This window comes from Sporocytophaga myxococcoides DSM 11118 (assembly GCF_000426725.1).
Classification (GTDB): Bacteria; Bacteroidota; Bacteroidia; order Cytophagales; family Cytophagaceae; genus Sporocytophaga; species Sporocytophaga myxococcoides.
The window spans coordinates 57,672-115,342 of the sequence record NZ_AUFX01000011.1 but is presented as its reverse complement, the minus strand read 5'-3'; the positions used below and the strand labels follow the sequence as shown (position 1 = coordinate 115,342).

At 35.0% G+C, this 57,671-nt stretch carries 49 protein-coding genes (2 of these 49 cut by a window edge); 31 read left to right on the top strand and 18 right to left on the bottom strand.

The window, feature by feature from the left end:
* Nucleotides 1-576, bottom strand: the beginning of a protein-coding gene (locus K350_RS31280; RefSeq protein WP_051313152.1) for a PAS domain-containing protein. It extends 1,692 nt beyond the left edge of the window; 576 of the gene's 2,268 nt are visible here — the first part of the coding sequence; its start codon is at nucleotides 574-576; its stop codon lies beyond the left edge, outside the window.
* Nucleotides 577-929: 353 nt separating this feature from the next.
* On the opposite strand from K350_RS31280, the gene K350_RS28850 reads away from it, so the two are divergent.
* From K350_RS28850 to K350_RS0114425, 3 genes are all read left to right on the top strand, one after another.
* Entirely contained in the window at nucleotides 930-1,313 is a 384-nt protein-coding gene (locus K350_RS28850; protein ID WP_037575737.1) for an HYC_CC_PP family protein, read from the top strand.
* 178 nt (nucleotides 1,314-1,491) lie between these two features.
* Complete coding sequence (locus tag K350_RS32380; RefSeq protein WP_156027048.1) at nucleotides 1,492-1,803, top strand: hypothetical protein; 312 nt, start codon at nucleotides 1,492-1,494, stop codon at nucleotides 1,801-1,803.
* Nucleotides 1,804-1,917: 114 nt separating this feature from the next.
* On the top strand, nucleotides 1,918-2,802 hold the full coding sequence (locus tag K350_RS0114425) for a DMT family transporter (RefSeq protein ID WP_245598663.1): 885 nt from the start codon (nucleotides 1,918-1,920) through the stop codon (nucleotides 2,800-2,802).
* A gap of 78 nt (nucleotides 2,803-2,880) precedes the next feature.
* On the opposite strand, the gene K350_RS0114420 is transcribed toward K350_RS0114425, so the two are convergent.
* Both K350_RS0114420 and K350_RS0114415 read right to left on the bottom strand, forming a co-directional pair.
* Nucleotides 2,881-3,897, bottom strand: coding sequence for a hypothetical protein (locus K350_RS0114420; RefSeq protein ID WP_028980519.1), 1,017 nt, complete (start codon nucleotides 3,895-3,897; stop codon nucleotides 2,881-2,883).
* A 137-nt stretch (nucleotides 3,898-4,034) separates the two neighbouring features.
* The gene (locus K350_RS0114415; RefSeq protein ID WP_028980518.1) at nucleotides 4,035-5,060 is read right to left on the bottom strand and encodes a hypothetical protein; all 1,026 of its coding nucleotides are present in this window, start codon (nucleotides 5,058-5,060) and stop codon (nucleotides 4,035-4,037) included.
* A gap of 215 nt (nucleotides 5,061-5,275) precedes the next feature.
* Here K350_RS0114415 and K350_RS0114410 point away from each other — a divergent pair, with 215 nt between their 5' ends.
* The 6 genes from K350_RS0114410 to K350_RS0114385 all read left to right on the top strand — a co-directional run bounded on the left by K350_RS0114410 (nucleotide 5,276) and on the right by K350_RS0114385 (nucleotide 10,149).
* Nucleotides 5,276-5,650 (top strand): hypothetical protein, encoded by a 375-nt coding sequence (locus K350_RS0114410; protein ID WP_028980517.1) that lies wholly within the window; start codon nucleotides 5,276-5,278, stop codon nucleotides 5,648-5,650.
* Nucleotides 5,651-5,963: 313 nt separating this feature from the next.
* Nucleotides 5,964-6,791 (top strand): PspA/IM30 family protein, encoded by an 828-nt coding sequence (locus K350_RS0114405; RefSeq protein WP_081671011.1) that lies wholly within the window; start codon nucleotides 5,964-5,966, stop codon nucleotides 6,789-6,791.
* Nucleotides 6,792-6,800: 9 nt separating this feature from the next.
* Complete coding sequence (locus K350_RS0114400; RefSeq protein WP_028980515.1) at nucleotides 6,801-7,358, top strand: TerD family protein; 558 nt, start codon at nucleotides 6,801-6,803, stop codon at nucleotides 7,356-7,358.
* 31 nt (nucleotides 7,359-7,389) lie between these two features.
* Nucleotides 7,390-7,983: a TerD family protein gene (locus tag K350_RS0114395; protein ID WP_028980514.1), complete on the top strand. Its 594-nt coding sequence runs from the start codon at nucleotides 7,390-7,392 to the stop codon at nucleotides 7,981-7,983.
* Between the two features lie 46 nt (nucleotides 7,984-8,029).
* Nucleotides 8,030-8,803, top strand: a complete 774-nt coding sequence (locus tag K350_RS0114390; RefSeq protein ID WP_037575733.1) for a TerC family protein — start codon at nucleotides 8,030-8,032, stop codon at nucleotides 8,801-8,803.
* Between the two features lie 263 nt (nucleotides 8,804-9,066).
* Nucleotides 9,067-10,149, top strand: coding sequence for a hypothetical protein (locus K350_RS0114385; protein ID WP_028980512.1), 1,083 nt, complete (start codon nucleotides 9,067-9,069; stop codon nucleotides 10,147-10,149).
* Nucleotides 10,150-10,320: 171 nt separating this feature from the next.
* Here K350_RS0114385 and K350_RS0114380 read toward each other — a convergent pair whose 3' ends face one another.
* Both K350_RS0114380 and K350_RS0114375 read right to left on the bottom strand, forming a co-directional pair.
* Nucleotides 10,321-10,971 carry an outer membrane beta-barrel protein gene (locus K350_RS0114380; protein WP_028980511.1) on the bottom strand — a complete coding sequence of 217 codons (651 nt, stop codon included), beginning with the start codon at nucleotides 10,969-10,971 and terminating at the stop codon, nucleotides 10,321-10,323.
* Between the two features lie 212 nt (nucleotides 10,972-11,183).
* Nucleotides 11,184-11,894 carry a hypothetical protein gene (locus K350_RS0114375; RefSeq protein ID WP_028980510.1) on the bottom strand — a complete coding sequence of 237 codons (711 nt, stop codon included), beginning with the start codon at nucleotides 11,892-11,894 and terminating at the stop codon, nucleotides 11,184-11,186.
* Between the two features lie 599 nt (nucleotides 11,895-12,493).
* On the opposite strand from K350_RS0114375, the gene K350_RS28845 reads away from it, so the two are divergent.
* A complete protein-coding gene (locus K350_RS28845) occupies nucleotides 12,494-13,024 on the top strand; it encodes a DUF4240 domain-containing protein (protein ID WP_051313151.1) in 531 nt (176 codons plus the stop codon).
* A gap of 60 nt (nucleotides 13,025-13,084) precedes the next feature.
* Nucleotides 13,085-14,566 carry an ATP-binding protein gene (locus tag K350_RS31275; protein ID WP_051313150.1) on the top strand — a complete coding sequence of 494 codons (1,482 nt, stop codon included), beginning with the start codon at nucleotides 13,085-13,087 and terminating at the stop codon, nucleotides 14,564-14,566.
* Nucleotides 14,567-14,626: 60 nt separating this feature from the next.
* Here K350_RS31275 and K350_RS0114360 read toward each other — a convergent pair whose 3' ends face one another.
* The 5 genes from K350_RS0114360 to K350_RS0114340 form a co-directional block, all read right to left on the bottom strand.
* On the bottom strand, nucleotides 14,627-15,688 hold the full coding sequence (locus K350_RS0114360; RefSeq protein WP_028980509.1) for a response regulator: 1,062 nt from the start codon (nucleotides 15,686-15,688) through the stop codon (nucleotides 14,627-14,629).
* A 24-nt stretch (nucleotides 15,689-15,712) separates the two neighbouring features.
* On the bottom strand, nucleotides 15,713-16,945 hold the full coding sequence (locus K350_RS0114355; protein WP_245598662.1) for a PAS domain-containing sensor histidine kinase: 1,233 nt from the start codon (nucleotides 16,943-16,945) through the stop codon (nucleotides 15,713-15,715).
* A 44-nt stretch (nucleotides 16,946-16,989) separates the two neighbouring features.
* Nucleotides 16,990-17,979 (bottom strand): 2-hydroxyacid dehydrogenase, encoded by a 990-nt coding sequence (locus K350_RS0114350; protein ID WP_028980507.1) that lies wholly within the window; start codon nucleotides 17,977-17,979, stop codon nucleotides 16,990-16,992.
* A 63-nt stretch (nucleotides 17,980-18,042) separates the two neighbouring features.
* Entirely contained in the window at nucleotides 18,043-18,888 is an 846-nt protein-coding gene (locus K350_RS0114345; protein ID WP_028980506.1) for a universal stress protein, read from the bottom strand.
* Nucleotides 18,889-18,914: 26 nt separating this feature from the next.
* Nucleotides 18,915-19,781: a universal stress protein gene (locus tag K350_RS0114340; RefSeq protein WP_028980505.1), complete on the bottom strand. Its 867-nt coding sequence runs from the start codon at nucleotides 19,779-19,781 to the stop codon at nucleotides 18,915-18,917.
* Between the two features lie 216 nt (nucleotides 19,782-19,997).
* Between K350_RS0114340 and K350_RS0114335 the strand changes: the two genes are divergently transcribed.
* From K350_RS0114335 to K350_RS31270, 5 genes are all read left to right on the top strand, one after another.
* Nucleotides 19,998-20,594: a TetR/AcrR family transcriptional regulator gene (locus K350_RS0114335; RefSeq protein ID WP_037575728.1), complete on the top strand. Its 597-nt coding sequence runs from the start codon at nucleotides 19,998-20,000 to the stop codon at nucleotides 20,592-20,594.
* Between the two features lie 39 nt (nucleotides 20,595-20,633).
* Nucleotides 20,634-21,128 carry an acyl-CoA thioesterase gene (locus tag K350_RS0114330; RefSeq protein WP_028980503.1) on the top strand — a complete coding sequence of 165 codons (495 nt, stop codon included), beginning with the start codon at nucleotides 20,634-20,636 and terminating at the stop codon, nucleotides 21,126-21,128.
* 463 nt (nucleotides 21,129-21,591) lie between these two features.
* The gene (locus tag K350_RS0114320; protein ID WP_028980502.1) at nucleotides 21,592-22,644 is read left to right on the top strand and encodes a T9SS type A sorting domain-containing protein; all 1,053 of its coding nucleotides are present in this window, start codon (nucleotides 21,592-21,594) and stop codon (nucleotides 22,642-22,644) included.
* A gap of 424 nt (nucleotides 22,645-23,068) precedes the next feature.
* Nucleotides 23,069-23,599, top strand: a complete 531-nt coding sequence (locus K350_RS0114310; protein ID WP_028980501.1) for an HD domain-containing protein — start codon at nucleotides 23,069-23,071, stop codon at nucleotides 23,597-23,599.
* Between the two features lie 331 nt (nucleotides 23,600-23,930).
* Nucleotides 23,931-27,173 carry a glycosyl hydrolase family 8 gene (locus K350_RS31270; RefSeq protein ID WP_081671010.1) on the top strand — a complete coding sequence of 1,081 codons (3,243 nt, stop codon included), beginning with the start codon at nucleotides 23,931-23,933 and terminating at the stop codon, nucleotides 27,171-27,173.
* Between the two features lie 125 nt (nucleotides 27,174-27,298).
* Here K350_RS31270 and K350_RS0114295 read toward each other — a convergent pair whose 3' ends face one another.
* On the bottom strand, nucleotides 27,299-27,835 hold the full coding sequence (locus tag K350_RS0114295) for a hypothetical protein (protein ID WP_028980500.1): 537 nt from the start codon (nucleotides 27,833-27,835) through the stop codon (nucleotides 27,299-27,301).
* Nucleotides 27,836-28,069: 234 nt separating this feature from the next.
* Between K350_RS0114295 and K350_RS0114290 the strand changes: the two genes are divergently transcribed.
* Complete coding sequence (locus K350_RS0114290; protein WP_028980499.1) at nucleotides 28,070-29,080, top strand: DHH family phosphoesterase; 1,011 nt, start codon at nucleotides 28,070-28,072, stop codon at nucleotides 29,078-29,080.
* A gap of 192 nt (nucleotides 29,081-29,272) precedes the next feature.
* Nucleotides 29,273-31,873 carry a beta-mannosidase gene (locus K350_RS28830; protein WP_037575725.1) on the top strand — a complete coding sequence of 867 codons (2,601 nt, stop codon included), beginning with the start codon at nucleotides 29,273-29,275 and terminating at the stop codon, nucleotides 31,871-31,873.
* 87 nt (nucleotides 31,874-31,960) lie between these two features.
* Here the strand turns inward: K350_RS28830 and K350_RS0114280 are convergent, their stop codons facing one another.
* The 3 genes from K350_RS0114280 to K350_RS0114265 form a co-directional block, all read right to left on the bottom strand.
* Entirely contained in the window at nucleotides 31,961-32,464 is a 504-nt protein-coding gene (locus K350_RS0114280) for a YdeI/OmpD-associated family protein (RefSeq protein WP_028980498.1), read from the bottom strand.
* An 83-nt stretch (nucleotides 32,465-32,547) separates the two neighbouring features.
* The gene (locus K350_RS0114275; protein ID WP_028980497.1) at nucleotides 32,548-33,180 is read right to left on the bottom strand and encodes a PAS domain-containing protein; all 633 of its coding nucleotides are present in this window, start codon (nucleotides 33,178-33,180) and stop codon (nucleotides 32,548-32,550) included.
* A gap of 600 nt (nucleotides 33,181-33,780) precedes the next feature.
* Entirely contained in the window at nucleotides 33,781-34,446 is a 666-nt protein-coding gene (locus tag K350_RS0114265) for a LuxR C-terminal-related transcriptional regulator (protein ID WP_037575722.1), read from the bottom strand.
* 173 nt (nucleotides 34,447-34,619) lie between these two features.
* Between K350_RS0114265 and K350_RS0114260 the strand changes: the two genes are divergently transcribed.
* Entirely contained in the window at nucleotides 34,620-35,726 is a 1,107-nt protein-coding gene (locus K350_RS0114260; RefSeq protein ID WP_028980494.1) for a mandelate racemase/muconate lactonizing enzyme family protein, read from the top strand.
* 10 nt (nucleotides 35,727-35,736) lie between these two features.
* On the opposite strand, the gene K350_RS0114255 is transcribed toward K350_RS0114260, so the two are convergent.
* Entirely contained in the window at nucleotides 35,737-36,444 is a 708-nt protein-coding gene (locus tag K350_RS0114255) for a phosphatase PAP2 family protein (RefSeq protein WP_028980493.1), read from the bottom strand.
* 283 nt (nucleotides 36,445-36,727) lie between these two features.
* Here K350_RS0114255 and K350_RS0114250 point away from each other — a divergent pair, with 283 nt between their 5' ends.
* From K350_RS0114250 to K350_RS0114215, 8 genes are all read left to right on the top strand, one after another.
* A complete protein-coding gene (locus K350_RS0114250; RefSeq protein ID WP_028980492.1) occupies nucleotides 36,728-36,913 on the top strand; it encodes a hypothetical protein in 186 nt (61 codons plus the stop codon).
* 562 nt (nucleotides 36,914-37,475) lie between these two features.
* Entirely contained in the window at nucleotides 37,476-39,329 is a 1,854-nt protein-coding gene (locus K350_RS0114245; protein ID WP_028980491.1) for an arylsulfatase, read from the top strand.
* Between the two features lie 11 nt (nucleotides 39,330-39,340).
* Complete coding sequence (locus K350_RS0114240) at nucleotides 39,341-40,363, top strand: glycoside hydrolase family protein (protein WP_051313148.1); 1,023 nt, start codon at nucleotides 39,341-39,343, stop codon at nucleotides 40,361-40,363.
* A gap of 25 nt (nucleotides 40,364-40,388) precedes the next feature.
* Nucleotides 40,389-42,671, top strand: coding sequence for an arylsulfatase (locus K350_RS28825; protein ID WP_037575719.1), 2,283 nt, complete (start codon nucleotides 40,389-40,391; stop codon nucleotides 42,669-42,671).
* 85 nt (nucleotides 42,672-42,756) lie between these two features.
* Entirely contained in the window at nucleotides 42,757-43,146 is a 390-nt protein-coding gene (locus K350_RS0114230) for a rhodanese-like domain-containing protein (RefSeq protein ID WP_028980489.1), read from the top strand.
* A 161-nt stretch (nucleotides 43,147-43,307) separates the two neighbouring features.
* Entirely contained in the window at nucleotides 43,308-43,877 is a 570-nt protein-coding gene (locus K350_RS0114225; protein ID WP_028980488.1) for an RNA polymerase sigma factor, read from the top strand.
* Nucleotides 43,874-44,920: a FecR family protein gene (locus K350_RS0114220; protein ID WP_028980487.1), complete on the top strand. Its 1,047-nt coding sequence runs from the start codon at nucleotides 43,874-43,876 to the stop codon at nucleotides 44,918-44,920. The genes K350_RS0114225 and K350_RS0114220 overlap by 4 nt, the downstream gene beginning before the upstream one ends.
* Nucleotides 44,913-46,187, top strand: a complete 1,275-nt coding sequence (locus K350_RS0114215) for an STN domain-containing protein (protein ID WP_028980486.1) — start codon at nucleotides 44,913-44,915, stop codon at nucleotides 46,185-46,187. Before K350_RS0114220 ends, K350_RS0114215 begins: the two co-directional genes overlap by 8 nt.
* A gap of 542 nt (nucleotides 46,188-46,729) precedes the next feature.
* On the opposite strand, the gene K350_RS0114210 is transcribed toward K350_RS0114215, so the two are convergent.
* On the bottom strand, nucleotides 46,730-48,619 hold the full coding sequence (locus tag K350_RS0114210; protein WP_162144178.1) for a LamG-like jellyroll fold domain-containing protein: 1,890 nt from the start codon (nucleotides 48,617-48,619) through the stop codon (nucleotides 46,730-46,732).
* 164 nt (nucleotides 48,620-48,783) lie between these two features.
* Nucleotides 48,784-49,626: a DUF6597 domain-containing transcriptional factor gene (locus K350_RS0114205; RefSeq protein WP_028980484.1), complete on the bottom strand. Its 843-nt coding sequence runs from the start codon at nucleotides 49,624-49,626 to the stop codon at nucleotides 48,784-48,786.
* Between the two features lie 666 nt (nucleotides 49,627-50,292).
* Here K350_RS0114205 and K350_RS31265 point away from each other — a divergent pair.
* The gene (locus K350_RS31265) at nucleotides 50,293-52,395 is read left to right on the top strand and encodes an endo-1,4-beta-xylanase (RefSeq protein ID WP_162144177.1); all 2,103 of its coding nucleotides are present in this window, start codon (nucleotides 50,293-50,295) and stop codon (nucleotides 52,393-52,395) included.
* A 127-nt stretch (nucleotides 52,396-52,522) separates the two neighbouring features.
* Here the strand turns inward: K350_RS31265 and K350_RS28815 are convergent, their stop codons facing one another.
* The gene (locus K350_RS28815) at nucleotides 52,523-52,951 is read right to left on the bottom strand and encodes a transposase (protein WP_245598661.1); all 429 of its coding nucleotides are present in this window, start codon (nucleotides 52,949-52,951) and stop codon (nucleotides 52,523-52,525) included.
* Nucleotides 52,952-53,569: 618 nt separating this feature from the next.
* Here K350_RS28815 and K350_RS0114185 point away from each other — a divergent pair.
* From K350_RS0114185 to K350_RS0114165, 3 genes are all read left to right on the top strand, one after another.
* Nucleotides 53,570-54,022 (top strand): GNAT family N-acetyltransferase, encoded by a 453-nt coding sequence (locus tag K350_RS0114185; protein WP_028980482.1) that lies wholly within the window; start codon nucleotides 53,570-53,572, stop codon nucleotides 54,020-54,022.
* A 435-nt stretch (nucleotides 54,023-54,457) separates the two neighbouring features.
* Entirely contained in the window at nucleotides 54,458-55,552 is a 1,095-nt protein-coding gene (locus K350_RS0114175; protein ID WP_028980481.1) for an IS110 family RNA-guided transposase, read from the top strand.
* 527 nt (nucleotides 55,553-56,079) lie between these two features.
* A protein-coding gene (locus K350_RS0114165) for a DEAD/DEAH box helicase (RefSeq protein WP_028980480.1) crosses the window boundary here: on the top strand, nucleotides 56,080-57,671 show its 5' portion. 2,749 nt of this gene lie beyond the right edge of the window; 1,592 of the gene's 4,341 nt are visible here — the first part of the coding sequence; it begins with the start codon at nucleotides 56,080-56,082; its stop codon lies beyond the right edge, outside the window.

Sequence of the window (57,671 nt, the reverse complement as noted above, 5' to 3'; positions counted from 1 at the left end):
GGCACTGCCTTCTCCCAAACCAGAGGTAATTCTTAAATAATGGCCGGGTATCTCTGTCATATAAATGGTTTCTTTTTCCATTACAGCTTGCCCAGCAAGGCCTTCACCTATTTCTATTCTTTGATCGATGTATTTTTTTCTTTCAAATGCATAACAAGCTTTTATCTCTAAAAATATATCCTGAGGGTTATGGTCATTAATAATATATAACGCGCCCTGATTTGCCTCCAGATATTTAATCAGATTCCTGATTATATCATCTGTAAGCTCGTTCATGTCATTGTTTTTTGATCGAAGGATATCAATGAATCTCGCCAATCCTTCGGTTACCCAGTTTCTTTCCTTTTCTTCAACTGCATAATTCTTTAACTGATTCCTGAGACTTATAAGTGAAGTACTCAGTGCATTATCTGTTTCTGATTCACCATTATACTTATATTCTGCAGTTAAATTTCCTTTCTCTATTTCTTTAACAAATTCGGAAGCGGCTATAATTTGTGCTTCTAATGCAGTTACTCTCTCTTCGAGTTCTTTTGTTTTTGAATTGCTGGTTTTACTGAAAACTGAAATATTCATCTGGTATTTAATAAATATTGATAATTAAAAGATATCCTCTTAGCGTATTCCTGGTTTGGATCTTGTTGGAAGAAGGAATTGTATGTAATTTGAAACTATATACGATAAATCTGAAAATTGTTGTCTTATCTTCTTTTATATTACATTAACTTCTGATTCATGTGTTAAGTATAACTTTTATAAATCAGATAGTTATTTTAATTTTATTGTGAAAAAATAAATTGACTATTCTATGTATGATTAGAGTAGATATTTTTTTATAAAATCAGTTATACTTTTTTATAAAAAAGATCGTATATACTTTTAAGTATGGAACCTTGGTAACTATTCCTTGGTTTATTGAATGCCATATCATGTATTTCCAAAGATTTATAAATATCGTTCTTGTATTTGCACTTCTAATCTCTGTGATAGGAGTGACGACTACTAGTGCTATCTGTAAATACAGAGCTGGAAATAATTTAATGTGTAAAAGTGCTGAAAAGAATTGCTGCAAGAATACCAAAGAAAGTAACAATTGCTGTGAGGTAAAATCAGAACTTAAAAAGCTTGATTCAGATCTTTTAAGACAAGGGAATTTTGATAATATCCCGGATATAATTTTGTTTGCTGCTGCTTATTTTTATGTAGCATTTGAGCATTTGCAAGCAGAGGACTCACAAGTCCTTTTTTATAGCTATAGTCCACCTCTTATAACCCAGGATCTATCGGTCCTCCATCAGGTATTTAGAATTTAGTAGTCAGAGTTTTTAATTGAAGTTCGCATATCTAAGTATTGCTTAGATACTTAATGTATATGATATTTTCTGATATGTTCAAGACAGGATAATCAGATATTATCATATTGCGGATTACATTGCTTAACAGGCAACTATTAATAAAAATTATTCTAATACTTTAAATTATTAAATCAAGATGAAAAATCATATTTTAATTGCTCTTATAGGTTTCTTCCTTTCTTTCGCTAATCTATCATTGGCGAGCGCTCTTAATGATGACAAACCAGAATGCTGTAAAAAGAAGATGGAATGTTGCAAGAAAGATCAGGATTGTTGCAAAAAGGCGGAAAACAAAGCCTGTTGCACAACAGCTGAAGCTTGTAAAGATGGATCTTGCTGCAAGGATGAGGTTTGCGCAAAAGGAGATGTAAAATGCTGCAAAGAAAAATCGGAAGCCTGCTGCAAACATGAAGGCAAAAAAAAGAAAAAAGATAAGTGTTGTAAGTAAATGATAGTAAAGCCCCCGAGATGTCGGGGGCTTTTATTTTTTATACTTATTGAAGAACTCAATTGGAAATTCCTTTAACTTTGATTTTATATAGTTTAAAATTGAAGTTTTAGCATGTCGTCTGAAAATCACAAAAAAGATAATCTGTTCCTGGCCGGGTTAGTTGTAAGTATGTTTTGCTGGGGATTAAGCTGGACATCAGGGAAGATTATGAGTGGTTACGGAACCCCTCTGAATATTACGCTTTACCGGTTCTTTGTGACATTTATTTCATTGTTCATCATAGTATTGTTTACGGGAGAGAAGCTTAGCATTCTCAGAAAAGGCTTGCTGGACCTTATTTGTGCTGCTTTATTAATAGCTCTTTATACATATCTCTTTTTTAAAGGTCTTTCTGTTGGTAAAGCAGGAGCAGGAGGGGTTTTGGTTACTACATTAAATCCGATAATTTCTTATGTTATAATGTTGATTTATGCCAAAAAGAAACCGGGAAAATATGAAATAATTGGTCTTTCAATTGGTTTGATTGCCGGAGCTTTCTTGCTTCAGATCTGGAATAACTGGCATAAAATCTGGAATGCAGGCAATAGTTATTTTGTTATGGCTACTTTTACATGGGCCTTCTTAAGTCTGTTTACTGCAAGATCAGGACGTTATGGTTCCCCAATAGCTTTTAGTCTATGGATGTATGGCTTATGTACAATTATTATAGCATTAATATCTGACTATCATGAAAGTATTGAAGTATTTAAAAGGATAGATCTTATTTTCTGGATAAATCTTTTTTTTAGTGCAACTATTACAACGGCTCTTGCCACTACATTTTTCTTTGTTGCCACTTCAAGACTTGGTGCTGGAAAAGCCAGTACATTTATTTTCCTCGTACCGTTTTCTGCAGCTTTAGGCTCATGGATTTTTTTAAAAGAAGTACCAGAAATTCATACCATCATTGGAGGGGGACTAGGAATATTCGCTGTATATATGATAAACAGGAAATAGAACTATTGTGAAATAAATACCTTTTACAAAGGGTAAAAAATACAAAAGCTCCCAAGAAGGAGCTTTTGCTTTTTAGTATTAATAATACTGGTATATTATCTCATCAATATTTTCACTGAGTGGGTAGTAAATTTTAAAGGCGTTAGAACTTGAGTTTTTAACTTTTTTAGGAGTAGGAATATCACTTCCTGTGTATCTATAGCCTGCTTCAATATCTATTGTCTCAGGGCCGGAATTTAATGCAAGTTTTATATCTGTTTCAATACAGGAATGACCGTTCACAAGTACAAAAGGACCCGCTTTGGTTTCGCCGTAACTCTTCCATAGGTAATCTTCTTTCATGAATATTACATAATCATTATATCCGATAAGGGTTTTACTTGATTCAATAACATTTTTAACAGGTGAGCCTTTGAATACCGGCTCTGAAATTCCTGATAGTCTTATTGACATTCCAATCCAGCCACCTGTTGATTTCCAGGTTCTTTTTTGAGAATAATTTTTCTCTCTTACTTCTCCATTGGTATGTTTGACAGAAAGCTTTCCGGTAATCGTGGTTTGCACAGAATCTTTATATAAGGCTGTTCCAATTGGTTGAGCCGCCTGCCAGTGATAGCCACCTGAAAGATTTGTATGCGTTACTGTTCCGACTATTGAAATTGTTTGTTCTGAATCAATGATTTTTATATTGAAATCTTTAAATGTAATGCTGCATTCAGCATCCTTTTCTCCATAACTATTTCCTTTTTTCAGCTGTATTGAAACGTATCCTTTTCTTATTTTTTCATTGCAGATAATTTTATCATCGTAATATAAATTATAAATCTTTTTATTATTACTATTGACTGTTGCTGAATCAACTCTAAGAATACCGCAGGGTAAAGTATAGGAACCCTCATTTTTTCCTATCTTATAGCCTATAAAGTCTGTTACATCCAACATTATCTGATTAGTCTCAACAGAGGCAGATCTGTCGTCTTGTTTTAACTGAGAGGGAACTGACTTTGCTGGTCCTGTTTCTTCTTTTGTGCAAGAAAGAAGGATTGGTAGACAAGCAATTAGGTATAAGACTATGACGCAATTTGATTTTTTCATAAATGGTTCATCAAAACCGGTTTAAATATGGTACGATGACAATACCTTAAAAGTTTGGTAATATCCGGGTGATGTAAAAATAAAACGGCCTTTCCGTTTGCGGGAAAAGGCCGTTTTATTATAATAATTTGATTTGATTAGTATAATTGGTATTGTTCTGACTTTAGGTACGTTCCCAATTCAATTGTTATTTTATACGCATTGGCATCACAAAGATTGGCATCAGTAGTTGGAGTTGCAGTCGTATTTGATATATTGTAGATATATCCAGCTTGAACATCAAAATATGCTGGGGTAACATTGGGTATATTTACGTTTGCTCTTGCTTTACCTTTAACAAGTACATAAGGTCCAGCCCAGGTGGCACCGCAGTTAGACCAAAGGAAATTTTCGCTTAGGTTTGAAACATAGTCAAAGTTTCCATCAAGGGTTTTTCCGGTTTCATATACATTGGAATATGTATTGGTTCCAAGCATTGCCGTTGTATCACCGGATAATGTTAATCTTAAGCCTGCCCAACCTGAAGTTGATGCCCATGTTCTTTTCTGGAAATAATTTCTTTCACGAACAGCTCCATTTGAATGAGTTACCATAAATTTACCTCTTACACTGTGCGTTACATCATCTTTATGTAATGCGTTATCAGAAGGTATAACAACTTGCCAGATATAACCACCTGTAAGGTTGGTTACTGCTATTGTTCCGTTTACTGTCACACTCTGGCCTGTAGCATTGGATTCTACAGTGTAGTTAATAAATGTGATAGTGAATTTTGCATCTATATCATTAAAGTGAGAGCCGTTTTCAAGCTTAAATGAAACATCTCCGCTTTTCTTTTTATATCCGCACTTATTTTGGTCACCAAATTTTAATGTATAGGTCTTTTTGCCTGAAGATACAGTGGAATCAAACTTAACTACACCGCAAGGCAAATCATAAGCTGCAATTCTTGCATTTGCTGCACCACCTCCAATTTGGTTACTAATAACATCATTTACATTCGAAATAGCTTCGTCAACTTCAGTTGAACCAGTATTATCATTTTGTTTCAGATTAGTAGGTACGGTCTTCGTATTAGGATCCGTTTCGTCTTTTTTACATCCTGTCAGGACAGAAAGAGCGATTAAAGTCAAAAAGAAAGAAGAGCGAATGATTTTTTTCATAGAGTTTTGTTTCAAAAATTATTTTATGTACGAATGTCAATAAGTTATGGTTGGGATAAAATCGGTTTTATATTGAATTTTTTTAGCCATTTTCCTTAACGTAAAAATAGTAATTTGTTGTTATACAGCTTCTTTTAATAAAATAAAAATCGATTTTCTTTATTTGCAACTTATCTAATTTCAGAAGATATTCGTGGTCAGATTTACTTTATCAAATGGATACCATCTTCGATTTATCTAATATTGCTGCAGGAATTATACTGGCGACTTCTACTCTGATGAAAATCAAAAGCATATCTGATAGTATTTTAAAGCTTAGTAATTGGCTTACTGGTTTTAAGGTGGTTATCGGGTTTACATCTCTTATTTTGGGATTGATCTTTTTGTTTCGTCCTGGGTGTGCAATATATGACTTGACAGGAATTCTAGCCGGCCTTGTGCTTTTAACTGATACTCTTATAAATATTCCAGGAATTGGAGAATCATTGGAGAAATTATCCAGATCTCTTTTACCATTTACCACTGCAATTGGAGTTGCATCCCTTATTGTTGGAATCCTTGGACTTTTAGATTTAAACTTTTTGTGCTAATATTTTTTTGACATATATTCTGCTCATTTTAAATCAGAACTACAAATTTTTAAAATTGTGGAAATCTTCCTTTTACACTCCTGTGGTAGTTTGGCATGAGTCTTGCATTTTGTAAGCTCATTAAAATAAACAATAACTATAGCAATGCTATAGAAATACAATGAAAACGACATTATCTTTTTTTATTTATTCTTTTTTTGCCACTGCTCCAAAAGTTGTAGTTGAGCTTCCATAGCCCTTTATAATACTAGGCTTACCGGAAGCCTACTAATACTCTTATCCGGTAAATCAATCAAATAATAAATAAAATAACATGTGGAAATTTATTTTCAACAGGTTCAACAACCTGTTTAAGTCTAAAGCTATGTCTGCTTTAGACTCGGTGGAAAACCCTGTAGAGATGTATGCGCTTGCTGTGCATGAATCAGAAAAGAATCTGCAGAGCATGACTAAGGCTATTGCCTTGGCACTTGCGGATCAGAAAAGTAAGGAACGAGAGTTGAATCAAGCTTTGCTGGAAACTGAGTCATGGAAAGTAAAGGCTAAGGCTGCAATTGCTCAGAATCATGCAGAGCTTGCCAGAACTGCATTGGAGCATAAAGCAATTGCGGAAAAGAAAGCAGAAGAGTATCATGCTTTGAATGAAATGCTAAAAGCAAAAATTGAAGACCAGAAGCAACAGCTAAAACGCTTTAAGATGAAGCACGAAGAGCTGAAAGCTAAGAAATCAATTTATGCAGCAAAGTATGAAACAGCTAAAGCTCAGAAAAACCTGGCCGAATCTCTTGGTGGATTAAATAACACTGCTTTGTCTGAAGTATCCAGACTAGAAGAAAAGATTAACAAACTGGAGGCGGAGTCGGAAGCTTTACTTGAGCTTACTGATGCTGAAAATCATGAAGTCATGAAGCTTGAAGAATCTTTCACTTCATACAAAATAGAAGAGGATTTTCAGGCATTACAGGCTCAGATAGCAGAAGAAAAAAAAGAAAAGAATCAGAGCAAAATGAAGCAGATCGAAAATGAGCTTTTAAAAAACAATAACAAACAAAACAAAGCAAATGAGATCAATGAATTTTATTCTCTGAAGCCTAAAGCAATAGACAATAATGATGATATAAATAAATTCTTTAACCAATAATAAAACTATATGTCAATTAATTTGAAAAAAGGAAACTCGTTTAATCTTACGAAAAATCAACCTGGTTTAAAAAAGATTATGATTGGTCTTGGATGGGAATATGTATCCCAAAGGCTTGACCTTGATGCTTCAGTGTTCATGAATGGAAAAAACGGTAAACTGTTATCCGATGAGTACTTTGTCTTCTATAACAATCTTACTTCTCCTGATGGTTGCATTAAGCATACAGGTGATAACAGGACAGGTGTAGGTGATGATGATGATGAATTGGTATTAGCCAATATGGACCTTATTAATCCTTCCTGTGAAGAAATGGTTATTGCAGTATCTATTCATGACGCAGAGATAAGAAAACATCACTATGGTATGCTGGCAGATGCTTATATAAGGATCTTTGATGTGGAAACACAAACAGAATTATTAAGATATGACCTGGATGCTGAGTTTGGTGGAAACACTGCAGTAGTATTTGGTACATTAACAAAGAAAAATAATGAATGGCACTTTACTGCTACCGGTACAGGCAATAATAAAGGGCTTCAAGGCTTGATTGATATATATGCTTAAATAATGAATTGAAAATTAAAAGAACTAAAAAATGATAAATCTTAAAAAAGGATCATCTATAAATCTTGAAAAAGATGGTAAAAATCTGGAGACAATGTTCCTGGGTCTTAACTGGGGAAAGATATCTAAACTATGGGGACTGCTTCAAGTCAATGTAGATCTGGATGGGAGTGTAACAATGTTTGATAAAGACAAAAGGGTAATAGACACTGTTTATTTTAATAAAAGAAGATCAAACGATAGTTCAATCTATCACACAGGTGATGATCTTACAGGTGATACATATGAAGATGAAAAGGATAATGAAATTATATCCATCAATCTTAAAAAGGTATCTCCAAAAGTAGAATCAATAGTGGTATATCTGAACTCCTATAAAGGACAGGAATTTCATACTATTCCTTATGCCAAAATAAGACTGGTAGATGGAAGTTTGGCAGAATCTAAAAAAGCTTTCGCATATTTTGATCTTGCTTCTGAACCTGGTTTTCAAGGCAAGGTAGCAATGATTATGGCAAAAATAGTTCGTAATGGAGACAACTGGAAGTTTGTCGCAATTGGTCAACCTGCCAGTACGAGAAGCATTGAGGATACTGTAAAACTAATTCGTCATCAGTATTTATAACAAATGAATCTTTTAATTAAAAAATATAAAACTTAAAAAATTAACGATGATAACTATACTAGTTTCAATATTTGTATTAACAACAATGGAGATAGTGCTGGGGATTGACAATATTATTTTTATAGGCTTGCTTGCTAATGGTCTTCAGAATAAAAAGAAGGCGGCCCTTGCCAGAAAAATAGGCCTTGTGCTGGCTTTGGGAGTAAGGATAGTTGCCTTATTATTCATTGCAGATCTTGCGCATATGAAAGATCCACTATTCAGTGTAACTACAACAGGTGGATTGAATCACCCAGTATCTGTAAGAGATCTGATACTTCTTGCAGGTGGTCTTTTCCTGATTCATAAGAGTACATCAGAAATACATGGTTTATTTCATGATGAAATAAAAGAGGAACAGACGGAGGGTACTTTTGTAAAAGTGATTTTACAAATTGTGCTGATAGATCTGGTGTTCTCAGCAGACTCGATACTAACAGCAATTGGTCTGGTAGATAGCGTTGAAATAATGATTTCCGCAGTTGTATTATCAATGACTTTAATGTTCTTTTTATCTGGAAAAATATCAGATTTTGTTGAATCAAGGCCATCATTGAAAGTTCTGGCATTATCTTTTCTTATCATGATAGGCGCAATGCTTGTGATGGAAGGTTCTGGTGTTCATGTTGACAAGACATACATTTACTTTGCAATGGCGTTTGCCGGTATTATCGAAGCATTGAATTCTAAAATTAAAATGCGCAAGACCAGAGTATTAACGGAAAAAAGTTTTGATGGGGCTAAAGTTGCAGATAAACAGGAATTTGCATTAAAGAAGTAATTTAAAAAAGGGCAGAGGTATCTGCTCTTTTTCCGTTTTTACCCTTTTGTTTATTCTATTAAAAATAATCAATATAGTAAAGTATTGTTATTCAGATTATTGGTGTTTTTGTGCGCAATTCCTATCAGGGAAAATACATATTAACGTTAATACTTTAAAGTGAAATAAACCTATTTAAAATTGGATTTATTTTATTAATTTTAGCATCTTAAAAATAAGTCAATCTGTTAAGTATTTTTCTATTTTAATAATTAAAGTTAGCAATGGATTATAAAAAGTTAGTACCCTTCATTCTGCTAGTATTAATCAGTATTTCAGGTATTTCCCAAACAATAAAGACTGAAGTAATAGATAAAAAAGATAGATTAATTCAGAAAAACAGAGTCAACTTTTATGGCAAACTGGAAAATGATCTGAGTGGGATAGCGACAATTAAATATGAATATGACAGAAAGGGAAAACTGGAAAAGAAATCATACTTCAATAAAGATGGTCAGATGATAAAGCCAGACACTACTTCTGAAGCTTTGGAATACCCATCATATACATTATATAAATATAACGACGAAGGTCTGATTGCCGAAATCAGTAATCATTATATTGATGGTTCTTATCTTGATCTTGCGAATAAACCAGCTGTTAAGAGATTTAAGTATAAAAATAATCAGCTTACAGATGAATTTAATTTTGATAAAAGAGGAAGACTAAGAGGAGTTGGTAATCTGGAAAAAGCTGTGGTTAAGTACACTTATGCTGGTAAGCAGTTGATAGAAGTCAGAAGTTATGACAAAGACAAAAAGATACTCGATTTCGGGTTAAATATAGAAAGGCATGCTTATGATAGCATTGGAAGAAAAGCAAGAACTACTTATCACTTTGCGAATTCTGAGATTTTTCTTACGGACAAATATTATTACAACAACAAGAGCCAGCTTATTAAAAAGGAAAGTTATAAGAAAAATGGTCAACTTGATTATTCAGTTAAATACACATATGCAACTAATGATCAGATAATAAAAAGAGAATATCAATATTCAAACAGGAAGACAGAAATAGAAAAACAGGGATTTGAAATTAGTATTCCCGGTTGGAAAGTCACGAATTTACCTTCTCTTGATGCAATCAGGGACATAGATGGGATTGGCGCCTTCTATTTTACATTGGATCAGGCTGGAAATATAAAAGAACTGAGAAGGTCACATGGAAAGGATCCATTAATGTATGCTGTGATACCTTATATTTCACAAATTAAGTTTGAAAAAGATGAGAAAAACCCTGTAAGTAATTTGAAAGGGGAAATTAAGGTTGGGGTTTTAAATAAGGATATTGAAGTTGAAGAGTTTTAATAAGATAGTTGATGAGATATTATGAATTTATGGAAGGCTGTCATTTTGATAGCCTTTCTATTTTAAGCTATTAGATAAATAATAAAGTTTAAAATATCGGATCATAACCCAAAAAATAAAGGCCATTTGTATAGTCAAATGGCCTTTGTTTTTTAATTAATAATATTTAGATTATAAGTATAAAAACACACCTAGTTGAACATTAGCAAGGTCAAAGTTGAAGTCTACACTATTATTTTTACTCTTGCTGTCGTCATTAAATTTCACAACAGAGTGAGTATATCCGATTCTTCCGACAAGTAGTTCAATGCCCACTTTTGAATATGGGAAGAATACAATACCTGGTCTTATATTTGGACTAAAATAGCTTGTTTTGTTCTCAGTAGTCTCAATTCTATTAAAAAATGCATTATATGTTTCATTTTTATTTTTACCAAATCTGAAATCAATAGCCGCTTGCCCAAAAACAGCAAAGTTATCACCGAATTTTTTGTAATATCTTCCAAATGGACCAATAAGGAAATAAGGATTTTTATCTTTCAACTCTGGTGTACCTGCATTTGCGGGAGTTTTTTCAGTATACCCACCAAAGCCGATATTTAAACCTAATGCAAAATTTTCAGCAATGAAATATCCAATAGCAGGAGTAACAAAATATGAGGTAGTTTTTACTCCATCTACAGTAGTTCCGCCATTTACCGTGTTTGGTGAAGTTGATGATATTCCAATACGGCCACCTAAAAGTAATTTACCTTGTTCTAATTGCGCAAAAGAAGTCAGAGATGCCAGTAATAAGGCAATGGATAATAATTGTTTTTTCATTGTACTAGTTAGTTGGTTAGTTAAAGTTATTAATTAGTGAAATCTATCAGTAAAAGCCTGATCAGTATGAACAGATCTTGGCTTTTCCTTAGATTCAATCGAAGGTTAAATATAATTTTTTGAAAATTGTTTAAAAATATTTTTAAAAAAATTGTACAAGACCAGTGAAAAATTCAGCCTTAAAATATAACCAATAAAAAAATATTATCAGTTTATTGCATCCTAAGACTGTTAAGAATTTCTTTCAATTCCGGATCAGAAGCATATTTTATATAAATTTTTTCAAGTTTGCCTTCAGATTCAATAGGATTATAGCCAGCATGGAGTAAAGATTGGGCAGTTATTTGAAAAATATATGTAATTCCTGCATAACCATGATCATATTTATCAAATTCTGAAATGGTTTGATTGTGAAGATTTACAAATATTCTGCAATATTTCGCAAATTCCTCTTTGCTCATTGATTCAACCTCTTTCAATTTCTGAATTCTTTCTATCTCACTTTTAGAATAGAAAGCATAACCGAATTTAAGAATAGTATCTTTTTCTAAAGTTCTGATAAGATTTTTATTTCCTTTCACGGCAGTGTCATTCCCATTCCAAGCCATATGAAAACTTTTACCGGGAACAAAATTTACTAAGGTAGAAGCATGCATTAAATCATTGCCTTTCTTACTTTTAGATATGACATATATTCGATTTTTTTTGTAAGCAATTTTTTCATATTTGTACTTATCTGCCGGTAAATCTTTAGGGTACAGGTCAAAGTATAGTTGTCTTGAAATAATTGAATCCTTTGTAATAATGGTTTGAATGATGCCATTCCTGTTGATAAAATACCAATCCCCTATAAGAGCGTTTTTCTGGGAAAATGCTGCAGTACAATATAATAAAAGTAGAAATGTTAATTTTATAATTCTCATTTAAGGGAGTTTAAGTAATTTTAACGATAATAGCCGGTAATTCGATTCTTTAATTCAAATCTTATTTATTAAGCAAAATCAAATCTTAATGTTTAGTATAAGTATTATCCAATATTATTGTGAGATGTAATGCATAGATAATAAGGAATTTATAGTAATTGAGCTGTCTTTTGATTGTTGAAGCTTGTTAATCAGTAAATTACTTCTAATTAGTAAAAAATCCAATTAAAAATAAAAAAAATGCATTGAATATTACAACGAAAATATTAATATAAAAGATGTTAGTACATGTAAATAATCTATTGGTCCTATTTATTATGTTTTTAATCTAAAAGTTTGGCATGATATTAAAATATTATCTACTTTTGGACTTCCATAGCTGGTTGAAAGATCCCGGAGATCAATATACTCCCCGTATATCCTCCGGGATTATTTTTTTATAACTATTTTAAGCAAATGATTCAATTCTAACTTTGAGTAAATATTAATATTTCAAACATTTTCTGTTTATTCAGGTCTTCATATATTTTTAGGCATAATAAAAATTCATTGTTAAGCAGAATTGGAATAAGGGTTATTTTTAATTATATTAAATTACTATGGATATCAGCAAATTTTGGGATTTAATTGAGCAATCGAAAAAAAATACAAACGAAGATATCTATTTACAATTAGACAATCTTCGAGAGGCTTTGCAGCATCTGGATAAAAGAGAAATAATAAAAGCTCAGGAGATTTTTTGGGATCTAATGGATCAGGCTTACAAATGGGACTTATGGGCTGCCGCTTATACAATTCAAGGTGGATGTTCAGATGATGGATTTATAGATTTCAGAGCTTGGCTGATTGGCAGAGGGAAGGAAATTTATTATGGTGCTCTTGAAAATTCTGATTCGCTTTCTCAGATGTCGCAAGAGGCGCTTAAAGATAGCGAAGCTGGAGAAGAGTACAATTACCTTTTTGCAGAAGCATATGAAGAACTTACAGATGAGGAGATGCCTGAAATCATCCGGACGCCTAAAGCCAGCCCAGATGGCAAGGAATGGGATGAAGAAAATATAAATGAATTTAGACAGATTAATCCTAATCTGTTTGAAAAATTTAAAGAGGATTGGGAAATAGATGAATAATTAATACTAGTTGAATCTTTTACAATCTTTCCTGACTTTAATTTTTATTTTTTCAAATCCATGGAAAAGGCGGCAGGTCATAGTTCAATACCATCTGATTCTTCAAGGAAACTTACGAAGCTATACATTCTTGCTTTATCTGCTGTTGCATTGTTAACCCTTCTTGGACAAATCCTTATTCAAAGAGCAGTATCTAATCAAACTGAAGATTCTTATGTGGTTAACATGTCTGGTCGTCAAAGGATGTTAAGCCAGAAGATCTGTAAATTATGCCTTTCTATAGAGCGAAGTCCTGATTCATTATTCAGGATCGAATCAGCACAAAAGCTTCGTGCAGCTTTAGATACATGGGACAAGTTTCACCATGGACTAAGATTAGGCGATACCTCTGTAAATCTTCCGGTGAATACCAATCATCAGGTTGAATTATTATTTGAAGAAGCAGATTATTACTTTAAGGAAATATACACTAACGCAAATATCATTTCTTCTGTCATTGAAAATCAGCACTGGAATTCAAGATTGATCTTGGGAAACATAGAGACTATACTCTTAAATGAGAGTTCATATCTTAACCTTATGGATTCGATTGTGAAGGAATTCGAAAAGGAAGCAAGACTTAAAGTTTTATTTCTGAAAAAGATAGAGTTGGTATTATTTGTTATCACCATTTTAGTTTTGCTGCTTGAAGGATTTTTTATTTTTAAACCAGCAGCTCAAAAGATCAGCGAAGTAATTGCAAACCTGATCGATAAGGAAGCACAATTGAGAAATCTGAATAATCAGCTTGAGATAAAAATAGGAGAAAGGACAAATGAATTGTTTGAGAAGAATCAAGAGCTGGAAATGAAGAACAAACAATTGGACAAGATAAATAAAGACCTGGATAATTTTGTATATACAGCTTCGCATGATTTAAAAGCACCGATTAAAAATATAGAAGCACTTTTTCACTTGCTGAAAGGACAGGTACCTGAGACTCAGTCAAAGGCTAATGAAATTACTGAAATGATGGATGAGTCTATAGTCAGGTTTAAAGATGTATTGAGTGAATTAGGGAATATCGGAAAGGCGCAGGGAGACATTGAAACAGGAACGGAGAAAGTGGTATTTAAAGAAGTCGTGGAGGAAATTAAATTATCGATTAAAGATCAGGTACAAAGTTCAGGTGCAGTTATCACAGAGGATTTTAAAGCCGCTCCGGAGATAAGTTTTTCGCTTAAGAATTTAAGAAGTATTTTGTTTAACCTATTGTCTAATGCCATAAAGTATAAGACCCCGGAAAGACCACCAGTAATCCATATCTCAACCAAAATGATTAAGGATTATATCATTTTGAAGGTAAGCGATAATGGGATGGGGATAAAGGAAAACGAGATATCAGAAATTTTTAACATGTATAAGCGATTGCATAATCATGTAGAAGGTTCAGGAGTTGGAATGTATATAGTGAAAAGGATTATGGATAATAACGGTGGAAAGATAGAAGTTGAAAGTAAAGTAGGAGTCGGATCTACTTTTAAAGTTTATTTCAAGTGTTAAAGGTCTAAATAAAACGCGACCTTGTATTTAAAGCCCCGTTTTATTTAATCAGCAATTAGTTTAATGTTTCAATTTGGATAATTTATCTCCATTCACAATAGTAATTTTACTGCCCGCAATCTGAATAAAGCCCTCTTCTTTGAAATCAGTGAGTGTGCGGATTACCGTTTCTTTGGAAGCTCCTACAATGCCGGATAAATCATCTCTCGAGATTGCCATTGTAAATTCTTTACTTTCACTACTTTGATATTTTTTCTGAAGCATCAGCAAAGCTTCGGCAACTCTCTTTCTAACTGATCCATAAGCAAGTTTAAGTAGTCTTTCCTCTTGCTCAATTACATTATCAGAAAGAAGTTTTATAAATTTGTTGGCAACATCTCTGTTGTTATAAAGCAAAGCAAAAAAATCCTCTTTCAATATGGAGCAAATTTTTGAATCTTCTAGGGCTACGGCACTTTCAGTATATATTGAATTTTCCAATAAATCAGTATAACCAAAGAAATCACCTTCTTTGAACAGACCAGTAATAAATTCATTTCCCAGTTTATCAGTTCTGGACGTCTTGATTTTTCCGCTGCTTACGAAATATAAAAAGTTGGGATAACTCCCTTGTGAGAAAACGGAGTGTTTCTTGGGAACGATAATGATTCGCTGGTCATTATTCGATAAATTTTCCAGTTCTTTTATACCTCTTACTTTGCTTATAAATTCATCCAGACCTTCGGTAGTTTTTTTAAACTCTTCTTTTATCAGATCATTTTTTTTTAGCCTTGTTTCAACTGCATCCAGAAGCTCGATATCATCAAAAGGTTTTGTCAGATAATCATCCGCGCCGAGTTTCATCCCTTTGCGCATGTCCTCTTTTTCGGCTTTTGCAGTTAGGAAAATAAATGGAATGCTTGCAGTCGCTGAGTTTTTACTCAATACATGCAATACCCCAAAGCCATCAAGTTCTGGCATCATAACATCGCAGATGATAAGGTCCGGGTTTTCTACTTTGGCAAGCTCCACACCAATCTTACCATTTTCGGCTGTAACAACTTTGTAATTAGATAACTCAAGAATTTCTGCAGTATTCTCTCTTACTTCCTGGTTATCTTCTATAAGCAAAATTTTTTTCATACTTTACTAAATTAAAAAAATCAATTATTTATTCAGAACGGGTATGTTAACTTTAAAAGTTGTACCTACACCAAGCTTGCTTTCAACTGAAATATTTCCCTCCAGCAACTCTACATATCGTTTTACAATATTAAGCCCTAGTCCAGTACCCTGGATATTCCCTGCATTATGAGCTCTGAAAAATCTTGTAAATAAGAATTGAATATCATTTTCTGGTATTCCAATACCTTCATCTTTAACTGTTATATTTATCTCTTTCTGACTTACAAATATGTCGAGAACTATAGTACCTTCTCCGGAATATTTAGAAGCATTGGATAATAAGTTTAACAGGATGTTTTTTAATATATTTTTATCAAGATAAACTTCCTCCCGACCTTTGTGCTTGCAAGAAATGGTTTGATTGCTTTTTAGTGCTGGGGTAAGTTCTTCATTAATTTCAATACCAAGGGAATGTATATTAAACAGAGAAGGGGTGTTTGAAATAATACCTTCTTCCAATTTACTCAATGATAGAAAATCATTGAGTATACCTGTCAGGTTCGAAACAGAAGATTTTATTCTCAGGATATGCTTATCAATCTTTTCCTTTTCTCCCATTTCATTGTATTTGGAAATAAGAGAAACGGAAGAAAGGATAGTGCTAAGTGGCGTTCGGAATTCATGAGAAGCAATTGTGACAAATCGGGATTTAAGCTCATTAAGTTCCTTCTCCTTCTCAAGTGCTTTTCTGACTTCTGCTTCAGCCTGTTTTTGCTTATTATTGGTTTCTTTGAGTTGTTTGATGGCGTCAAAAAGTTCTGAGGTCCTCTGTTGAACGCGTTCTTCCAGTTCGATATTCAGCTTTTTATATGCATTCTCAGCTTCTTTAAGCTTGGTAATGTCATGGATGACCCCAGTATAAATAATTTTATTCTGCAAGAAAACTTCACTTACGCTTAGTCGGAAGGGGAACACGTTGCCACTCTTTTTTCTTCCGAGTACTTCACGACCAATCCCGATAATCTTTTTTTCACCTGTCCGCTGATAGTTATGAATATATTCATCGTGCCTGCTTTTATCAGGCTCAGGCATGAGAATATTGATATTCTTACCAATAACTTCATGAGGAGCGTATTCAAAGATTTTAGCAGCTGCAGGGTTTATCGTTTCAATGATCCCTCTTTGATCTATTGTAATAATGCCATCAATAGCTGTTTCAATAATAGCTCTTAGGCGGGATTCGTTATCCAAAGGATTTTTATCCTGTTCGTTCAATGTAAACTTCTCTTTTTTACTCTAAAGTTAATAACAAATATGTTTTAAAAAATATCATTTTTTGATCTGTTACCAGATTGCCAGCTATCTATGTTATTTATAGTTGTATCCGCAATATTTTTTAATGCATTATCTGTCAGAAATGCCTGGTGGCCTGTTATTATTACATTTTTGAATGTCATCAATCTTGCAAATACATCATCTTTCAAAACATCCGCAGAGTGGTTGTAAAAGAACAGACCTTTTTCTTTTTCATATACATCAAGTCCCAGATATCCTATTTTTCCTGATTTTAGGGCTTCTATGGCATCAACTGTATTTATCAGCCCACCTCTGCCTGTATTTACAATCATAACCCCATTTTTCATTTTGCTGAGGGTATCCTTGTTTATCATATATTTAGTGTGCTCATTAAGCGGGGCATGTAAGGAAATGATATCAGCTTTTTGATACATTTCTTCAAGTGATACATATTGAAGGTTATATTTTTCTGTATAATCCTTATTTTCCTTAATGTCAAATCCCAACACCTTACAGCCAAATCCATTCATGATCTTCGCTAATATTCCACCAATCTTTCCTACGCCAATAATGCCGACTGTTTTACCATTAAGATCAAATCCAATAAGTTCATCTAGTAGAAAATTGGAGTCTTTTACTTTACGGTCAGCCTGTACTATTTTTCTGTTTAAAGCAAGGATCAGTGTTGCAGTGTGTTCTGCAATTGAATAGGGAGAGTAGTCAGGAACATTGGCAACTTTGAACGAGAGTTCTGTCGCTTTTTTCAGGTCCACATTGTCATACCCAGCTGCTCGGACGGCTATAGATCGGATGTTAAGTTTTTTTATATTTTCCAATACTTCTGCTGACGCATCATCATTGGTGAAAATAGAAATAGCATCACAGCCATTAGCTTTATATAAAGTTTCCGCTGAAAGTGCCTCTTCGATAAATAACAACTCATGTTTTCCCTTGTTGGCATTTTCAAGATATTTTATTTCGTATGGTTTGGTGCTATAGATTGCTAGTTTCATGCTGTTAGTAATTGTTATTATTTATTTAATGCTAGATATCGTAAACGTAATATTTAATATCAATTAATTTACCTTAAATGTAAGTACAGGAAATTCAGCAAAGTTTACAAGATCTTCAGATATTCCTCCAAGCCAGTGCAGGCCTTTATGCTGATGAGTAGACAATGCTATAATATCTGCATTGATATCTTCAGCATATTTTACAATTCCATTGTATTCGGTTAAATCTTCCTGAATAATACTTTCACAATTTTTCAACTGAAACCGGTTGACATAATCTCTTAATCTGCTTTGGATTATACTCTGATTTGATTCATAATTGATCAAGGGATTAATATATAATAAATGAATTTTGAAATCAAATATTTCCTGCAAGGCCTTTAGTTTGCCAATGAACTCGGGAGAATCGTCCTGAAAGTTAGTTGCAAGGACTAAATTTCTCATATGAAAATCCTTGTTATTATTTTTCACAGAAAGAACCATACAATCAGCTCTTGTTACGACCTTTTCAGCATTGGATTCATTAAATATTCCCTTAAGTATTCCTTCAGACCCTGAAGTTCCCATTATGATCATATCCGCCTTTTCCAAAGTAATGTATCTGGAAAAATGTTTGCCGGGATCTCCGACTTTTATCTTTGGAATGAATCTGACTCCTGCATACCTGACATTTTCCAGGATGGAATGTATTTTATTTTTGGCAAGTTCTATACATTTTAAAACGTATACCTGTTCCATTTTATCAGGCATGAATATCTCGCCGGTTTCACTGATGGTGGTTCCTCCAGAGGATTCAATTACATGAAATATCTCAACTTCAGCTTGGGTTTTGCGGGCGATCTCAGTTGCTGCGATAAGAGCATTTTCAGATACTTCAGAAAAATCTATGGGTACAATTATCTTTTTCATAAATAGGTTATTTAACTTATGTTGACTTAAGATCTATTTGAATGTAAAATCAGGACAGGTATGCTGAATTTCTTCAAAACGCTTTTAATTACACTTTTGTGAAAGAGAGCATCTATCCAGTTTCTTTCATTATAAATAAGTACCAGTAAATCTGAATTGTCTTCGTTGATACTTTTCTGCAATCCTTCTTCAACTATATCAGATAAAGTAGTTTTATATTTAATATGATCATAGCTGGTCAATTTTTTGACTGAGTTTAAGGTGGCTGATGCCGTTCCCGATTCAGAATTTTTCTCATATTCCTGAAATGATTTTGCGTATTGTTCTATGTGTAATAGAGTAATTTCAGCTTTGAAAAGGATAGCCAGGTCTATGATATTTTTTACAGAAGAAATTTTTTCAGATACCTCTTCTATGGCAATATCAATTTTATGGAACAGTTTAACAGGAGTATCTTCATGAATGACAAGTATTGGTAAATCTGTGTTGCTTATCATATTCTGAACAGTACTTCCTAGTAATCCCTGAAGTCCTTCCGGGTTGTTTGTTCCCATGATTATCAGGTCAACCTGGTGACGGGCTGCCAGTTCCTTTATTTCCTGTTCAGGAATGTTATATTGAATAATATATTGGGCGTTGATCGTCTTTCCAGAGTCAGTTCTGAATGACGAAATATATGCACACACTGAGTCAAGTTGTGATTTCAAGTATTCCTGAGTTTCTTCCAGCACATTTTCAAAAACAACAGGGAAGGGCTCGTCATTAATAGATGTGAGCGTATAAGCATGCGCAACGATGATTTTTGCATCAGCTTTTTGTGCTACCATGATAGCATATTCCAAAGCTTTCTGTGAGGCTTTTGAAAAATTAGTGGGAAGGAGGATTGTTTTCATATTGTTTGCTCTATGATGTAAAGGTCAGATTATGAGGGGGGAGAAAAAATGAGTTTGATTATTTAAAAAAATGATATATGTCAGGTTTTTAAAGAAGTAGCTGGAGTTGATCATATGATTGTTTAGGATTTATGTTTGGATGATGCTTGTTTTCAGTCGTTTATTGTTTTAGCTTTTTAATTTGGTTTTTAGACCGATCAGTCTTATTTTTGTATTGTGGAATCAAAAGCTGAAAAGACCAAAGCATTAATCATTGAAAAAGCAGCCCATGCTTTTAATAAGAAAGGCTATCACGGTACTTCCATGAGTGAGATACTTGATTTGACAGGCTTGGCTAAAGGAGGGGTTTATGGTCATTTCAAAAGTAAAGAAGATATCATTGAAGCTGCTTTTGAATATTCTTTTTCAAAAGTATTAGATGAGCTGGTTTTCAGAATTAAGGCTTGTGACAATGCTATCGATAAATTATTTGCCATCACCGATTATTATTACAACTATACATTACAATCACCCATAGAAGGCGGGTGTCCGATCCTCAATTATAGTAGCTTTGCAGATGATAGCTTGCCAGGATTAAAATTACTCCTTATTAAAGCTTCTAAACAAATGCTATTCAGTCTTGTTCAGATTATCGAAAAAGGTCAGAAATACAATCAGATTAAAAAGTCTGTTAATGCCGGGCTTGCTGCAGATATACTTTATAGTAGGATAGAAGGGGCTATTATGCTTTCCAAGGCTACTGGTGACCCATTGAAACTCAATAGATTGCTTGATGAACTCAAATCTTATATTACAATATCTTTAAAAGCTTAATTATTTTAACCTAAAAAAGACCGAACGGTCTATTTTGATATGATAAAAGAACCTAGCTCAGTCTACACAGTTCGTTTCCAGGATTGTGACCCTATGGGGCACTTGAATAATAGTCGTTATATAGATTACATTATCAATGCAAGGGAAGACCACCTGGATCAGTATTATAATTTGAAGTTAAGTGATTTTATAGCTTCAGGGTATTGCTGGGTAGTGACGAATCATGAGATCTACTACATTAAACCCTCTTTGTATAATGAGAAGGTTAAAATTCAAACTTCTGTTATTGAAGTAGACAATTCATCATTGTTAGTTGAAGGGCTTATGATGAGTGAAGATGAGAGCCAGTTTAAGAGCCTTCTTTGGACGAAGTATTTTTTTGTAAATGTTAAAACCGGAAAAAGGGAAAATCATGCGCCTGAACAAATGGAGTTCTTCAATCAACTGAAAAACGAACATCTGAGTCATTATAATGAAAGTAAAATGCGTCTGAAAAGCATATTAGATCTGCAAAAAAGCAAGGTGATAAAGTAAATATAATAGAAGAATAATTTTAAAAAAGTCTCTCAACTAAATCACAAATTGAGGGACTTTTTTACTTGATAAAGACTGATGGCAATCATATAACATTGGATAGAACCATCTTTAATAATCATTTAATAAGCATTCCGGATGTGGTCTTAATGAATTAAAGGGATAAACTATCATTAAAATTTGATTAGAATTTGATTAAAATTTAGTTCCTGAAAATCTAAGTTTAAAGTGAATCCGGAGGGATATAACTAACCCATTTAACAAGTGTTTCATTGCTGATAATCTTACTATTTCTAGGAAGTAGAATTCTTGAATTTATATGAGATTTAAAAATTCAGGCAAATCATCCTGGCAAGAAGAGATTAGAAATGCATTGATTGACAGGATGTTTCTTGTGATTGAACCGAATCTTCTTTAAGTTGACCGAAAATTTCTTTCAATCAACTAAAAACTTCTATCAATCATGCAAAAACTTCTATTAACTATTTTATTGGTTTTATTTTTTCAATCTTTCATAGAGGCACAAATACAGCTTACCATAGCAGATTTGCCACATACCGACAAAGAATACAATATATACTACCGGCAGGTCATAAAGGAGAACCTGCAGGGCTTAACTCCCGGAGCGGCCGGAAATAACATTGTCTGGGATTTTTCTTCATTAAGCAGTGGCATTAAAGACAGTACTATTTTTGTTGATCCTATCACCTTTGATTCAGAACTTCATAAACTTTTTCCTTCAGCAAATCTTGCTTCAATAACAACAGAAGGTATTTTTTATTTCCAGATTTCAGAGGATGGGCTCAGGCATCATCAGACATTTCTTGGAGGGAGAGATGTTGCAGCTTATGAATTTTCTCCATCATTGCTTATTATGGACTTGCCAATCAATATAGGCAATTATTATTCCGGGGAAGGAGAACGAATTTTACCGATTGATGCTTCTACCAGAATGAGGATCACTACTGCAAAAAAAGATACTGTTGATGCCTGGGGACTGCTCAAGACCCCGACAAAGGACTTTGAAGTGCTCAGACTGATTTCATATATCACTTATACAACCTATACAGAAGTAAAAACCGAAGACACATGGACTCCTTTTAATCAAGATGTAAATAAAGTTATAGAATATAACTGGTGGGCTAATGGTATTGGAAAAGAAGTGCTAAAGTTCAGATACGCTGGTGCAAATGCAGAATCTCTAAATCATATAAGCTGGTTTACAGAAAAACAACCATTGATAATCACCTCTGTGCCTGATCAGCCTTTGATAAAAGAAATGCTTGTAGTGGGGCCTAACCCCACTTCTGGCTCAGTTCAGATATTCTCAGCCCCAGGATCAACAATTCTAAGCATTTCGGTAAAAGACATAGGAGGAAAAACTATCTTTAACAGAACTTCGGAAGAACCGATTTCTTTTGTGGATTTATCTTCACTTTCTGAAGGCCTTTACTATCTTGAATTAAAAGATGTGGATGGGAAAACCAATGTTAAAAAGGTATCCTTAGTAAAATAAAAAACAATTCAGCTGCAGCATTGATTTAACGATGCTGCAGTTGGTTTTAAGGAGTTTAGCGCTTCAGTAGCCCCTGGTTAAATAAAGATTAGTTTTTAATTACTTCAAATCATTTAGTCCTTTAAGATCCTTTAAGATTTGATTCAAATTTGAAAGGATATGAATCAATTCTTAAAGTGATTCTATTGGAAGGTTCTTTATTGCTAAAGCAAAGGGCAGCGGAGTTTATAAGGTTTCCCGGATTTTTAAGAGTTAAATCAAAAATAACAAAGATATGCATAGGCAAGTTATCAATTGGTAGTTTGCCTTTTTGTTTTTAAAGAAAGTAGTTATAGTTATTTAAACTGGGATATATTAATCGGCAAAAATATGAATTACTGCATAGAAGCATTAGATATTACTTAATGACAAAGCCTGAATGTAAATGATAGCTTTTAATTCTACTATTGAAGACATATTATTAAAACATAAGGATATTCTGGGAATGGATTATGAAAAGTATAGAAACCATGTTTATAGAGTGTTTATGTTTTGCCAGTTGATGGATGGAAATAAGAATAACATAGATAAATATGCAATTGCTTCTGCTTATCATGATATCGGTATCTGGACAGATCATACTTTTGATTATCTGAATCCTTCCATAAGAAATGTAGAAGCATACTTACATTCAATTCACCGACCTGATTGGATTCACGAAATTTCTTCAATGATTGAAATGCATCATAAGATATCAGACTTCAGATCTAAGGCTCCTCTTACTATAGAGATTTTCAGGAAAGCTGACTGGATTGACATTTCCTTTGGTCTTATAAAATTTAATTTAAAAAAATCAGATATTTACTTAGTTAGAAAAAGCCTTCCCAATTCAGGCTTTCATAAGTTCTTACTGGTTCTCTTATTTAGAAATTTTATGAAACATCCATTTAATCCTTTTCCAATTTTTAAACTTTAAAAGAGAAATTCATTTCTAGATGGTCTCCGTTCTTTATTCTTATTGAAATGAAATTCAACTCCTTTAAGTAAAGACTTAGTCCTATTAATTTTTGATTGATCATTATTGACCAGACTATCTGATATTTATATTTTTTAAAAGATTCTTGGTTTACCTTTTTTATCTCAGTGTGTAGCTCCTTTAATTCAACGCATCCTGCAAATTGAATGCTGATTTTTAGATCGAAATTCTGATTGTGAAGAAATTAAAAGTAGCAGGAAGTTGATTTAAGCTGATTTTAAATCTTGAATTTATAAAACACACTTACAATCAATCAAATAATCTGAAGAAGATGAGATTACTCACCCAAAAGGTTTTAGCTGTTTCTAAACTGGCCAGTTTATTTTTAATGCTTTGCATAAGCATTACAAGTATGGCCCAGGTTCCATCCACTTACCAGGTTGGTAAATGGTATAAGTTTAAATCAGCAGCGGTTACATATACTATGGATGATAATACATCCAATCAGTTACCGGTAGCTATTCCTCTATTTAATCAGTATAATTTTAAAACTACCTCGTTTGTGGTAACAAATTGGGGACCTAACTGGAATCAGTTGAAAACCGCATCCAATAATGGACATGAAATTGCGAGTCATACTGTTTCGCATACTACTTTGACTACTCTGAATACAACTCAACAGGATACAGAATATAAAAACTCTCAAAACACAATTAATACCAATATTACAAATGCAAAATGTTTAACCATTGCGTATCCTAACTGTAATACAGGTGACGTAAATACTATTCAAAAGTATTATTTAGCGGGTAGAACCTGCAGTGGACAAATCAATTCAAGTTCTCCAACAGACTTTTATAATCTTAGTTCTATCATTTGCGGAAACACAGGTGTGAATACTGCCAATGATATGAATAACAGAGTTTCCACCGCAAAGAATTCTAATGGATGGTGCGTATTCCTTATCCACGGTATAGACAATGACGGAGGGTACTCTCCTTTGGCTTCAAGCGTACTTGGAAGTCACTTATCTTATGTTAACACTAACGCTGCCGACTATTGGGTAGGGACCTTTTTGAATGTTGTAAAATATATTAAAGAACGTAATGCTCTGAAGATTACAGAAACTGCTGTAAATAATGACTCATTAAGATTGACTCCGACAGATAATCTTGATAACAGTATTTATGATGCAGCAGTTACTGTTCGTCGTCAATTACCAAGTGGCTGGACTGAAGCAAAAGTATATATAGGAAATACCTTACAAACATCTTCTATTGTTACGGTTAATAATGTTAAATATATTGAGTTTGATGTAATACCTGACAAAGGCATTTATGCTATTGCAAACAAAACTTCAACTCCAACTTGTACCACAGCTGCACCGACAGTTACATCTCCTGTAAGTTATGTAAAAGGCACTTCCACAACAGCACTATCAGCTACAGGTACATCTTTAAAATGGTATACAGAATCTACTGGTGGAACAGCCTCGACTAATGCCCCTGTTCCTAGTACAGCTACAGCTGGTACTACAATTTATTATGTGTCACAAACTTTGAATAACTGTGAAGGACCAAGAGCAGCAATTACTGTGAATGTTACAGAAAGTTCAACTGGCGGAGGATGCAAAGAAACAGGAGAGGGAGCTTATTACACTGGAACATACAGGAATATGTTCAAGGAACTTCTGAATAAAACAGATACCGAGATAAATTCAAAAGTGAATACCGCTTTTCAGCAGATTTTTTATGGCTCTGCAGATCAAAAGTTATACTATGAAGTAGGGGCAGATATGGCCTATATACTGGATGTAAATAATAACGATGTAAGATCTGAAGGAATGTCTTATGGTATGATGATATGTGTGCAACTCAATAAGCAAGCTGAATTTAATAAAATTTGGAAATGGGCTAAAACCTACATGCAATATGGTAGTAACAATAACTATAATGGATACTTTGCATGGCAGTTAAATAAAGACGGGTCAATAAAAGGAAATAGTCCGGCATCGGATGGTGAAGCATATTTTATAACATCATTGTTTTTTGCAGCTAACAGATGGGGCAATGGAACCGGTATGTTTAACTATGAGGCAGAAGCCCAGGATATCCTGAACAAGGTTATGAGTAAGACAGGAGCAGGTTCTGTATACAATCTTTTCAATACCAATTCAAAACTGATTACGTTTGTTCCATACGGAGACTCTTATGGTTTTACGGATCCATCTTATAATCTTCCTGGTTTCTGGGAACTATGGGCTAAATGGTCTAAAACAAATCAAACCTTCTGGTCTCAGACACCAGCTGCATCGCGTAAGTTATTAAGAGATGCATCTCATTCATCTTCTGGATTAACTACTGATTACTCCAATTTTGATGGCACCCCTAAAGAAGTTTCATATAATGCAGATGCTGACAGATTTATGTATGATGCGTGGAGAAGCATCATGAATATAGGAATGGACTATCATTGGTTCAAAGCAGATGCACAACAACCTGTAATTGCAGAGCGTTATTTGACTTTCTTCAAAAATCAGGGATCAGGATATAAGAATCATTATGACTGGAATGGCGCAAATTCCAATGGAGATCACTCTACCGGTCTTGTTGCCTGCAATGCTGTAGCATCTCTGGCTGTAAATAATACCTCTCTTGCAACACCTTTTGTCCAGGAATTCTGGAATGTAGGAATACCTACCGGGCAATATAGATATTATGATGGTATGTTATACATGCTTGGATTGTTGAATGTTTCCGGAAACTTCAAAGTTTGGAAACCAGCTTGTCCTTGCATACCTCCAACAGCTCCATCTGTAGCTGACCTTAATTATTGCCAGGGAGTATCTGCACCTGCATTGACTTCAGCTGCTTCATCAGGTAATATTCTTCAATGGTATGGTACCAATGCAACAGGAGGTACAGCTAGCACCACAGCACCAACACCGTCAACAGCTGCTGTAGGTAAATTAGTTTATTATGTTTCACAAAAATCAGCGACCGAAGATTGCGAAAGCCCTAGAGCAGCTATAACAGTAACTGTGAATGCAAAAGTGATTCCATCTATAGAATTGAAGTCAGAATCAGGCACTGTAGTTGATAATCCGGAAACAAATTTTGTATTGACAACAGCAGCTTTCAATGGAGGAGCGAATGCTACTTATGTTTGGAAGAAGAATAACCAGGTTATTTCCAATATTTCTGGTGGTTCATATGAGGTGCCTAAACCGATCAATGCGGGGGATACTTATTCTGTTACAATGACCTCTTCGGCCAACTGCGCAGATCCTGCTATAGTAGCGTCGAATGAAATTAAATTCGAAGTAGTTACAGGAATAGATAACTTTGGATCAGTTGGATTTGTGATTTATCCTAATCCAGCTAAGAGCTCTGTAAATGTTCAAGGTCTAGAAGGAAGTTTTAAATATTCTGTAGTTGATAATTTCGGAAGAGAATTACAAGCCGGAGAATCAGAATCTAATATCGATTTCAGCAACCTGAAAGCTGGTGTGTATGGATTGGTAATAAATTATATGGGAAGCAAAAAGGTAGTGAAAGTTGTAATAGCGGATTAGTAAATGAGGACAGGCTGTGCAAACTGTCTGTCTTTATTAGGTTTATCATAGAGAGAAGGATAAGTAGTAAAATACTTATCCTTTTTTATTTTAAAGACAACATCTTCTCCTTAATTGATGATAATCTAAAAAGCATATCCCAGCTTGATATTCAGGGGTACAGTAAAAGTTAGGTGATTGCCTTCTACAGGTGTCGAATTATAAGACCATGTTATACATCCAGGTTCTTCAGCAGGACCAATGTAATTTATACTTTTAAATTTTCCTCCAAGTCCGCTGTAGATATCAATAACAAAGTGACGAACTAGAAATTCAAATCCCATTTTCATATTAAAAATGACCATATTTTTATCTAAATTATAAAGCTCGAGTTTCTTAGAACCAGTAGTGCCGAAATCCTTATAGTAACCTTCGAATTTGAGATTTGAATTTTGATAGATCATTTCAGCCGCCAGATATGGCCTTGTTACTTTCATAATTGAAAATAAAAATTTCCCTTCTAGTCCTAATCTGTATCCTTGAATATTTGCGTAATCTGTTGTCTTAAAAATATCTTTTAAATAAGTGGCAGATACCTGCCCTGCAAATTGTTGTTTTAAGAGCCTTTCATAGCTTAATTCATATCCGGGATTAACAAGATCTAAAGTTCTTATTGGTGACAATTTAAAAGTTGATAGCTGGTTTAGAAATAATTAAAATTATCATCGCAAAGTAAGCTAATGTGTTAGAAAATAACTATTTATAATTAATGTTTTGTCCTGATAATTTTTATTTAATGGCTTGAATTTTACGGTTTCAGCGTGAAATGCCTAATTTCAAGGAGAAATTGCTAAAGATTGAATCAATTTCTTTTTTTATAAAGAAAGCCTAATTTCGCACCCCAAAGCAAATTTGACATGAATCCATACAAAGAGATTGAAAACGAAATATTAAAAGCCTCTCACATACTTATCACTGCCCATAAATCACCAGATGGAGACTCTGTAGGTAGCTCATTGGGTTTATATCATTTTTTAGAGCGCTTAGGTAAAAAGACTGTAATTGGCCATCCGGATCCGGCACCTGAATTTTTGCAATGGTTAGAAGGTATTGATTCAATCTTATATATGGATAGGGATGGAGATGCACTGAAAAATCATTTCCAGAAAGCTGATCTTATTTTCTGTCTGGATTATAATGCAACTGACCGTGTGGGGCCGGAAATGCAGCAGCTTATTAAAGCGGCTCCCGGCAAAAAGATCATGATTGATCACCACCTTAACCCTGAAAACTTCGTGGATATTATAGTCTCTGAAACAGAAGTCTGTTCTACTTCACAACTCATTTATGAACTCATTGAGCAATCAGGACACGCTGATTTATTAAACGAAAAAATAGGAACACCTTTGTATCTTGGCATACTCACTGATACAGGAGCTTTCCGCTTTCCATCAGTGCAACCAAGAACTCATGAAATATTAGGTAAATTATTAGAGGCAGGTGTTCAGCATCATCTTATTCATGAGCAGTTGAATGACAATAATACTGTTGCACGTCTTCGCTTACAGGGATATGCTATTAGCGAAAAACTTGAAATTCTGGATAACAGCCATGCAGCTATAATTTCACTGTCAGAAGCTGAACTTGCCAGATTCAGCGCTCAGAAAGGCGATACTGATGGTCTGGCTAATTTTGCATTGTCTATTAAAGGAATCAGAATTGCAGTTTGCCTATATGAGAAGGAAGGAAAAATCAAGATGTCATTTAGGTCTAAAGGTCAAGAGAATCCGGTTAATATTCTTGCAGAAGAACATTTTGACGGAGGGGGACATGCCAATGCTTCCGGAGGTATCAGTGAGATGTCCATGGAGGCTACTTTAAATAAATTAAAAACTCTATTGCCTATTTATTTTAAGTCGGATAAATAAGAAGAACTCCTGAGTTATTTAATCTAAATATTCCTGTAAAATTTTATTAAGGTCCGCTTTGACCCCTGTTGTGGCTGAAAGGGACCTTAATATTTTGAAGGGATTTACTGTTTTTTTATCGGTAATTAATTGCATATCAATATGGTTTTGATATTCTTTGCCAGAAATTTAAGCTTGAATCTTTAATCATCTATGACAAAACTCAGCTATTTATTACTCTTCTTATTGGTTTTAGATTTTTCATTTAAGAATTCAGCCAATGCAAAAGCACCTTCAGAGAAGGGCCATGAAACTATTCAATTAGATAAAAACTGGGAATTCCGACAAGTAGGTAAGGAGAAATGGTCAAAGGCTTCTGTACCTGGTTGCGTCCATCAGGACTTGATAGAAAATGGAACCATTCAGGATCCGTTTTTCAGATTAAATGAATTCGATGTGCAGTGGATAGAAAACGAAGATTGGGAATATCGAACTACTTTTAATGCCTCTAAGGAAATAATAAATCAGGAGAAGAAAGAACTATATTTTAAAGGGCTAGATACATATGCTGATGTTTACCTTAATGACTCATTGATTTTGTCTGCTGACAATATGTTCAGGTCGTGGATTGTAGAATGCAAAAATCTTAAAGAAGGTGACAACCAATTGAGGATAGTGTTCAAATCTCCTGTTAAAATCGGTCAGGAAAAATTGAATAAGCTTGGATTTCTTATTCCTGTTCAAAATGAACAAGCTCCAAAGGGAAAGCAGAATTCGGTAATGACCAGGAAAGCTGCATACCATTACGGATGGGATTGGGGGCCAAGAATTGTAACATCCGGTATATGGCAGCCAGTTTATCTTCATGCCTGGTCAAAAGGGAAAATCAAAGATGTTTTTCTTCAACAGAAAAGTTTGTCATCCAACATTGCCAATTATACTGCTACTATAGAAGTGCTCTCAACATTAGAAGGAGCAGGGCAAATGGATATTTCAGCTGACGGAAAACGTATTGGTTCCATGAAAGTGCAGCTGAAAAAGGGTATAAACAGCGTTCACCTGGATCTTTCTATTAAAAATCCGGAGCTTTGGTGGAGTGCGGGCCTTGGTAAACAGAAACTATATAATGTTAAAACTGTCTTGAATATTCAAGGTGCTGAAACGGATACAAAAGAGACTAAACTCGGGATATGCACATTAAAAGTAATTCAAAAGAAGGATGCTCTCGGTAAATCATTTTATGTAGAGTTGAATGGGGTACCGGTATTTATGAAGGGAGCTGATTATATTCCCGGAGATAATCTGATCACCAGAGTGGGGCAGGACAAATACAACAGAGTTATTAATGAAGCACTTGATGCAAATATGAATGTGCTTAGAGTGTGGGGTGGAGCTGTTTATGAAACAGATAAATTCTATGACTTATGTGCTGAAAAAGGACTGATAATTTATCAGGATTTTATGTTTGCATGTAGTATGTACCCAGGTGACGATGCATTTGCAGATAATATCAGGCAGGAAGCAGAAGAGCAGGTTAAACGCCTCAGAAACTATCCAAACATTATGTTATGGGCCGGCAATAATGAAATATTGAACGGCTGGCATGAGTGGAACTATCAGGAACGTTTTGGCTACAATAATCAGCAAAAAGATACGCTTTGGAAATACTATACTAATATATTCTATAAAGTACTCCCAGAGACGGTGCAAAAGTTTGATCCTGATAAATTATACTGGGCTTGTTCACCTCAATCGGAGCAAGATAAATTGCAGACACCGCTATCTGGAGACCAGCATTCCTGGTCAGTCTGGTTTGGAGAGCAACCCTTTTCGAGCTATGAAGAACAGCCAGGCCGCTTTATCAGTGAGTATGGTTTTCAGTCTTATCCATGTATGAATACACTTAAGAAGATTGCCCTAACAGAAGACATGCAGTGGGATTCAGACGTGTTGTTGAAAAGACAGAGAAGCCCTATGGAGTGGATTGGGAAAGGAATGAATGGCAATCATATGATAGACAGATATATGAAAAAGGAGTTTAAGACTCCTAAAGATTTTGAATCATATGTTTATATAAGTCAGCTATTACACGGGCAAGCAATAAAGACTGCAGGCGAGGCTCACAGAAGAAATATGCCATATACTATGGGCTCTATGTATTGGCAGATCAATGACTGCTGGCCAACTGTTTCCTGGTCTTCTGTTGATTACTTCGGTAATTGGAAAGCCAGTCATTATAGAGCAAGAAATGCTTACAAGGATATGATTGTTAGTTTTACTCAGCGCAATGATACTCTGAAAGCTTATGTTGTTTCTGATAGACTAAAAAACACTAGTGGTGAATTGAGAATCAGCGTATATGATTTTTCCGGTAATCTTATTATCTCAATACCACAGAAGGTAACTGTATTAGGTAATACAAGCAAAGTGTTTTTCGAACATAAATTATCTGAATTGTTGAAAGGGAAGAACAAAGAAGATGTTTACATTAAAGCTGAACTGTCAGAAAATGGAAAATTAATAACAGAGAATAATTTCTTTCTGGTTCCATATAAATCTTTGTCTTTGCCTAAGCCAAAAGTATTGGTGAAAATATCCCAATCTGCGGAAACTTATACAATGCAAGTGAGATCTGATAAATTTGCTAAAGACGTTTATTTATATTTTGAAGACTTGGATTGTAATCTGAGCGATAATTTTTTTGATCTTGATGCAAATCAGATCAAAACATTAACTTTTAAAATTAAAGGAAATCCTTCAATAGATGAATTGCAAAAGAAGTTGAAAGTTCTAACGGTTGCTGATAGTTATTAAAATAAAAATTGTTATCAATAAGCTTAAATAATAAGGCCTTTAATAATCATATTAAAGGCCTTATTGTTTATTATCAGTAATAAACGTTTATTGATTCTTATACATTCTGATCATTTCTCCATACCCCAGTCCCAAAGCCAATCCATTCACAGACATGGCAATCCTTTTGGTCTTGGTAGCTTCTGTTTTCGCAGATTCAATCCAGTTGGAAAAGTACCTTTGATGAGATTTGGGTAAAGACTGAAAGAATTTTAATGCTTTGGGTTCATCTTCCAGGCAAGTCATAAAGTCTTCGGATAACTTTTTTTCTTCAGTATCTAAAGAGAGTTCGACAATAAGCATTGCACCTTTATTTTTTTTAATTGCCTTTCTTACGGATGCATTTAAAGGCATAATATAATCACCATTACCCATTGGCAGAAGGCTTACGCCTTGGTATTCATAAGCATCTAATTTACCTTTTACTTTAAAGGATTTTTTATTGGATGGCTGCAATTGTTGAGCTACATCTTTAGGGATCTCTATGTAGCTCCAGCCCGTTTTTTCCCCTTTTTCGTCGAACTGGAGGATAACTGTATTAAATTTTATCAATTGAGTTCGCAGGTTTATCAGAACCCAAGATATAAAATATGAAGGTATAATGTCTAAGGTTAAAAAAGAAAATTATAAATCAGTTATAAATAAGGATTACTACAGCCAATCACAATCTTTTTTAATTTATCAAGGTTTACAGTGTCCGTTACATCAGCGGAGAACCCCAGAATATTGGTCTTTCCTGTAATAGGATTTTGGAAGGGAATCTTATGTGTTTTAAAAATATAGGTTCGTCCATTAGATAATGAAAAGTTTTGATTAGGAAGCTCAACACTTTTATTTTGAGTCAGAACCTCTTCATCAGATTTTCTGATGATTTCTATTTGCTCTTCATTCTGGATAAAGTGCGCATCATTTTTACCAATGATTTGTGCTTCATTCAGTCCAAACAGTTGTGCCTCGAGTTTATTCATAAGCAGGTATTTACCATTTTCATCTTTCAGGAAAACAGGAAAGGGCATGCCTTCAATAATTATTCTAAGGAAATCGTAAGTTTTTTCTTCTGGCGCTAGCATTGGGTTGGTGGAGTTTTCAATCAAGGATTTAAGTACTGTCTGCTCATATTCATCCGTATGACTTTGCAGTAAACTTTTAGCTTTTTCAGTATTCCCTTCTATAATATTTTCAATAGTAGAGAGAATACTAGTAAGCTTATTCTCAAGGAAAGACACTCGTTCTTCCGGAGACATAGACTTGGCAACTTCGTTAGTCATAATTCAAATATTTTAGTTATTAAATTGCCTCAGATAAGTGAATATCTTTTTATTGAATACTCACGTACAAATGATCCCCGACATTAAACAATTATCAATAGAATAATTATTCTATTTTTATAATTGTATTTTTCCTCGTTTAAAAGCATTTTACGATTTAGGGTTTTTAGTGGTTTTGTTATATATAAAAATAACCAGTCAAAGTTTGAATAATTATATTTTTGTTATTTTTCCCTTATTGTTAAGGAGTGTAAAATCGAATGTATTTTATTAAATTGAATTTATTTGTCAAAAAGTTATATTTTTTAAATAACTAAATATTTGTATAAAACAAATATTTCGCTTAAGGCGTAATAATCCTTCCAAGCTATAAAATCACAATTACTATGGAACAGGATGTATTTTTATTACTTAAAGATTATTATTCACTCAAGTCAGAGAGACAAAAAATACTTGCTCAATGCTGTCCAAAAAACAAAAAAAGTAGACCTAGTGAACTGGATGAGATTGAACAGAAGATGCAGTCTTTATTTGAAATAATAAAAAAAGATTGTAGAAATTCCTATTACTAACTTCTCATTAAAATTTGACAGTTACTAATCAAATCAGATTGAATGCCTGAGCAAATTTTGTTAACTCATATTGATTTTGAATCTGTAGTTTATTTCTGATATTCTTTCGATGCGTACTGATTGTTTTCTCTGAAATGTGAAGCATTTCAGCTATTTCAGCAGATTGCTGGCCAAGCGCCATTTGCTTTAGAATTTCTTTTTCTCTGTTAGTCAAACTTGAAAATAACTTATGATTATTTCGGAGGAAAGTATTCTCATCCAATAGCCTGTCTACTTTGGCATTTACAGAATTCTGAGCTTCTATCGGGCAGGCTATTACTATAATATGTGTTGGTGCACCAGTTTCGTCTGAATGAAAAATTTTCAGTGTGCTCAAATACCAGGTCCAATCATGGTTTTTACTTTTTCTGACTTGTTGGAAAAATGAAATCAGGTCGTTTTCATTTCGGGATTCTATGAGTTTATAAATTTTAGGAGCATAATCTTTCCAGTCTTCAACATTAAAATACCGTTCATTGTATTCAATGTTTTCAATGCTTGTTATCTCTTCAAGATCCACACCAAGTATATCCAAACCTCTAGGAGACATATATTCAATTTTCAGATCTGAAAGATCTTGTATAATGATTACACCAGGAATAAGCTCTGCTGTTGTAGCTATGCCCTCAAGTTTTTGCTTAAAAGTAAGATTCATAATTTAAAACTATTCACCAATCTGATAAAAAGACGATTCTCTCTTGATTAATTAAAAATATTATTTTCAATTTGTTCCACCAGAAAATCTTCCAGATCTTTTAATACTTATGTGGAAGAATACCTTGGTTTTCAAAAATATCATTAAGTTTAAAGTTAAATAAAATTTTACAAATGCTCATTCGTCAAATAGAAATATTTAAATCAAGGATAAAGCTTTTAGAGCCTTTTAAAATTTCGTTGGGCATTTTGGATCATGCTGAAAATGTAATTGTAAGAATTACAACTGATAATGGCTTTATAGGATTTGGAGAATGTAGTCCGTTTAAGACAATTAATGGTGAAAGCATGGATACAGGTTTTATTGTAGGGCAATACCTGGGGAAAGTGCTTATTGGAAAAAATCCATTAGATATTGAAGATTGTATAAGTCTGATGAATAAAGTTATATATGGAAACTCCAGCATTAAAAGTGCCTTTGATATTGCGCTCTATGATATTGCTTCACAGCATGCTAAGTTGCCTTTATACAAATTTCTTGGGGGAAACAATTACAAAGAGATTGTAACTGATTATACCATAAGTATAGACAGGCCTGAGAAGATGGCGGAGGATGCAGTTGAAATAAAGAATAAAGGTTTCAACGTCATTAAGGTTAAACTTGGTGGAACCAGGGAAGAAGACAGTGAGAGGATAAAACAAATCCGAGATAAAATCGGATATGATATTCCATTAAGAATAGATGCGAATCAGGGCTGGAATTGCAAGACGGCTCTTGAAATACTTAAAAATCTTGAGTCATACAATATCCAACATTGTGAAGAGCCAATTCCAAGATGGGATTTTATGAACCTGCCTTTCCTTAAGAAAAATAGTTTAATACCAATAATGGCCGATGAATCTTGTTGCGATCATAATGACGCTGCAAGGCTTATTGATTTGAATGCATGCCATCGATTTAATATTAAGTTGGGGAAATCTTCAGGTATCTTTAATGCCTTAAAAATTATAAAACTTGCAGAGAAGGCAGATATTCCAATGCAGATAGGAGGTTTTCTGGAGTCCCGATTAGGATTTACTGCTTCCGCACATCTTAGCCTTTCCAATGACCAAATAAGATATTTCGACTTTGATACACCTTTGATGTTTGAGGAAGATCCTGTTAAAGGAGGGATGACATATGGAAAGAATGGACTTATTACTTTGCCGGAAACTATTGGCTTGGGAGCCTTTATTGATGAAAGCTACCTGGAAAATTTACCCAAAATTTTAATTCAATAAAAATTAATTCCTATTCAAATTGCTTAAGTGGATCAACTTTCTTTTGGTAATATTTTTCAAGTCGTTGAAGGACAAGGATAGATAATATTAGCCAAATATATCCGATAGCAAAACCTGCCAGTACATCACTGGCATAGTGTACGCCAAGGTAAACTCTGCTTAGGCCGATAAGGTGGATGATAAGAAGCAAGATAATGGTAATAATCCACCTTAATCCTTTTTGAGGCACTTCTTTCCATGTAAAGTAAATAAGCAAACCATAAAAGGAAAATGCAGTCATAGAATGCCCGCTTGGAAAGCTTAATCCTGAAGCTTCTGAAAGACGCTCTACTAATGGTCTTGGCCTGTTAAACAGGAATTTCAGGAAAAGATTCAATAGGAGACTTCCTATCACTACTACCGGCACTTTCAAGCTGTACCAGTGATGCTTCTTTATAAATAGAAAATAAAGAAGTAAAAGCACGAACATTACCGGAATGAATTCTCTAGAGGCTAGAAAACTCATTGCCTTCATAAATTTGGTCAATATTGGTGATGTAAATTGGTGAACCCATTGATAAACAAAATGGTCGAATTGATCCTGTTTGTCATAAAACAATTCTTTCACTATTACTCCAAATAAAAAAATAGAAGCAAAGAAAAGTATTCCTGTTATTAAAAATTCAATAGAGAAAAGCGTAATAATGGCAATGGTCTTTTTGTAAACCTTTTGGATCATAATGTGTAAACCTGGGGAATTCCCCTTTGTTTTCAGGTGTTAAATATATGCAATCTCTTGTTAGTCACCGTTTGTTAATGTAATATTCTTCTGATTGATTGTTTTAATTTTTATTGATTAAGTAGCTTATATACAATAGAATAACAAGGAAGGTGACTTTGTCGCACTGAATTGCTTGCTAGCAAATATCTGTTACCTGAAAATTTTCTCTTTTTTTAAAATATTTTTCTAGGCAAGCCGTCTATATCCTCAATAAAGAACTGATAAAAAAAAGAGCAGAGCTATGCAAAACGAAACCACCCTTTCATTCCCTGAAAATCCAGATGGGATCTTTTCTTTAAATCAAATCATTAAAACCGAAATCATACCAAGATTCAATTACCTGTCGGAAATCATCACTCCTGATGAGGAAGAGCTTGAAGAACTTGAAATGTTAAAAGAAATAATTCTTGGTTGTTTATTTTTTTGATAAAGGGAATAAGCAAATTTCAATAATGTTCTCCTGAAGGAAAATGAATTCCATACATCTTAATAATAAGTATTAATTACCTTCTTGATCATAGGTGAGTGAATACTCTTCTTTTATGAGTAATGTAAAGCTCTGTAAAAAGTGGTATTTTGCGTTTTTCCATTAACCAATATTTAATTTAAACTTTTAAAGGACCTCATCCTAAATCCTTCTCCTGAAGGAGAAGGACTTTGTAGTTTACCTTTATAATAAGCTTGTTCTCGCCATTTTACTTAAAACTTATTACTTAAAACTTTTTTGTTGGTATGATAAAAGTTTTAAGTAATCTCTTTTTTATTAGTTTACAATCAAATACGATATTTGATCTGTCGGAACGACAGAACCATCCATTAGAACCACAATCCGACAATTACACATTCCTGGTTGAAAGGAATGCAGGAATATCTCCACTCATATTCCTGAATACCCTCAGCATAATAAGTCATACCTGATTATAAGAAAATTCAGGGTATAACTCTTTTCTGTTGACAGATACATTTTCAATTATATAAAATATTATTTAATGAAGAGAAAGTTACTTTCAGCTTTGCTGATAAGCGCTGCATTATCATCATTTGCCCAAAATGAAGAACCGCAATGGAACGGGAAAATTAACAAATCCTGGAAAGCCTCCGAACCTCAAAAGGTAGAATATCTTAAGAAAGCAAAACCGGGAGCCCCAAACGTATTGCTAATATTACTTGATGATGTAGGTTTCGGAGCTACCAGCGCTTTTGGAGGTTTGATCAATACTCCGAATTTTGATAGCCTTGCAAATAATGGACTTAGATACACCAATTTTCATACTGCAGGTATTTGTTCTCCGACACGTGCGGCATTGCTTACTGGGAGAAATCATCATGCTGTCAAAATGGGATTATTCCCTAACTACCATTTAGGAGCTGATTTCCCTAGTTACGATGGACATATCCTTCCGGAAAACGGAACAATCGCAGAAGTGCTAAGGGACAATGGATACAGCACATATCAACTTGGTAAGTGGCATTTAACGCCCGATGAGGAAACTACTGATCTGGGGCCTTTTGTTCGCTGGCCATCCGGCAAAGGATTTGATCATAATTTCGGTTTTCTTGGTGGAGCTACTGACCAATACAAACCAGACTTAGTAGAAGACAATCAACACATCAAACCTGATGGAAGACATCTCAATGCCTTGCTCACTGACAAAGCTATAAGCTATATTGATAAACAAAATAGCATAGCTCCTGATAAACCTTTCTTTATTTATTATGCTACCGGAGCTGCTCATGCTCCTCATCAGGTAGATAAAGCCTGGAGTGATAAATACAAAGGTAAGTTCGATCAGGGTTGGGATGTATATAGAGAACAGGTTTTTGCAAATCAGAAGAAATTAGGTGTTATTCCTGCCAATGCAAAGCTCCCTGATCGTCATCCTTTAATTAAAGCCTGGAAAGATGTTCCTGCTGAAGAGAAAAAGTCTTTTGCACACTTCATGGAGGTCTATGCTGGCTTTCTTGAATACACAGACTATGAAATCGGACGTCTGGTAAGCCATTTGAAAACAACCGGTGAACTTGAAAATACTGCCATTTTTATCATTATTGGCGATAATGGCGGTAGCAAGGAAGGCTCTGAATATGGAGTAATTACCAAGACCAATAGGTTCAGCAATGCCGGCTTTACAAGAGACGAATACCGCAAATTCGTATTAAGCGAATTTGATAAGGTAGGAGGAAAAGAGGTGGCAAGTATTGCAAACTATCCATTAGGCTGGGCTCAGGCAACCAATACTCCTTTTAAACACTGGAAAGGCGATGCTAATTCTGAAGGAGCTACCCACAATCCTTTGATTGTTCATTATCCTAAAGGTATAAAAGAGAGAGGTGTAAGGAATCAATACAGTCACCTGATAGATATCTTTCCTACGATTACAGAAATTACCGGAGTTCAACAACCAGAAAATATCCGTGGATATAAACAAACTCCTCTTCAGGGAACGAGTCTTTTCTATACTGTAGCAAATGCAAACGCACCTTCAAGACATACACAACAGCATTATTGCATTTTTGCTAACAGAGCAATCTATAAAGACGGCTGGAAAGCTGCTGCAGCGCATAGACCTACTACACTTGAGTTATTTCCATATTCTGATGAACCTAAGACTACGCTTGACGGAAATCCGGATAATGATGTCTGGGAGTTGTTCAATCTGAATGAAGATTTTAACGAACGTGTTGACCTTGCAGCAAAATATCCTGAAAAACTAAGCGAGTTAAAAGCTCTGTTCGATTCGGAAGCTCGCAAGTATAATATCTATCCGCTTATAGACTTTGAACATGCTGCAATAAGACAGAAGCAGCTTCAACAAAAGCAAGCTGAAAAGCCTAGACAATAGTTTTTGTTTCTATGAAAAGAAATCTAGTATTAATAGCAAGTTTTTTAATCTTTAGCCTGAGCTCATTTGCTCAGGCTATCAGATTTGAACGATTTGAAAATAATCCTATTATATGGGATGAGCAATTGCAAGGTAAAGATGGAGAAGATATTAACGGTCCGTCATTGATAAAGGCCCCTGATTGGCTGCCTGATAAATTGGGGAAATACTATCTGTATTTTGCTCATCATAAAGGAAAGTATATCAGACTTGCATATGCTGATGATCTTAAAGGACCGTGGAAAATCTATCAGCCAGGTACTTTGCAGATTAACGAATGTCGTTGCAATGATGCCCCATACCCCAAAACTGAAAGCATACGGCACGATGGTGCTGAAAGTGAATCTGACGGAGTTACTCACATCGCATCACCCGACCTGCATGTTGATAATGTAAAAAAAGAACTGGTCTTGTATTATCATTGTCCGTTGGAGCATAAAGGTAAAAAGGGGCAATATACGCTTCGCGCAACAAGCAAAGATGGAATCAAATTTAAATCTGATACTACTGTTCTGGGAGAATCTTACTTCCGCGTATTTCAATGGAAGGGCGATTATTATGCTATTGGAAGATCCAGTCATGTATATAGGTCAAAAGATGGAAAGTCATCTTTTGAAAAAGGTCCTAATCCATTTGCCTTAATTCAATCACCTAACTCATTAAGACATTCAGCAATAAAGCTTGTGGGAGATACCTTATGGGTGTTTTATAGCCGTGTTGGTGATATGCCTGAACGCATATTGCTTACCAAAATAAAACTGGATAACGACTGGAATAAATGGAGTCCGGGAAAGCCTATAGAAATTGCAAAACCAGAAAAGGATTATGAAGGTGTAGACCTTCCGCTGACCGCATCTAAAGGTGGATTGTTTTATGGAAAAGTTCGTGAGCTACGTGATCCATACTTATATGAAGAGAATGGTAACTGGTATCTCTTGTACTCCGCTGCGGGTGAAAATTCAATAGCCATTGGTCAATTACACTTAATAAAATAATCATAAGAATCTTTCTTTTATTTAAATGAAAAAATCCTTATTTACATTTCTTCTGATATCTTTTGGCATTAGCGCTATAGCTCAGAAACATTCTGTGCAGCCATACAAAGGAAAGGTTGGGAAAACCCTTTCAGAAACACAACAATCATGGCCCGAAAAGGTAAAAGCTCCAAAGGGATCTCCAAACATTGTCTGGATTCTCTTAGATGATATAGGCTTTGGAGCTATCAGTGCTTTCGGAGGACTGATAGAAACTCCAACTCTGGACTCCCTTGCCAATAATGGACTTCGTTATACCAACTTTCATACTACTGCCATCTGTGCCCCAACCCGTGCAGCACTTCTAACAGGTAGAAATCATCATTCAGTGCACATGGGATTGTTTCCTGATAATGCCATAGGTACCCCTGGATATGATGCAGTTATTCCTTTTGAAAAAGGATTCATTTCTGAAATACTCAGAGAGAATGGTTACAACACTTATGCTTTAGGTAAATGGCATATTACACCTATTGCAGATCTTACTCCTGCTGGCCCTTTTAACAGATGGCCTACAGGAAGAGGATTTGATCATTTCTATGGATATCCATACAGAGGAAGCTCAGATCAATATCACTCACAGCTTTGGGAAGATACAAGGAGGCTAAACCAGGACAATAATGGAAAGCACTTTAATACATTATTGGCTGACAAAGCAATTGCTTATGTAAGCGAACAGAAATCTATTGATCCTGAAAAGCCTTTTTTCCTTTACTTTGCAACAGGGGCAGGACACGCTCCTCATCAGGTAGATAAATACTGGAGTGATAAATACAAAGGCAAATTTGACAAAGGTTGGGATAAATACAGAGAAGAAGTTCTTGCACGACAAATAAAAGCCGGAATAGTTCCTAAAAATACAGTACTTCCTGATCGCAATCCTGGCATCAAAAAATGGGATTCACTTTCAGTAGCAGAAAGAAAACTGTATACAAAGTTTATGGAGGTTTATGCCGGATTCCTTACACAGACAGACTATGAAATCGGTCGTGTTATTCGTCACCTTAAAGAAATAGGACAGCTTGATAATACTTTGATTGCAGTATCTGTCGGAGATAATGGAGCCAGTAAAGAAGGCACTTTTGTAGGTTTTGTAAACAGCTATGATCCATCCTGGACTGAAGAACAAATTCTTCAACAAAATATAAAAGACCAGGATCTGATCGGAACTGAATTCTCAAAAGCTAATTATCCACTCGGCTGGGCTGCGGCAACCAATGTCCCATTCCGTCAGTGGAAAACAGATGCCAATACCGAAGGAGGTACACGTAATCCGCTTATTCTTTTTTATCCTGAAAAAATTAAAGATAAAGGAGGTATAAGATCTCAGTACAGTCACATTAATGATATACTTCCAACTACTATTGAACTTGCAGGGCTTAAAATACCAGAGTCAATAGATGGTATAAAACAGGATCCTATCGAAGGCATAAGTCTGGCATATTCTATAAATGATCCTAAAGCTCCATCAAGAAAAACTCAACAATACTATGAAGTACTGGGTACCAGATCTATATACAAGGATGGATGGAAGGCCGGTGTTCTTCATAAGAGAGGAGAGGACTTCAGCAAGGATGTCTGGGAGTTATATAACCTCAACGAAGATTTTAATGAACGCTTTAATCTTGCTAAAAAGAATCCGGAAAAACTGAAAGAGTTACAAGCTTTATTCGATAGCGAAGCAGCGAAGTATAACATTTATCCATTGAAGGATGGCACCGGACCTATACCTACAGTTGGGCCTGGCTTATTTGATGGAAAGGAGCGGGTAATTCTGTACCCTGGTCTTTCAACAATAGTGGAATTGCCAGCGCCTAAAATTGCAGGCCGGTCATTCTCTGTTATAGCAGATATTGATGTTCCAGCTCAGGGATCAGAAGGTGTTTTGTTTTCAACAGGAGGAAGGGCAAGTGGTATAAGTCTGTTTATTCAGAACAATAAACCTCAGTTTATTTATAATACAGGTGTAGAGAAGTATGTGGTCAATTCCAATCAAATTATTCCATCTGGAAAATCATTGATCAGATTTGATTTTGATTTTACTGACGGCAAGCCTAGTGGCAGCGGAGTAGGAACATTGTATATTAACAATGTAAAAGCAGGGGAGTCAAAGATAACGAGAACAGTTTCGAGTCTCTTTGCACATGAAGGTTTAAATCTGGGCTTTGATGATTTAACACCTGTATCGGATACTTATAAAGCTCCGTTTCCATTTACAGGAAAACTAAATAAAGTAATCCTTGATTTTCAGACAAAAACTGCACAATAAAAAATTAATCTGTTATATTTCAGTTCTGATTTCCCCTTCGGCATAAGCTACCGAAGGGGCTTCTTTTTTAAAAAAAACTAACACTATGAAACTATATCTATTATTCGCATTCTGCTTATTAACTACAACCTTATTTGCTCAGCAGCCTTCACCATCAGGAAATGCCAATCAAGACTATAAAAAGTTAGTACAACAACTTAAGAAAGGTGAGGTATATCTTATAGATGTCCGCACACCTGAAGAGTATAATGAAGGTAATCTTGAATATTCTCAGAATATAGATTATAAAGGAGGAAACTTTAATGATAACCTTAACAAACTGGATAAGAAAAAGCCGGTATATGTGTATTGCAGGTCTGGAAACAGAAGTGGCAAATCGCTCGATTCACTTAAAGCTCTGGGATTTTCAAAGTATTATAACATCGGTGGATTTGAAAATCTGAAGGCCGAGGGAATGCCTGTAAAGAAGCAATAAATAAGATCATTATGGATTATTACTAACAGTACTCTTGTTTAAACAAGAGTACCGTTAGATCAGGTAGAATACTATCTGATTTATTTTTTATTTTGCTATTCCCATTCATTTTTATTACCTTTCCTTATTAAAGGCTATTTTTTAAGAGTATTTTCATATTTATGGAAAAGTCTGATATAGCAGAAGCAGCAAAAGGAGACCTTAAAGCATTTAAGAAAATCTTTGATTATTACCTGCCCCGAATGAGGCCGGTATGTTTGAGGTATGTCCATACTGCATTTGAAGCGGATGATGTCCTTCAGGAAGCTTTTGTTAAAGTTTTTCATAATATCAGAAACTTTAAATTTGAAGGATCCTTTGAGGGCTGGGTCAGGAGAATTGTTGTAAATACTGCCTTAGATCATTTTAAGAAAAACTCAGGTTATTACGGACATTTGAATATAGAACAGATTAACGAAAGTGAGACTGAAAGCGAGGAAATTGACCTTACAGACGCGGAACCTTCAGAACTTGTTTTATTAGTCAATAAGCTTCCAGAGGGCTACAGGATGGTTTTTAATCTATATGTATTTGAAGATTATTCTCATCGGGAAATAGCTGAATTGCTTGGTATTTCAGAAGGAACTTCAAGATCCCAATATTCTAAAGCAAAAAATTCTTTAAAAAAAATGATCGTCGGGCAACGATTTGAAGTAAAAAGCACTCTAATAAATAGATTAAATTCTAAATGAAAAACTCAAAAGAAACGGATCTTTTTAAAGAGGCGATACGGGAAAAATTCCAGGATGAATACCTTTTGACTGATAATGACAATGATGTTTGGAGCAAGGTTTCCCAGGAAATAAGTGATTCTAAATCTTTATCAGTAAATAAAAAGCTTAAGTGGTATTATGCAGCTGCAGCTGCTCTTGTTATAACAGGCGGCCTGGCTGTTGGTATTTTTGCTTTAAAACAAAATCAGACCTCAGCTCCTGAGATAACAGTTAAATCCATTGAAAGACCAATATCTCCTCCATCATCTTTAAATGATAATAAAATAGAGGAGAAGGCTTCTCCTTCTGCATCTTCATTAAACACGACTAAATCCAATCTCAATAATGTAGTTCATACATCTGCAAAGCCTGACTTTACAAATGCTGTGAAATATTTCTCTGAAGAGAAATCTATTATTCATAATCTTGAAGATGGATCTGTAGTTACATTAAATAATGCCACAGAGTTGGACAAGGAAAAAGTATTTCTCAATAATAGAAATGTCCAAATAAATGGTGAGGCATTCTTTGAAGTTAGTTCTGATAAAGATCATCCATTTACAGTCTACTTTGGCCAATATAAGCTTGTAGTAGTGGGTACAAAGTTTAATGTCCGAAACAGAAAAGATGAGAATTATAAGGAAATAACAGTTCTGGAAGGCATTGTAAAGGTATTTGATAACAGTACTCCGGATGGTATTCTTGTAACCAAAGGACAACAACTCACAATACCTGTTGAAGGAAATGCAATATTAAGACAGGTTGAGGCGGAAAATTTTCTATCATGGAAAACCGGAAAACTGGATTTTCGCAAGACCAAGCTGGAAGATATAGCTTTAATATTATCAAGAACCAAAGATGCGCAGATTACACTTGACAATAAGATAAAGAAATGTAAATTTACTGGAGATCTTTCCGGGCTTTCAATTGATGAGGCTATTCAGGTTATAACCCTGACCAATGCATTGAAAGTTGAAAAGACAGAAGGTAAATTTCATTTAACAGGAACCAGTTGTGAGTAAATGGGTATTCATATTTCTGCTGACCTTTACATTTTTCAAACTATCTGCTCAAACTTCTGAAACAGAAAAAGATTTTCTGCAAAACACCTCTATAAGTCTTCTGAACAGAGCAATTTATTTTGATTGCAAATCCGGAAGCCTGGATAATGCACTTATTAAACTTTTGTCTGAGCAGAACATATCCATTTCCTATTCCTATGACAGAGTGAAGGAGTTTACTGTTAAAGCAAAACTCTTCCAGTCAGCTGCCTTTTCGCAGGTTCTGGATTATCTTCTTTTAAATACCGGCTTAAATTATATTCTTGTAGGTAACATTATTGTTATAGTGCCGGATGAAAGAAAGAAGGAACCAGAAAAGTATTCCGACTCGATTGTTAAAAGTTCTGATAAATCCTACACTCATATCTATAAACCTAATCAGAATCTTGAATACCTTCCGTATTCAGAAAGACGAAAGATACGCAGACATTATAGAGAGGAACTGAGGTGGGCTGCAAAATTCAATCGCGAAAATAATATAATTGCAATTAATCCTGATTCCATCAATAAAGAAAATAAGAAGTACAATCAAAATGAAAGTAAAGGTCTTCCTCCTTTTTATATTTCGTTGGGTGTAGGATTTACTGAATACACCTCTAAGGTTAAGAGTAATGTAAAGTATAATGTAAATAAAGAGTTAAATTTACAGAGACTCGTTAAGACTACACCAGTGGGAAGTATTGAGCTTGGGTTACATCATGGTAATTTTCTTATTGGTACGGGTCTTGAGATGCGTTCTCTTAAAATTAATGGTTATGGAAGTGGTTTGGCTTTAATATCGAAAGGAGGACGTTGGGAATATGAAAACATCAAAGTTTCTTACAGTGATGTTTATTATATATTCAGTATTCCAATTCAGATATCTGCATTTACCATCTTGAAAAGGTTTGTTTTCAGTGGAGGTCTCAAAACCGGAATCAATTTTATTAATCCCCATGAGGTCAACGAGCAAAAATTTTCCGAGTATGTCGAATATAAATACAATGGGGAATCTTATAGCGAGGAAGCCAAAAGAATAACTCCTTTGTCAACTATTAAAGCAAATATAGGGTATCTCCTGGGAAAGCAAATGATCTTGACTGTAGGCTCTTCTTATAGTTATAATTTCCAATGGTTAACTAAAAATACTATTTATACGCTCTATCCGAATGGATTTACTTTTGAACTATCAGCCTCTTATTTTTTTGGTAAAAATGATTTAAATGACCTTCTCAAGATTAAGAAGTAGTTTGTTAGTTATTCAATAGTTTCTAATGGCTGCTTTATATTAATATAGCAAAGGTTTGGGCGGGAGAAAGGAAAATCTATTAAATGATGAATGGGGAGTACTAGTACGCAACCATCTTCAGCTTCTCATATGATTAAATGGTAGACTATGATGGTTGTTTATAGCTAGAGCCTCACAAGCATAAAGAGCAGGTTCCTGTCTCTTTCAATCTGAGACATCGTTCAATAAAGTAGAAAATTGACATATTCCTGATGTCATCAAAAGTGTCAGGAAAGACCTGAAACCACATTTAATGACCCAAAGGACAGTCGAAGAAAAAGGATGTTGTGGATCTTTAAGTCGGCAGGGGTGAAGAACAGCAATAATAGACTTTATCAGTTTTGGCAACAATACAATAGGGCAATAGAATTGAGTTCGAATGATATGATGGAGGAGCGCCTAGCATATATCTATCATAACTTCAAATCTTTTTGGGACTAACAATATAAAAAGGCTGGCTTTAAAGTCAAAGCCAACCTCTTTGCATATTACTCTAATGGGGCTTAATTTCTAATCATTTTTTGTCTTACCACAGCTCCTTCTTTAGTTTGCACCTCTACTATATACAGTCCGGGCATTCTCTCCCCTTCAATCATAATAGCATCTGTATTTTCAAAAGTTATAGTAGTTATGATATGCCCCTCCATAGAGGTCACGCGCACTATACCACTGATAGGTGCAAACAACTGAAGAACCAATGGTCCTGTGGATGGGTTTGGATATAAAGAGAAAACAGGTGATAATTTGTTTGCTATATCAGAAACAGCATTTACCGTAATGGTAATCGTTTCACTATCCTCTAGTTTGCCATCACTCACCGTAATAGTTATTTCATGATCACCTGACTGAGTATTATCCGGCTTCCAGCTAAAATTACCGCTTATAGCATCAATACTCATACCTTTGGCTAAAGAAGCAGCATCAAGGCTATAGCTTAATGAAGTGGGAGTTTCCTCATCGTCGGCAGTTACAATGAAACTTAGTTCGGTGTCTTCGTCGGTTGATTTGTTATCAATGGCTGCAAGTACAGGTGCCACATTACAAAATGAGCCTGTGACAATAGGAGAAGAATTTAGCCAGTTAGAGGTCGCTCCAATTAAAGAAAAATTGAGCAATGTTCCGTTGTTGTGATTATCTGTTGCATCAAAAAGAGAGGTGTAGGTATTGTTATTCCCGGTATTAATACCTTGGTTAAACTTATAATAAGCTTGCAGTCCTTGTTCATTACCTTTCAGTTCACAGCTCATCCCATTTACAATTTCTTTGGAAGAACGGGAGATGTTCCATATCCGAACTTCGTCCATGGTTACATTAGCATTACGACCTGATCCATGATAGGTTCCCAGCCTTAGATTGCTATTACTAACTCCTATCCCGGAAAGCTGGGGAATGGTTGCTTGTTTCTTTAGCACACCATTTACATAAATCGAAGCTGTTTTAGTTACACTATCCCATGTACAGGCTATGTGATACCAGGTATTTAACTGCAGCGTATTGGCGTTGGTATTGGTTTCTATCCAGGTTCCATTGCCCAGAAGAAAGTTTACAATACCACTGCCCCCTATGCGCAAAGCATAACCACTATTGCCAGTACTCGATTCTTTATTAATAACATTCCCCTCATAAATATTCGGTTTAAACTGATCAAATTTTACCATGGCCTCCAAAGTAAGACTTCCTGTTATTTGCAAAGATGCACCATTGCTGCAATCTACCCCATCATTGGTGCCATCAAAATGCAGGCTGTTGGCAGGCGAAGGGTCATCTGGTGTAACGGAGTTACAGTCATCATCTTTACCATTCAGTAATATTTCCGTTTTTCCCGGATGTATAGTAGCATCATTGTCATTGCAATCTCCTCCAGGTGCTGTGCCTGCTAAATAATAATTAACCGAACCATTGCTGGGATTGCTGCAGCTCTTTACAAAGGCATCGACTGTATAACCATCCCCATCTGCATCGGCATACCAGGTATCTGGTGTAGTTATAATGGCTGCATTATTATCATCGCAATCGCGATTACAGGATATACCGTCCCCATCTGCATTGGCATAAAAAGTTGCTTTAAACACTCCATATGCAGACTTAAAAGATGGAGTGATTAAGTATCTATAATACTGATTATCCACTTGTCCAGAATAAGTTAACCTGTATTCAATCCCTTTGCTTTCCATTATATATTCTGCAACTTCTTCTGCATCGGAAAACAGTTCATTAACTCCTTGAATGTTCCCTGCTGTGGTTATTCTAAACGCTATTTTGTTTGTATCTTTGTCAAAAGTTTGAGATGAATAAAGACTCTCGATAATTCCCTTGGGCAAGCATCCCTGCGCAAGCACTTTTGCTGTTTCTAAACTGAGAAGCAGACTGATTAAAAGTAAATTTTTCATCATAATAGGCATTGGATTAATTAATGTAAATAATATCTAGTTCATTTACAGGCATATGAACCTTAGTCAGTGAAATTAAATAATACCTCTGATAAAATTGTAAAAAATGCGAACAACAGATTTTCTGAATTAATAGTAGATTAAATCAAAGTAACTATGAATTGCTTTTAAGCAGTTTCCTCTGATTTTCTTTTTTCAATAATAAGGTAAAATCCACGGACAATAATATCGAATTGTGGATGAGTGTTTTTAAAGTATAAGTAAGGGTCTTCACCCAGATAGTAGCGAAAGTCTTTGAGAAAATGTGCACGATTATAAAAATCAAAGTTAGATAGCTGTTGTTCTCTGTCCTGAGAAATGGTTTCCAGTTTTTTAATGACTTCCAGAAAACGGATTCTCTTAGAAAAATTTCCTGGGCTATTGCCAATGCCATAAGAAAAATGTTTTTCGAGATAGCGCCTGCTACAATTATACTTCTTTGCAAGCACGTCTATGGAAATTTGTCCGCCGAGAATACATATATCTTCTATGCATTGCTCTATTATTGGAGGAATAGGAAAGAGAGCATCAAGCTTCTCTAAAAAGAAAGCATCGTGGGCCGCAGCTACTTCTTCGTCACTTTTTGCCCGCATTACCTTTTGAATGTACTCTTTGTTATCAACAAACTCACTCAATGGTTTAATATAATCTCTTACATCTTTGGCATTAGCACCCAGCAATTTATACATGCCTAAAGGTGTAAAGGCGATGCCCGTAAATTGGGTTTCCGGTAATATTTTAAATTTAAAATGTTGAAGTATATGTCCATGAAGGGTTGGTGCTTTAAAGAAGAATGTATTGTTTTTGATGTAAGTGGTAACCTCACCCTCCTTATAAAAAATCATCTGTGGATTGCCCACCGGAAATACCTTTATGTCTGCGGGAGCTGAGTGCATATTAAAATAAACTGTATAATAGGCTCGGATATAAGGTTTCAATTGACTCGAAGGATCTTGGTAGGTAACTCTCATGAAAGTATTATAATAACATCTGATAATAAAATAATCTTCCCAGCCGGCTCTTCCCAGGTCGGAATCTTTTAATCATAGTTTAATCAAAATATCCTCTCTAATGGTCAGAAAAAAGACTTTAAATTTAGCTGGTTAAAATTAAAAACAAAGGTAAGACAAATAAAAAACTGACTAAATAGTAACAGGAGCTGAAGTAAAAGCGCACCAAGGACTATTGGGTTTAAAAGTCATTACTTTTTATTTTGTTCTTATGTCATTGTGAAGTAGTCAAAGGGAAGGTGAAGGATCTCTGAAGGTTATCAAAAAGTCCTGTCTATAACAAATAAATTTTATTGCTATTGCAATAGTATTGTCAGATGTTTGGAGGATTATTTATATTCAAGCGCAATCAATTATTCTGGAAAGAAAGGGGGTGATTGATGTGGTGTTTATCGGGTAACAGCCAGCAAGTTAATAAGCTTGCTCTCATTTGAAGGCAGAAGTCAAATAGACTTCAGCCATTGTGGGTTGAAGTCTTCTGACTTCAACCAGAGAGGGAAAAGCAATATTTTTCACCCCTTGTGATTACTTTTCAATCCCCTTGTTTGTAGAGAGGTAATTTTTGTAATCATTTTGAATCACAACAGTATGAAAAAGAATCTTCTTAAGTTGTTTTATGTGGCAGGCATGATTTTGTCGCAAGTTTTATTTACGAATACTGCCAATGCCCAGTTAGGAAAATGTAAGGGAAAGTATTTGGGAAATATAGTCGCTTACAGTGTACATAGTAATTATACATCATTATGGAACCAAACCACATCTGAAAATGGCTCCAAATGGGGCAGTTGCGATAGGGGGAATGGCCAGTATAATTTTTCTAATTCCGATTTGGCGTATAATACAGCTAAAAATTCAGGGGGATTATTTAAGTTTCATGCTTTAATTTGGGGAGCACAAGCACCAGGCTATCTCAAAAATGCACCTGCAGAACAAATTGAGACGGCTATAAGAAATTGGTATAAAGCGGTTGAAGATCATTATAAACCTATGGGTGGTTTAAATTTTATTGATGTATTGAATGAACCAGTTAATACGCCCATTAATAGAGAAATTACAAACTTAAAGGCTGCCTTAACATTAGGCTATCAAAGGGAAGCTGCTAATGCCAATGATTTAAATAATCCTTACGGTTGGGCAATATGGCCTTTTCAGTTGGCAAGGAAACATTTTCCGAATGCCACACTTTTAATTAACGAGTTTAATACAGAGCATAACTGGGGAAATTGTCGTGCAGAATACATAAAGATGTCGAATGCAATTAAAAATGCTCCCAATCTTACTGACGGAAAAAAGAATTTGATTGATGGTATCGGACTTCAAGCTCATGGTATGAACGGACAACTTAATTTGTCTGCGGCAAATTTTAAAGCTTGTTTGGATGAAATATGGAGTAAAACGAATTTACCGCTTCATATTACGGAACTTGATCTTGTTGCAGATCCAAATGAAGCTGCTCAAAAAACTAAGTATCAGGAATTTTTTACAATTGCCTGGGAACATCCTCAAGTTGCTGGTATTACATTATGGGGTTATGTGCAGGGTGCAACATGGATTCCAGGTAATGGCGTAAAAGGTTCAGGCGGTACTGACTCTGGAATTCAATATGCTGACTTAACAGATCGACCGGCCATGACTTGGTTAAAACAATATATGGCCTCAAGACCAAGCCTTTCTTGTTGCCCTGCACCTGCGCCTTTTGCAGCCTGTAATGGCAGCAATCCACCAACCGTTGCATTCACTTCTCCAGCTAACAACGCCTCATTTACCCAAGGCACGGCAATCACACTTACTGCAACCGCCACTGATGCGGACGGATCTATAGCTAGTGTTAAATTTTATGATGGTGGAACCTTATTGACGACCGACAACTCTTCTCCATATAGTTTTAGTTGGACCAACGCAACAGCTGGCACACATACTATAAAGGCTGTAGCTACCGACAACTCCGGAAATACCACTGAAGCCGTGATCACGATCAAAGTGAACGTGCCACAAGGCCCTTACAACGGTACCGCTTGGCCCATTCCTGGCATCATACAACTAGAAAACTATGATGTGGGGGGAAATACATTTGCATACTCTGACGGCACTTCGGGCAATCAAGGTGGAGCCACTTTCCGAACCGATGAGGACGTGGACATTGAGACCTGTACGGATGCGGGAGGTGGATACAATATTGGTTGGGCTACGGCAGGTGAATGGACTGAATACACAGTAAATGTAACAAAATCAGCTAATTACGATATAACGCTTCGCGTAGCTTGCGAAGGAACCGGGCGTACAGTAGCTGTCGCCATGGATGGGGCAAACCTGCCAAACGCCGGTGCAATTGCCATTCCAAACACAACAGCTTGGCAAACGTGGACAACAGTAACCATACCTAATGTTTCATTAACAGAAGGCCAAAAAATCATGCGCCTTACCATTGGGACTACTGACTATGTAAACCTCAATTACATAGAGTTCAAGGAATCCATCGTCACAGGGATTGAAGATGTAGTAGGCCAAAATAAAGAGAACATTTATCCTAATCCGTTCACCAACGAAGGACTGCAAATAAAACAACCAGGGGAATTCGGATATAGAATCACCGACTTGCATGGTACAGTGGTAGAGCAGGGCAAAGGGGCCTACAATGAAACAATCGGTAAAGAAATAGCCCCAGGGATTTATTTTTTGACCATAGATGGGCAGAATAGTTCGTCCAATTACAAAATAATCAAGCAATAGATTTGCGTTTATAAAGGCATACAAATTAAAAATTCAAGATAGATTTCAAAAATAGAGGCTGCCCTTTTGAGGCAGCCTCTATTTTTTTAGTACATTAAATAACCGGCCGGAATCTTTTAATCACAGATTAACCAAAATATTCCCTGTAATCTGTGATAAATGAATATCTTTTATCGCCTTCCAAATAAAACGATGCAGGGGACCACAGATAATCTTCCGGCCTTTTTACTAAACTCCAATTCACCCCTAAAGGATTATTGTGAATATAATCTATCTTTTGTTCCACCTTTTTCTTACTATTCATTAATATTGCCATTGGATCCCTTTTCCATATCCTGTAATTTCTATCCTTTGTCTTTTCAATAAAATAATCCAAAACCTTGGGATGATGTTCTTTCAAATCATTCACAAAATGATGGGCCGTAATCTTATTAAAACTTGCACTTGGTTTTTCCTTTCCGTTTAGCTTGTTTAATTTCCAGATCAAATGAAGATGATTAGGCATTATGACAAAACAATAAATAGTTACCAATTCTTTCTCTACTAGTTCTTTCATTAGATCGATAATGAATTCCTTGTACTTATCCTGAGAGAGCAATGATTTCCAATCTTTAATTGTAGCTGTCCAAAAGTAACCTCCTCAAGATTCATCTGGGAGATACGACGTTCCTTTAATAAAAAATTATACATAATTATTAGCTGGTTTAATTCAAAAATAAAAAGGAATGATAAGTAAAAAAAGTGACCCAGTATTATTTAATACAGCACTTTTGGAAAGATTCCGTCCGGTGCAGACACCGGCCGGGGAGCAATCAGCAGAATGGATATGGGTAAGGAATTTAATATCAATCTTCATTTTAAAAGAATAACTGCGAAGAAGGAAATTTTAGATGGTATTATTATTTCAGAGAAATTATGGAAATGCAATGGTTTTATGAGGGATGAAGAGGTTTTTGTTAATGCGAGGTGAAAGGCATGTTTTATTCATTCGACTGCAATTTTTAATAAGAATTGCTAGTTTTATGAATATTTAATATTTCGACTCTTCAATTGAGGCTTAATAGTTCCCGACCTGCAGTTAAAACTTGATTGCCTTTTTGCGGGTGGGAGTGAGGAGACTTTAGGAAGATAAGGAAGGGCAATAGATTAGCAGTGGATAAACAAGAATAAAATAGTGATCTATAAAGTTGAGAATACAGAGTATAAAGAATTAGTTTCAGTTTGGGAATCTTCTGTGAAAGCAACACATGATTTTTTGAAGATTGAGGATTTTAATTTTTATAAAGAACTAATTCCAAGTTTTTTTGACAGTGTATCATTGCATTGTGTAAAGAATGTAAAACATCAGATTATTGGATTTATCGGGACTAATGAAGATAGTTTAGAAATGTTGTTTGTTGCTGCAAATGAAATTGGAAAGGGTATTGGGAAGACTCTTTTATTGTATGCAATTGAGAACCTTAGCGTGACAAAGGTTGATGTCAATAAAGATAATTTACAAGCAGTCGAGTTTTATATTCATTTTGGTTTCAGGGTGAAATCTGTTTCTGATATAGATGGATTTGGAAAGCCTTACCCAATTTTACATATGGAATTGACAAGCAACTACTGCCAAACAAGCATTTAAAAAATGCATAATAGTTTTAATGGTGATAAAAAGCTGGAAAAAGAATTGGTAAATCTTAAATCTACCTGCAAGAATAATGATTTGAAAAATTAATGATCACTCAAATGAAATGCTTTAGTGTTGGGATATCATCATTCACTAAGTCAACTTTATGGAAAGGTTCTTGCAGGGGAAAATTGTGGCCTCATATCTTTGATTAGAGAATAAAAAGTACAATTTTATATTTCCAAATTGGCAGTTGGAAGGCACCTCGAATTGTGGTAAAATATGCATTAGCAATATTGTCTGACAGGAATATCCTTCTGACTGTTTTCTTCCAAAGTTTGAATAGTACCTAAAGATATTGTTTTAAGAGCAATAATCTTGAATTTATATGAGCAAAAACTACTGAAGAAATCCATTTGGAGTAAATTGTTTCACTAAACTCTATAATCTATGACTAATCTAAAGTATTCAGTTGGGATTGATGGATCAAAGAAAGATTTTAAAGCTTGCATATCTGTTATAAATGATATGCAAGAGGTAAAGGTTAAAGCATCTGGGACCTTCACAAATAACCTTGGAGGATTTGAGTTATTTTTTAAGTGGGTCAAGAAGAATTCTAAAGAAGATTTACCTGTTTTTTATTTAATGGAGGCTACTGGAGTTTATAATGAACAGTTGGCTTGGTATTTATATCAAAACGGTCAAAAGTGCAGTGTTATCCTTCCCAACAAAGCAAAACGATATCTTCAAAGTTTTGGATTAAAAAGTAAAAATGACAAAATAGATGCACAAGGCTTATCAAGAATGTGTGCTGAACAATCTATAGCTCTTTGGCAACCTTTAAGTAAGAATATATATACTTTGCGAAGCTTAACTCGACTTCATGAAAGTCTTCATAAGCAAAGGACTATATTGAACAATCAATTGCATGCTATCGAATATAGTATGTATGAATTAAAAACTGTGACTAAGGGTTTGCAAGATACTCTTAAAGCAATCGATAAACAACTGGTTATTGGGGAGAAACAAATTAAAGGTCTTATTAATGAAGATATTAATTTGAGAGGAAAGTATGAAATGATTAATAAGATTAAAGGAGTTGGATTATTAACCTTTGCTGTTATCATAGCAGAAACGAATGGATTTGAAATCTTTGCTAATCAAAAGCAACTTGTAAGTTATTCAGGATATGATGTGGTCGAGAATCAATCAGGAACAAAAGTCGGCAAATCTAGAATTTCCAAAAAAGGAAACACTCGAATAAGGAGAATTTTACATATGCCTGCATTATGTGTAGTTACGCATAATGAACCAGTTTTTAGATCACTATTTGAAAGGGTTTATTCAAACTCAGGTGTCAAGATGAAAGCTTATGTCGCGGTACAAAAGAAGTTACTTTGTTTAATTTATACATTATGGAAAAGAAATGAAGTATATGATCCTAACTACAAAATCACTAAAAATACTTCTGGTAATGATGAGCCTAAGCCTTTTCTTTCGCTTGGCTCCGCAGGAGACAAAATAAGTAGCCTCAGCATAGGCTAAGGCTACACAAGATAAACTTCCGTGCAACGAATCGCCTGAAGCTTTCTTTCGCTAATTGTAAATTTATTAAAATAATTATAAAAATCAATTTGGATTTTAAGACAGTACCTGTCAGGGGACTGGCCACGGAGTAGAGTATTTTGTGACTATCAGATCCTTCGCAGGGCTCAGGATGACAAAACGGCTGATTGTGGTTTACTAAATCAATGTTAGGTTGATGGCTATGGTGCAGACACCTGCCGGGGAGGGAGCATAAATTCTCCAGTTATATTGGATATAAATACAATTGAAATTTTTATAACCCAAAATAAAGCATTAGCCAAAAAAATCCTGTTAATCATTGTAATCCAGCACTTGGTTATACCTTCTAACTGTTTGATTAACAATGATGTTTTTTTAATGCTTAATCCCGATTAAAAATTATCTGTTTTTCAGGAGTTTATTTGACTTCTGTTTTGTTTTAGAAGGTGAGGTTTCTTTTCCTCATCAAAATAAGGTAACTTTTACCATAACTATCGGAAATACTAATGCTATCGGACAAATTTCATCCTGCTGTTGCTTCCTGGTTTACCCAAACCTTCAGTCAGCCGACTAGTGTGCAGACTCAGGCCTGGAATGAAATTAAAAAAGGAAAATCAGTTTTAATTGCAGCACCAACAGGATCTGGTAAAACATTGGCTTCTTTCATGTCAGCTATTGATGACCTTGTAAAGCAAGGATGTAAAGGAGGACTGGAGGATGCGACACAAGTCATTTATATTTCTCCTCTTAAAGCCCTGAGTAATGATATCGAAAGAAACCTTCAGTTTCCATTAAAGGGGATTTCAGAAGAGCTTGTCAAAACGGGTTGTCCGGATGTAAAGATCAGAGTCGGAGTCAGGACCGGAGATACAACTACTGTTGAACGCAGTTCTATGATCCGGAAGCCTCCACACATCATTGTAACTACTCCTGAATCTCTTTATCTATTGCTTACAAGCGTCAACGGAAGAAAGATTCTTTCAACTGTAAAATCAGTAATTGTAGATGAGATACACAGTATTGTTGGGAGCAAGAGAGGAAGTCATTTATCTTTGTCTCTTGAGCGTCTTCAGCATCTTACAGAAAATAAGCTTATAAGAATAGGTATTTCCGCTACTCAGAAACCAATAGAAAAAGTAGCAGAATTTCTTATGGGAAATGCTCAAAAGAGGCCATGTAAGATCATCAATACAGGCCATAAAAGGGCTATGGATCTTACCATTGAGGTTCCTGGTTCTCCTCTAACATCTGTTATGTCCCATGAAGTCTGGGGAGAAATATATAACAGATTAGAAGCATTAATTCTTGAACATAAGACCACACTCATTTTCGTCAATACAAGAAGACTTGCAGAACGACTGGCGCTACATTTAACAGAACGACTTGGTCCTTCTGCTGTAACTGCGCATCATGGTAGTATGTCCAAGGAGCAAAGATTTGATGCAGAGCAGAGATTAAAGTCAGGAAGTTTAAAGGCTTTGGTAGCTACATCCTCTCTGGAATTGGGGATTGATATTGGCTTCGTAGATCTGGTTTGTCAGATAAGTTCTCCAAGGTCCATTGCTGCTTTTCTTCAAAGAGTTGGTCGTTCAGGTCACTCTGTGGAAGGTAGACCGAAAGGCATGTTGTTTCCTTTGACAAGAGATGAACTACTTGAATGCACTGCCATTTTTGATTCTGTCAGAAGGGGTGAACTGGATGCAATTGTAATGCCGGAAAAGCCTATTGATATTCTCGCCCAGCAAATTGTTGCAGAAGTTGCATCTGAAGAGCAGGATGAAGATGCTCTTTTTGAAATGCTTCGAAGCGCATATCCATTTCGCGAGCTTTCAAGAAAAGAGTATGATGAAATAATCAACATGCTTTCGGACGGTTTTACAACCAGAAGGGGAAAAAGGGGCGCTTATATTTTTCATGATGTCGTTAATAAAAAACTGAGAGCGAGAAAAGGAGCAAGATTAACAGCAATAGTAAACGGAGGAGCAATCCCAGATAATTTTGACTTTGATGTTATCAAGGAACCGGAAAATATCTTTGTAGGAACCTTGAATGAAGATTTCGCTATCGAAAGTTTACCCGGAGATATTTTTCAGCTTGG

Excerpts from the sequence above, each read along its gene's own strand:
- K350_RS28850 (WP_037575737.1), top strand. The coding sequence starts at position 930 with ATGTATTTCCAAAGATTTATAAATATCGTTCTTGTATTTGCACTTCTA.
- K350_RS32380 (WP_156027048.1), top strand. The coding sequence starts at position 1,492 with ATGAAAAATCATATTTTAATTGCTCTTATAGGTTTCTTCCTTTCTTTC.
- K350_RS0114425 (WP_245598663.1), top strand. The coding sequence starts at position 1,918 with ATGTCGTCTGAAAATCACAAAAAAGATAATCTGTTCCTGGCCGGGTTA.
- K350_RS0114420 (WP_028980519.1), bottom strand. The coding sequence starts at position 3,897 with ATGAAAAAATCAAATTGCGTCATAGTCTTATACCTAATTGCTTGTCTA.
- K350_RS0114415 (WP_028980518.1), bottom strand. The coding sequence starts at position 5,060 with ATGAAAAAAATCATTCGCTCTTCTTTCTTTTTGACTTTAATCGCTCTT.
- K350_RS0114410 (WP_028980517.1), top strand. The coding sequence starts at position 5,276 with ATGGATACCATCTTCGATTTATCTAATATTGCTGCAGGAATTATACTG.
- K350_RS0114405 (WP_081671011.1), top strand. The coding sequence starts at position 5,964 with ATGTGGAAATTTATTTTCAACAGGTTCAACAACCTGTTTAAGTCTAAA.
- K350_RS0114400 (WP_028980515.1), top strand. The coding sequence starts at position 6,801 with ATGTCAATTAATTTGAAAAAAGGAAACTCGTTTAATCTTACGAAAAAT.
- K350_RS0114395 (WP_028980514.1), top strand. The coding sequence starts at position 7,390 with ATGATAAATCTTAAAAAAGGATCATCTATAAATCTTGAAAAAGATGGT.
- K350_RS0114390 (WP_037575733.1), top strand. The coding sequence starts at position 8,030 with ATGATAACTATACTAGTTTCAATATTTGTATTAACAACAATGGAGATA.
- K350_RS0114385 (WP_028980512.1), top strand. The coding sequence starts at position 9,067 with ATGGATTATAAAAAGTTAGTACCCTTCATTCTGCTAGTATTAATCAGT.
- K350_RS0114380 (WP_028980511.1), bottom strand. The coding sequence starts at position 10,971 with ATGAAAAAACAATTATTATCCATTGCCTTATTACTGGCATCTCTGACT.
- K350_RS0114375 (WP_028980510.1), bottom strand. The coding sequence starts at position 11,894 with ATGAGAATTATAAAATTAACATTTCTACTTTTATTATATTGTACTGCA.
- K350_RS28845 (WP_051313151.1), top strand. The coding sequence starts at position 12,494 with ATGGATATCAGCAAATTTTGGGATTTAATTGAGCAATCGAAAAAAAAT.
- K350_RS31275 (WP_051313150.1), top strand. The coding sequence starts at position 13,085 with ATGGAAAAGGCGGCAGGTCATAGTTCAATACCATCTGATTCTTCAAGG.
- K350_RS0114360 (WP_028980509.1), bottom strand. The coding sequence starts at position 15,688 with ATGAAAAAAATTTTGCTTATAGAAGATAACCAGGAAGTAAGAGAGAAT.
- K350_RS0114350 (WP_028980507.1), bottom strand. The coding sequence starts at position 17,979 with ATGAAACTAGCAATCTATAGCACCAAACCATACGAAATAAAATATCTT.
- K350_RS0114345 (WP_028980506.1), bottom strand. The coding sequence starts at position 18,888 with ATGAAAAAGATAATTGTACCCATAGATTTTTCTGAAGTATCTGAAAAT.
- K350_RS0114340 (WP_028980505.1), bottom strand. The coding sequence starts at position 19,781 with ATGAAAACAATCCTCCTTCCCACTAATTTTTCAAAAGCCTCACAGAAA.
- K350_RS0114330 (WP_028980503.1), top strand. The coding sequence starts at position 20,634 with ATGATAAAAGAACCTAGCTCAGTCTACACAGTTCGTTTCCAGGATTGT.
- K350_RS0114320 (WP_028980502.1), top strand. The coding sequence starts at position 21,592 with ATGCAAAAACTTCTATTAACTATTTTATTGGTTTTATTTTTTCAATCT.
- K350_RS0114310 (WP_028980501.1), top strand. The coding sequence starts at position 23,069 with ATGATAGCTTTTAATTCTACTATTGAAGACATATTATTAAAACATAAG.
- K350_RS31270 (WP_081671010.1), top strand. The coding sequence starts at position 23,931 with ATGAGATTACTCACCCAAAAGGTTTTAGCTGTTTCTAAACTGGCCAGT.
- K350_RS0114290 (WP_028980499.1), top strand. The coding sequence starts at position 28,070 with ATGAATCCATACAAAGAGATTGAAAACGAAATATTAAAAGCCTCTCAC.
- K350_RS28830 (WP_037575725.1), top strand. The coding sequence starts at position 29,273 with ATGACAAAACTCAGCTATTTATTACTCTTCTTATTGGTTTTAGATTTT.
- K350_RS0114275 (WP_028980497.1), bottom strand. The coding sequence starts at position 33,180 with ATGACTAACGAAGTTGCCAAGTCTATGTCTCCGGAAGAACGAGTGTCT.
- K350_RS0114265 (WP_037575722.1), bottom strand. The coding sequence starts at position 34,446 with ATGAATCTTACTTTTAAGCAAAAACTTGAGGGCATAGCTACAACAGCA.
- K350_RS0114260 (WP_028980494.1), top strand. The coding sequence starts at position 34,620 with ATGCTCATTCGTCAAATAGAAATATTTAAATCAAGGATAAAGCTTTTA.
- K350_RS0114255 (WP_028980493.1), bottom strand. The coding sequence starts at position 36,444 with ATGATCCAAAAGGTTTACAAAAAGACCATTGCCATTATTACGCTTTTC.
- K350_RS0114250 (WP_028980492.1), top strand. The coding sequence starts at position 36,728 with ATGCAAAACGAAACCACCCTTTCATTCCCTGAAAATCCAGATGGGATC.
- K350_RS0114245 (WP_028980491.1), top strand. The coding sequence starts at position 37,476 with ATGAAGAGAAAGTTACTTTCAGCTTTGCTGATAAGCGCTGCATTATCA.
- K350_RS0114240 (WP_051313148.1), top strand. The coding sequence starts at position 39,341 with ATGAAAAGAAATCTAGTATTAATAGCAAGTTTTTTAATCTTTAGCCTG.
- K350_RS28825 (WP_037575719.1), top strand. The coding sequence starts at position 40,389 with ATGAAAAAATCCTTATTTACATTTCTTCTGATATCTTTTGGCATTAGC.
- K350_RS0114230 (WP_028980489.1), top strand. The coding sequence starts at position 42,757 with ATGAAACTATATCTATTATTCGCATTCTGCTTATTAACTACAACCTTA.
- K350_RS0114225 (WP_028980488.1), top strand. The coding sequence starts at position 43,308 with ATGGAAAAGTCTGATATAGCAGAAGCAGCAAAAGGAGACCTTAAAGCA.
- K350_RS0114220 (WP_028980487.1), top strand. The coding sequence starts at position 43,874 with ATGAAAAACTCAAAAGAAACGGATCTTTTTAAAGAGGCGATACGGGAA.
- K350_RS0114210 (WP_162144178.1), bottom strand. The coding sequence starts at position 48,619 with ATGATGAAAAATTTACTTTTAATCAGTCTGCTTCTCAGTTTAGAAACA.
- K350_RS0114205 (WP_028980484.1), bottom strand. The coding sequence starts at position 49,626 with ATGAGAGTTACCTACCAAGATCCTTCGAGTCAATTGAAACCTTATATC.
- K350_RS31265 (WP_162144177.1), top strand. The coding sequence starts at position 50,293 with ATGATTTTGTCGCAAGTTTTATTTACGAATACTGCCAATGCCCAGTTA.
- K350_RS28815 (WP_245598661.1), bottom strand. The coding sequence starts at position 52,951 with ATGAAAGAACTAGTAGAGAAAGAATTGGTAACTATTTATTGTTTTGTC.
- K350_RS0114175 (WP_028980481.1), top strand. The coding sequence starts at position 54,458 with ATGACTAATCTAAAGTATTCAGTTGGGATTGATGGATCAAAGAAAGAT.